The organism is Cupriavidus sp. MP-37 (assembly GCF_020618415.1).
Classification (GTDB): Bacteria; Pseudomonadota; Gammaproteobacteria; order Burkholderiales; family Burkholderiaceae; genus Cupriavidus.
Genome location: NZ_CP085345.1, coordinates 2,155,079 through 2,211,094, shown reverse-complemented (window position 1 = coordinate 2,211,094; position 56,016 = coordinate 2,155,079). Strand labels below are relative to the sequence as shown.

Here is a 56,016-nt window from a genome sequence, read left to right as displayed (position 1 = left end):
CCTTGCGCCAGGCCGCGAAGTCCTCGCGCGCCTGCTCGCTGGTCGGCGGGTAGAGCCCGATGATCGAGCGGCCCTTGTTCACTTCCTCGGTGACGAAGTCCTCGAACGCGGTCATCTCCACGGCCTCGGCGGCGATCTCTTCGGCCAGGTGCGCCGGGATCACGATCACGCCCTCGCCGTCGCCGACCATCACGTCGCCGGGGAAGACCGCGACATCGCCGCAGCCGATCGGCACGTTGAATTCCAGCGCCTGGTGCAGCGTCAGATTGGTCGGCGCCGAAGGCCGCTGGTGGTACGCCGGCATGGCCAGCCGGGCGATCTCGGGCGAATCGCGGAAGCCGCCGTCGGTGACGATGCCGGCGCCGCCGCGCTGCATCAGCCGCGTGACCAGGATCGAGCCGGCCGAGGCCGCGCGCGCGTCCTTGCGGCTGTCGATCACCAGCACCGCGCCCGGCGGGCATTGCTCGATCGCCTGCCGCTGCGGATGCGCGGGATCCTGGAACACGGTGATGGGGTTCAGGTCTTCACGCGCCGGGATATAGCGCAGCGTGAAGGCCTCGCCCACCATGGTGCCGCCCTCCGGGTTCAGCGGGCGTACGTCCTGGATAAACTGGTTGCGCAGGCCGCGCTTGAACAGCGCGGTGCACAGCGTGGCGGTGCTGACGGTCTTGAGCTGGTCCCGTACCGCGGGGCTGAGTCGGGTCATGGTGGTCCTTGCCGGTCTGGTGGCGTCAGTAGATGCTCGGTTCGCCGGTCGGCGCGCCGAAGTCGGTTTGCAGGAAATCGAAATCGCAGCCTTCGTTGGCCTGGCGGATATGCCGGGAGAACATCCAGCCATAGCCGCGCCCGAAGCGCGGCGGTGGCGGCGCCCACTCGGCACGGCGGCGCGCCAGCTCTTCATCGGAGACTTCCAGGTGGATGCTGCGCCGTTCGATGTCGACCGAGATCAGGTCGCCGGTGCGCACCAGGGCGAAAGGTCCGCCCACGTACGATTCTGGCGAGACATGGAGGATGCAGGCGCCGTAGCTGGTGCCGCTCATGCGCGCGTCGGACATGCGCAGCATGTCGCGCACGCCCTGCTTCACCAGCTTCTTCGGGATCGGCAGCATGCCCCACTCCGGCATGCCGGGGCCGCCCTGCGGGCCGGCGTTGCGCAGGATCAGCACATGGTCGGCGGTGACGTCGAGGTCGTCGCGCTCCACCGCTTCCTTCATCGAAGGGTAGTCGTCGAACACCAGCGCCGGGCCGGTATGCCGGAAAAACCGTTTCTCGCACGCGCTGGGCTTGATCACGCAGCCGTCCGGCGCGAGGTTGCCCTTCAGCACCGCCAGCGCGCCCTGCTGGTACAGCGCGTTCTCCGGCGTGCGGATCACGTCGTCGTTGTAGACCTCGGCGTGGGCGATGGTTTCGCCCAGCGGGCGCCCGGTAATGGTGAGCGCGTCCAGGTGCAGGCGATCGCTGATGCGCTGCATCAGCGCAGGCAGCCCGCCCGCGTAGAAGAAGTCCTCCATCAGGTATTTGTCGCCGCTGGGCCGGATATTGGCGATCACCGGCACGCGCCGGCTGGCCGCGTCGAAGTCTTCCAGCCCGATGTCATGGCCGGCGCGCCGGCCCATGGCGATGAGATGGATGATCGCGTTGGTCGAGCAGCCCATCGCCATCGCCACGGCGATCGCGTTTTCATAGGCTTGTCGGGTCTGGATGCGCTGCGGCGTCAGGTCTTCCCACACCATGTCGACGATGCGGCGGCCGGCCTCGGAGCACATGCGGATATGGTTGGCGTCGGCCGCCGGGATCGACGACGCGCCGGGCAGCGTCATGCCGATGGCTTCGGCAATGGCCGTCATCGTGCTGGCCGTGCCCATGGTCATGCAGGTGCCGTGGCTGCGCGCGATGCCGGCCTCGATGCCGGTCCACTGCGCATCGGTGATATTGCCGGCACGGCGCTCGTCCCAGTACTTCCACGCGTCCGAGCCGGAGCCCAGCACGTTGCCCTTGTAGTTGCCGCGCAGCATCGGCCCGGCGGGAACGAAGATGGCCGGCACGCCGGCACTGGTGGCGCCCATCAGCAGGCCCGGCGTGGTCTTGTCGCAGCCGCCCATCAGCACGGCGCCGTCGATCGGGTGCGAGCGGATCAGTTCTTCCGCCTCCATCGCAAGGAAATTGCGATAGAGCATGGTGGTCGGCTTGACCGAGCTTTCCGACAGCGAGATCGCCGGCAGTTCGATCGGAAAGCCGCCGGCCTGGAGGATGCCGCGCTTGACGTCGTCGACGCGCTGCTTGAAGTGGGCGTGGCAGGGATTGATGTCGGACCACGTATTGATGATGGCGATGACCGGCTTGCCCATCCACTCGCCCGGCGCGTAGCCCATCTGCATGATCCGGGACCGATGCCCCGACGAACGCAGGTCATCGGGTGCGAACCAGCGCGCGCTGCGCAGCGCGTCCGGCGTTTTCTTGCGAGCCGTCATTTGTCTCTTCCACCTTGTTGTCTTGTTCCTGGCGGCCGTGCCGCCGGGCACCTCCGAAAACACTAAAGCACTCGCATTCGCATTGGCAGGCTTGCCGCAGTGCGAACGCGAATCAGCCCCGCGCCAGTGTTTCCACAATCCCCTGCACACCAGGGTTCAGTGCGAATATGGCCCCAGCCAGCGGGTCGCTGCTTCCATCCGGGCATATCGTGGTCACAAAAAGGGTGTCGAGGCGGGGGCCGCCGAACGCGCACATCGCCGGCTTGCCGACAGGCAGGCTGATGCTTCGGTCCAGCGCGCCTGAGGGCGTGAAGCGGTGGATTTGCCCACCATCGTTGGCGCAAATCCAGTAACAGCCGTCGACATCGACTGCCGCACCGTCAGGGCGGCCCGGGTATTCGTTCATGTCGACAAACAAGCGACGATTGTGCGGGCGACCTTCGTCGGTGTTGTAGTCGAAGGCCCAGATCGCCCGGCGAGACGGATGCGAATCGGACAAGTACATCGTCTTGCCATCCGGTGAGAAGGCCATTCCATTGGGAACGATCAGGTCATCGATCACAGCCTCTTCACGCCCGGCGAGCACGTCGAAGCGATGGAGCCGGCCCAAAGCCAACGCCCTCGACATGTCCATCACCATGGTGCCCGCCCAAAAGCGGCCCTGTCGGTCACATCGTCCGTCATTGAACCGCATGCCGGGCTGCGCGTGAGTCGTTGCGACGACGCACTCCGCGACCGGCAACGGGCTTCCCGGCGGCGGGCCGCCGATCCGGAACAGCCCTGATTCCATGGCCATGAGCCATCCGTGGCTCGCCGTCATGGCCAGGCATCCGGCCATCTCGGGCAGCGCCCAGTGATCGGCCCGAGATGCTTCCATATCCCAGCGCCATAATGTGCGGGCCGGAATGTCGGTCCAATACAATGCCTGCTCCGATGGGTGCCAGACCGGGCTCTCGCCGACGAGGCAGCGCATTTCGCCTACGCGTTCGATGGATGTCACCATGTCTCAATCGCCGAAGGGGCCGATGGTAACGAAGCTGCCACCCTGAAAACGCGCCGCCGGATCGTCAAGCGGCAATGGCGGCAGGCTTTCCGCCTTTGCGCGGAACGGCTCCGACGACTGGACCGGAGCAAACCCGAGCTTCGCGGCACAACGGTTATCCCACCAGCAGTCGCGATTTGCCGACACGCCGTAGACGATCGTGTGGCCCACCTCCGGCACAAACATTGCGCGACAAAGCAATTGCTCCAGGTCATCGTATCCGAGCCACGTCGCCAGCATTCGCCTGTCCCTGGCTTCGGGGAACGATGATCCGATGCGAAGCGACACCGTTTCGATGCCATACCGGTCGAAGTACAGTTGCGCCAGGCCTTCGCCAAACAGTTTGCTGACGCCATAGTTGCCGTCAGGGCGGACCCTCGCACTGGCGTCGATCACTTCATCCTGCCGGTAGAAGCCCGTTACATGATTGGAACTCGCGAACACCACCCGTGTTACGCCGTGTCGGCGTGCTGCCTCGTAAACATTGAAGGTACCCTGGATATTCGCTGGCAGGATCTCGTGGAACGGACGCTCCACCGAGACGCCGCCAAAATGCACGATGACGTCCGTGCCCTGAACCAGGGCTAGCACGGCGTCGGCATCCGCGAGATCGCAGCGCACCACCTCTTCATGCGGCCGGGGCTGGCCGGGATCTGCCAGATCGGAAACACGCACGATATCTGCGTACCGCTTCAGCCGGTCGCGCATTTCCGCACCCAGGTTTCCGGCCGCACCCGTAAGCAATATGCGATGGCAATGCGTGACAACGCCGTGCAGAGGATCGTCGCCATGAAACGTCATATTCATTCCAGCATCTCTTCGGTGTGGGTTCGAACAGTCCCGCCGCGCTCAGTCGTTATGCTGCTGCCGGCCGCGTGTCGACTTACGCAGAACCAGCCTGGGCTCTGGAAACTCGGCTTGGGACTCACGGCCACCCAGGATGTCGATCAGGTGCTGTGTCACGATCGCCCCTATGCTTTCGCCGCCCATGTCCACCGATGTCAGCGTAGGCGTGACGTACTCGCAGAACGGAATATTGTCGAACCCCACCACGGAACAATCCTGAGGTACCGAAACGCCAAGTTCCGCGGCTTCCTTCAGGAAGCCAACGGCGATCATGTCGTTGAAGCAGATCACCGCGTCGACCTTGTCGGCGCCCAGCAGGATCTTCGAGCAAAGACGGGCCCCTTCCTGCGGTGACGAGGTCTCGGCGTTGAAGCGCGCCAGCGCCAGGCCGTGTTCCTCGAGGCAGGCAGTGGCGCCGATATATCGCTCTTCGTCCGCTCGGGACTTGTCGAAACCAATATAGGCAATACGCCGGTGGCCGGTTTTCACCAGGTAGTTCGCCACCATGTACGCCGCCTGCCGGTTGCGGGATTCGATCTGGCGCTTGCCCCAACCCTCGCGCCTGTCAAAAAACACCAGCGGTTTGGTCAGCTCATCGACCCATTCCATTTCGTCTTCGCGCAGTTTGGAATGGATCATCAGCCCGTCGACCCGCATGCAAAGGTCTTCGAGCAGCTGGCGCTCCCGGCTGGCGTTTTCCTCGCTATCGACCAGCAACAGGCTGTATCCGTGCTTCATCGCCACCCGGTTTGCACCCTGTACCAGCCCGGCGAAGTACTGGTTGTGCATGTCGGGGATCGACAGGCCGAGCGTCTTGGACCGCCCGGTGATCATCGACCGCGCCATCGGGTTGGAGTGATACCCAAGATCCCGGATGGCTTGCGCCAGCCGTGCCTCCACGTCAGCCGAAAATCGCTGTGTCCGGTTGATGTACTTGGACACGGTTGCGGTGGAGACCTTCGCAGCAGCGGCGACGTCCTTTATCGTCGGTGCGCTCTTCTTTTCCATTAACTGATAACTCTGAGAATGATTGACCACGCGGCCTTCAGCCACGCCAGGGGCGGCCCGTCGCTTCCCGCCATCGCTCATATCGCACACGCGCCCACGAGCGCCCTCGCACGCACCTCCACATCCGCCGCGGATAAGCCCGGCCGGTACAACGTACCACCGATGCCGAATCCCGCCACACCGGCTTCGCGTAAGGCAGGGATGGTCGCAGCATCGACCCCGCCGACGGCTAGTATTCTTGCATCGGCGGGGAGCACCGATTTCCATGCCTTGAGGGCGCCGCAGCCGATCTGTTCGGCGGGGAACGCCTTCAGGGCATGGGCTCCGGCGGAAAGGGCCGTAAATGCTTCGCTCGGGGTAGCCACGCCGGGGAGCGAAACCATGCCGGCAGCCACCGCTTCTCGAATGACCGCCACGTTGACATTCGGCGAGACCGCCAGATCACCGCCGGCTGCGGCGACATGCGTGACATCGGCAACTTCAAGTACGGTCCCCGCCCCGATCATCGCAGTATCCCCAAACACGGTGGCAAGCCGCCAGATGCTCTCCAGCGGCTCTGGCGAATTCAGCGGGACTTCGATAATCCGGATGCCGCTGCGGATGAGCACGTCGCCAACCGACACCACTTCCGCCGGCCGGATGCCTCGCAGTATCGCAACGATAGGGCATTGCGACATCAGGGCATTGAAACGCGCCGCGCTGCTGACCCCTTCCATCATACCTCTCCATTGAACCGGGCCACCTGGTGGCAACCCATAAAGCTTGCATTCGGATCAGCCACTTCGGCCTGGATATCCAGGCACGCCGCAGCATAGGCATAGCACGCGGTCAGCGCCGGCGAACCGACGAATTTCACGCCGGTGCGGCGGGCGGCCGGAAAACAGGTCACGCCCGCGCCCAGTTCCTCCCCGATGAGCAGACCTGAAAGGTAGCTCACCGCATCGAAATCCTCACCTTCATAGAGGCTGCGGGCACGTACCGCAAATGCATCAGCCAGCAGGCTGACCGACGAATAGCCCGCCTTGACGCCTTGCGTGAAGGCGGGGGAATCCGTTGATGGTGACTGCCCCACGCCAATCGAGCGGGCCAGAATGGTGTGAGATTTCATGGCGGCGTACAGATCGCCGGTCATGAAGGTCCTGAACTGCGTGACCGCCTGGTTCCTGCACAGGATCCATTTGGAATGCGTGCCCGGGGTGACGACGAGTTCTTCCCGGTCGAACCCCATCACGCCGATTACCTGCGTTTCCTCGCCCCGCATCACATCATGGCCATGAGGTAGTTCATGGCTGTGCAATCCGGGGATGAACCGCATGGCCATGCCTTCGACCTCTCTTCGCACGACGGCACGGGCAATCGCGTCAAAGCCGGCCGGGCAATCGGCATAGCCGGTTTCCACCCAACCCTGGCGGCTCCCGACCATTCCGCACAAATAGATCGGCAACTCACGGATCTCGCTCTTCCAGCCGGCCAGGGCGCGCGCGAACACGCCATGGAAGTCCGATGCCGGCACCGTCGCAATGCCATCCGAGGTCGACACTGACGACAGGACCTCACCGCCGGCAGACATCAGTGCGGCACGGAACGAAGAGGTCCCCCAATCCACGGCGATCAGCCCTGGTGCTTCCCGCTCGACTCGCGGTGCGACTGGAGGCAAGTGGCCGTCGGAACAGATCATCATGGCCCCACGCTCCCGACGCCAGTCCTTTGCACCTGGCCGGGATCGAGCCTGACGCGCTCGACCGCCATCCCGGGCACCGATACCTCGACGGCAAACAAGCCGCCAGCCAACGGGCCCGCGTTCAGCCCTTCATTACCGACGTTGATCGTGGCCGATGTGATATAGAGCGTACGCAGGTCTTTCCCGCCGAACGCCAGGCTGGTGGGCCGCTGAACGGGCATGCGTAGCGCTGTTTCCACCGCCCCATGCGGATTCAGGCGCACCACGCTCCATCCATCCCACAGCGCCGACCAGACAAAGCCGTCGGCGTCCACGGCGAGGCCATCGGGCACACCGTTGTCAAACCTGGCGAACACGCTGCGTTCGCCGAGCGTGCCGCTGTGAGGGGAATACTCGTACCGCCAGATGGTGCGCAATGCGGAATCCGTCGCGTACATCACCGTGCCGTCCGGGCTCCAGCCGATGCCATTCGGGCAAGTCCAACCATCGGTCACCTCGGCCAGCTCGTTTTTTCCGTCAAAGCGATACATCTTCCCCGAGGCGCTCCCACTCTCCTCGTTCATGGAGCCGACCCAGAAGCGGCCCACGGGGTCCACACCCCCGTCGTTAAACCGGTGATGTTCGGTCGCGTGCTCTGCGGTGGTCAGGCGTGCGAGCGCGCCCCCTTTGGTGGACAACGCGAAAAGACCACTTTGCAGTGCAAGCAGCAAGCGCCCGTCCTCAAGACCGGCGATGCATCCCACCTTCTCCGGCAGCGTCCAGGCGCCGGTCTGCCCCACCCCGGGCGCGTAGCGATAAACGCCGGGGCGTGCGATGTCGACCCAATAGAGCGCCTCTTCCTCTGCGCACCAGAGCGGCCCTTCGCCAAGGATCGCGTTGGCAGCCTGTACAAGTCGAATATGCATTCCCGCATCAGCCTCTAAATTGCTTTGTCTGTTCTTATGTCTACCCACGTCGGAACCGTCATCAATAGACCGTCGTCCCATTCGCCTCGAAAGCAAAGACGTGCTGTGGCGGGAAGCGCAGCCCGACATTCTGGCCAATCTGGATGTCGCCTTCCTCCGCCTTGAGCTTCACCGCGATGGGTTCGCTGTGGCCTTGAATCTCGACGTAAGCGATGGCCATCTCTCCCAGGTGTTCGACGAGCCGGGTGCGGCCCGGCACGTCGAGGCTACCGGCTGGTCCCATTTCGATATGCTCGGCCCGGATCCCGATGGCACCCGCCGCCTCTGGCACACGCCGTTCGCCCTGGCCAAGCGAAAACGATGTCACTGCGCCGATGGTGGCTTTGCGCACGCCGTCCGCCGCAACGGAAAAATCGGCAGGCATGATATTCATGCTGGGCGATCCCAGGAACGTAGCGACGAAGCGATTGGCCGGGCGGTTGTACAGTTCCAGCGGCCGCCCGACCTGCTCGATGACACCGCCGTTGAAGACGGCGATGCGGTCCCCGAGCGTCATGGCCTCGATCTGATCATGCGTGACATAGATCATCGTGGCCTTGAGCTGGCTATGGAGCCGCGCCAGTTCGATACGCATCTGCACGCGCAGCGCAGCGTCAAGGTTGGATAGCGGCTCGTCAAACAGGAAAACGTCTGGCTTGCGCACAATGGCGCGGCCAATGGCGACACGCTGGCGTTGGCCGCCTGAAAGTGCCTTCGGCCGGCGGCCGAGCAACGGCGTGAGCTTGAGGGTCTCCGCCGTCTGCCGCACCAGGCGGTCCACCTCGTCCCGGCTCGCGCCGGCAAGCTTGAGGCCGAATGCCATGTTTTCGTACACCGTCATGTGCGGATACAGCGCGTAGCTCTGGAACACCATGGAGACACCACGCTTGGACGGTGCGACGTCATTGACACGCCGCTCGCCGATGGTGAGGTCCCCTTGCGTGATGTCCTCCAGGCCCGCGAGCATCCGGAGCATTGTCGACTTGCCGCAGCCGGACGGTCCGACAAACACCATGAACTCGCCGTCCTCGATATCGAGGCTGACATTGCGAATGACTTCCGTACCGTCGTCATATCGCTTGCCCAGTTTTTGCAGTGCAACTCTTGCCATGTCAATTCCCTGTTCGTTAGCGCCCGTGCCTTACCATTCGGCGATCGAGCCGTCCTCAAGGCGGAATACCGGGTTGCGCCAGCGATGGCCGGTCACGGCCGCTTCCCGTACCGCTTCCTCATTGATCTCCACGCCCAGCCCCGGGCTTGCCGTGCGGGCAACAAAACCATCCCGGAACTCGAACGGGTTGCCATGCAGATAGCGGAACATGGCGTTCTCACTGTCCGCGTGATAGGCGACGTTGGTGGATTGCTCCTGGATAAAGGCGTTGGGCGTGCAGTAATCGAGCTGCAGGGAAGCCGCCAACGTCAACGGACCCAAGGGGCAGTGCGGCGCCACCGCAACGTCGTAGGCCTCTGCCATGGCGGCGATCTTGCGCATCTCCCAGATGCCTCCGGCATGGCTGACATCGGGCTGGATGATGTCCACAATGCCCTCTGCCAGCACGGACTTGAATTCCCAGCGGGTGAACATCCGTTCACCGGTGGCCAGCGGCACCGCACAGGTCCGCGCCACTTCGCGCAGGGCATCGGTATTTCCTGGCAATAGCAGTTCCTCGTAGAACATCGGGTCGAATGGCTCTATCGCTTTTGCGATGACTTTCGCCACCGGACGGCGTACACGCCCATGGAAGTCGATGCCCACCCCAACGTCGCGCCCCACTGCTTCGCGCACCGCTGCAAACCTGGCAACGGCCGCGTCAATCGAAGCGGGCCGCTCAACCCAATCGGTTTCAGCGACCACTCCCATTTTCAGCGCGGTATAACCGGCCTCGACCAGCTGGCGCGCGTTGGCGGCGTATTCCTCGGGCGAGTCTCCACGTACGTGCGCATAGAGCCTGACCTTGTTTCTCACCGGCCCGCCCAGAAGTTCGTAGACGGGAATGCCTAGCACCTTGCCCTTGATGTCCCACAGCGCTTGTTCGATGCCGGATATGGCACTGCTGAGTACGGGGCCGCCGCGATAGAAGCCACCGCGGTACATTACCTGGAACAGGTCCTCGATATGCCTGGGGTCCTTGCCGATCAGATGGTCGGAGAGTTCCTCGACCGCGGCCGCCGTCGTTTCCGCACGCCCTTCGACAATGGGCTCGCCCCAGCCGGACACGCCTTCATCGGTTTCAATCTTCAGGAATTGCCAGCGTGGTGCTACCCGAAACAGTTCAAGCTTTGCGATCTTCATATTCAGTCTTCGTGGCGGTTGAATAGATGCGCCGACAGGCCGTTGTCCGCCAGCAGGTCCGCACCGGTGATGCCGATCGAGGCATCCGAAATCAGAAACGCCGCGATCTGGCCTACGTCCTCCGGAGCGTTGATACGGCGCGTGGCATGCAATGACGGATAGAAGCGCTGGAGCTGCGGCCGGTCCTGCATCAGTTGGCTGATGTGATCAGTCGAGGTGAGGCCCGGGCTCAGCGAGTTCACCCGGATGCCGTACTGCCCCAGGCTCCAGGCCATGGCGCGAGTCATTGCGCAAATCCCGCCCTTGGTCGCCGCATAGCCCTCGAAGCCTTCCATGCTCGCACCGGCGTGGTTCGACGACAGATTGACGATTGCGCCGCCTCGGCCAACGTCCTTCATCAAACGCGCGGCCTGCTGGGTACACAGGAACACCGAGCGCAGATTCGTGTTGATCATGCGCTGCAAGTTCGCCAGGCTCGCCTCCAAAAAGTCCTCATGGATCGTCAGCCCGGCGTTATTGACGAGCCCGTCGACGCCACCGTACTCGCGTGAAACGAGCGAGAACAGGTCTTCAATGCTTAGCGGGTCGCTGACATCGCACGGCACCCACCTCACGTCGAGGTCCGCATCTCTGAGAGACTCGGCAACCTGTCGGCCGGCCGGGTTGCATTCGGCCATCACAACCCGAGCGCCTTGCCCGGCCAAGACCTTGACAATGCCGAGGCCGATGCCGGCACCGCCTCCGGTTACGACAACGATGCGCCCGGTCAGGTTGTAGTGCATTTCACCCATGGCTTACCCCTTTACGGCACCTGCGGTAATGCCGGCCACGATCCTGCGCTGCAGGACGAGAAACATGATCAGCAGCGGCAGGGTCCCCATCACTGCAGCGGGGAACAGCTTGGTCGGGTCCACGTCCATGGTGCCGATAAAGCGAAACACGGAAACGGTGATCGGAAACTTCTCAGGATCCGACAGGAACAGCAGCGGATAGACAAGATCGTTCCAGACGTGGAGCGTGACGAACATCGCCAACGTGCCGGTGATCGGCCGCAGCAAGGGCAGGATGATGTAGCGGTACACCTGCCACGGCGTGCAGCCGTCGAGCACCGCGGCTTCTTCCAGTTCCATCGGCACGCTCTTCAAAAAGCTCGCGTAGAAGAACACCCCGAGCGGCAAGTTGAGAACGGTGTAGGCCAGGATGATCCCGGCATACGAGTTGAGAAGGCCCAGGTCACGCAACAGCAGATAAATCGGGGTCAGGCTCACGAACATCGGAATGGTCAGGCCCAGCGTGAGCACCATGTACAGGAGGCTCGAGATCGCACCGCGGATGCGGGCCAGCGGATAGGCCGCCATCGAGGCAAGCAGGGAAACCAGTACCGTGACTACGACGGTGATCCCCAGCGTGTTGGCTACGCTGCGCCAGTAATTCATGGCAGCGAATGTCCGAACGTAGTTTTCCCAGTGAAATCCCCTGGGCAACCCGAGCGGAGCCGCGGCAATCTCGCTGCCAGAGCGAACCGACATCATCAGCATGTAGAAGATCGGCAGCAGGATGACAGCGACAATACCGACCGCCAGGGCCGAGCGGAACATTCCGGACATGCCTCGCAAGCTGATCAGGGTGCGGCCGCGGGAACGTCCCTCGACATGCGGTAAGGTGGTGGTGCTCATACGGATTGCTCCCGCTTGCGCAAGAACCAGTTCTGCGTGTAGGCAATGAAAACGATCATCAGCAGCATGACGATGGACAATGCGCTGGAGAAGCCAAAGCGGTAATCGTTGAACAGGCTGTTGAAAATCTGCAGGCCAAGCGTTGTCGTCGCACCGTCCGGCCCCCCCTGCGTCAGCACGAGCGGAAGCTCAAAGCTCTTGAGCGTGCCGATGGTGCTCAGCGTGATGTTCACAGTGAACGATGGCGCCAACAGCGGCACGTCGATCCTCGCAAAGCGTTGCCAGGAATTGGCGCCATCAATCCTCGCCGCGTCATGCAGTTCGGCGGGGATGCTCAGGTAGCCTGCGAGAAAGATGGCCGTCGAGTACCCCACGTACATCCAGATCTGGACGGCTGCCACAGAGAACAGCGCAATCGATGGCTCGCCCAGCCAGGTGCTTTGGTAGTCGGCCAGCCCGACCGCCTTCAGGATTTCATTGAGGCCACCGCCCAGCGGGGAGTAGATGTACTGCCAGACAAAGGCTGCGATCACCGCCGAGTACATGCTCGGAACCAGCATCGCCACACGGGCGCCGCTGCGGATTTTTGGCACTGAGAACAGCAAGGCGGCAAACAAGAGCCCAAGCAGGTTCTGGACCGTAACCACAATGACCGTATATGCCAGCGTGACCTTCAGTACCGTGAGGTAAGCGGGATCCATGAGGATCTCGAAATAGTTCTTCAAGCCGATCCATTTCGGCTCCCCCACGCCTGCGAAACTGGTGAAGCTCAGTTTCACGGCGCTGATCAGCGGATAGATCCCGAAGACTGCGTACAGCAACAGCGCCGGGGCCGCGAACCATAGCAAGTGGTGCTTTTTACTCATATCATTCCTGCATCGTTGATGCCACGAACGTCCGTGGCATCAACGCCACGTGAGAGCGATGGTCTATTGCTGCTGGGGCGCGTTGTCCCAGCGGGCCAGTACGGCAGTCGCATCCTGGTTGATGTTCAACAGGAACGCCGTCATGCTCTTCTGCACTTCCTGAATGAATGCTGCTGACACATCCCCCTTTGGATGCGGCACCGTGTTGCCGGCCTTGCGCGCGTCAGCGTAGAGCTGTGCCGACTTGGGCAGCCTGATTGCGCCATCTGCAAACGGGCTGAACGCGGCCTCTGCCTGCAGGAACTTGCCGAGATTCTCATCCTTGGTCCAGAACTGCACCCAGCGCTTGGCCGCCGCGGCATTCTTCGTGGAAGCATTGATCGCCCAGGCCGTGCCCAACATGTCAATGCCGCTCGCCTTGCCGCCCTCCAGTCCTGGCAACGGCGCGAACGCAAAGTTGACAGCCTTGCCATCCACCGTCATCTTCTGAATGCTCCACGCACCCTGCGGGATCATGGCTACGCGACCCGCGGTGAACTCGGTCAGGCCAAGTCCCCACGGGTCAATGCCAACGTTGAGCTTCGGATCGAAGCACTTGGCTTCAGCCAGTTCCTTCACCGAGGCAACGGCCTGCCTGAAGTTGGGGCTTGCCGAGAACTTCTGCTTGCCGGAAACGACCTCGCTGACGAAAGCGGGATTCGCTTTCACGCTTGGCGCAAGCCCCATGGACAATGCCAGCATGGCAGGCGCCCAACCATCCTTGGCCGGCAACAGCAGCGGCGTGATACCTGCGGCGCGGAGCTTGCCGCAAGCCGCCTTCATTTCACCAATGGTGGTCGGCACCTGTTCGACACCCGCCTTTTTCAACAGGTCCAGATTGGCGAACAGGCCAATGCCAACGATCTCCATCGGCATCATGAACGTCTTGCCGCCGAGCTGGGCCAGCGGCTTCACATCCGCGGACAGCCGGCTGATGGCCGGGTCGCCGCTGAGGTCCAGCAGTTGACCTGCCGACGCCCATTGGCGCATCAAGGGGCGGTCCACCATCATCACGTCGGGCGCGGAGCCACCCTGCAGACGCGAAGACAGAATCGTCGTGGTGTCGTTGCGGGCGATGTAATCGAACTTGATCTTGATGTCGGGATTTTCCTTCTCGAACTTTGCAATCAGTTCGGGAACCGCTGCCGGTTCAGCCGCCCCGCCCTTCCAGGCACTGATGTTCAATTCGACGGGCGCTGCAATCGCCGTAGCGGTCGCAATGCCCAGCAAGCTTCCCAGCAGACCTGGGATAAGTTGACGCTTCATGTCTTCCTCCACAGATGCGGCGAACTGGCGGGACAGCCAGACAGGCCTGTCCCGGTTCGCTCGAAAATTTTTGTTAAACGTTTAACCTGATGAGCGAATGATATACGGTCGAAGGGCTTTGGAGAGTTCTCCAGGCTAAGTGTTTACCCCCTTTGGCTTGCATGATCGGGATTCAGAAGTTGTGCATGACGCCCGCGAAGGCGCCCGTCTGCCCACGGCCCGGCAACGTTCTTGTGCTGTTGCCAGTGATCGGATTCCCATACCCTGGCGCCGTGGGGCGCACAGAGAAGTTGGCATTGGCGCTGTTCCACACGTGGGCGACGTTCGCATAGAGGAAAGTGCGCTTGGACAGGTCATACATGGCGCCGATTGCCAGCATCGTGCCGCGACCTTCACCATCATGGTCGGATGTCCAGCTGCCCTTGCCAACCTTCATCGAATAGATGGCGCTTTGCGCATGGAAGCGCGGCGTCACATCGTAGGTCAGGCCCGCCCACAGATGATCGGCACGGTTCGACAAGCCTGCGGCAGTATCAGGCGCGGTGTAATGGACCCAGGCGGCCTGTACCAATGCCCGGCCAAATCGGGCCTTGCCTCCGAGGAAGAGCTCGCGAGACGCGATGAACAGGTTGTCCATCTTGCCGTCCTTGTTGTTGAGCTCGTTGTAGATGGCACGAACTTCCCAAGTCGGCTGCCGGTAGGCAATCGTTGCGCCCCAGGCCATGCCGTTTTGCACGACCGGGTCGGCAGGCCCCGAGCGGAAGCCATTCAGACCCTCGCCCAGGTTCAACTGTGCGGCGAACTCCAGACCGCCAAACGATGGTGCCTCATAGCGAATGCCATTCGCCAGCTTCACGCCGTTGCGATAGTTGGTGAACGTGGAAGCTGAATAGTCCTCCAGCAAGAAGGGATCGTAGCCCCAAATATAGTTGTTGATGAAATTTCCCTGGCCCAGTCGCAGGAAGCCAGCCTTTTCATTCTTGAGCCCGACCCAGGCCGCACGCTGAAACAGCTTTCCGCCCCCCTGGGTACCGGTGTCAGAAGCGAACGCGCCTTCCAGCGAGAAAAGTGCCTGATTGCCATTGCCCAGGTCTTCGCTGCCGCGTATGCCCCAGATGCTTGTCCCCCAGTGGCTGCCTTCCGCCACTCGCGATCCCGTGGTATTCGGACCGGTCTTGATGCCGCTGAGGTACTCCACCCCGCCACCGACGCGGCCCCACACCGTCACATTAGACTGGGCTTGCACGCTCAGGGCGACGCCCATTGCAGCCAAGCCGGTTAAACATTTACCTTTCATCTCCCCTCACCTCTTTCAGGTTGGCTAATTTCCTCGGTCTTGCTGAGGCTTTCTCTTTGGAAATCGTTTAACTAATTTAGCCAACGAAGGCCCACAGGGGAAGCCAGTGTTTTCCCCGATGTGCGTTTTTGCGACTACGCCGAGAGGGACGGATGGGGATCAAGTCGGGCTAGTGCGCCACTAGCCGCTTTGTGAGGAGCTTTGCGATCCTGCCTTTGTGAGCTTCCCCCGGAGTGTTACCGGGTAGCGATCATGAGGCGTGGAGGATGGCGCGGATGACAGCACATCGGCAGGCCGCCTGCCGGGCAAGGCGCGCGACGGCGGGCAAGGACGGCAACGGAGAGCGGCGGCTGGATGTGGGTCAGTACCGAAGCCGACGGTATTCCCACCGGTCGCGCGCGTAGCGCTGAGGTGGCGAGCGTCTCCCGAAGGCGAGTGCCAACGTGCTGCTTGCGGCTATGGTGGCCCAGGCTCAGGGGTGAGCCCGCCAGAAGAGAAACCAACGGAGAAGTGCGTGCGCCGTTACAGCTCGATCATCGCGAATTCGCCCTTGCCGACGTCGCATTCCGGGCAGCGCCAGTCATCGGGGATGTCCTCCCAGCGCGTGCCGGGGGCGATGCCGTCTTCCGGCCAGCCCTGCTCTTCGTCGTACACCCAGCCGCAGATCACGCACACCCACGTCTTGTAGGCGACGGCGGCTTCCATTGGCTCCTGCTGCAAAATTCACTCCTGATTCGGCGATGGAACGGATTGTCCGGGCCGAATCATACCGGTTTTCGGTGCAGGGCCCCGTGGCGGCGCCGCCGGTTGCGGCACCGCCACCCGGGCTAGCCGCGGATAGAAAAGTCCACGCGGTTGGGCGTGCCCTTGTCCTTGAGGCCCTCGGCGCTGAGCTTGGGCGCGGTCAGGAACAGCCGGCTTTCCGGCACCTTGCCTTCGCGCTCGAGCGCCTGCTTGACCACCAGTGCGCGCTGCTCGGCCAGGCGCTTCAGGTCGGCCTCGGTCACGGTGGCGTTGGCCATCAGCAGCTTTTCCATCTCCTCGGGCGGCAGGGTCTTGGCAAAGCCGACGAAGTTGCGCGGCTTTTTCATCGACGTGCGCTTGTAGACCTGCTCCAGGTATTTCGGGTACTCGGCCTTCGATACCTTGATCTCGGCGCCCTGCTCGCCGGCTTCGTCGTCGCCGGCCTCGGCCCCGGCCTTGGCGTTGTCGCGCAGCTCGCGGCGCTTCTGCTCGGCCACGCGTGCATCCAGCCAGGCGCGGCGGGCGCCGGCCTCATCCGTGGCGGGATCGATGCGGCCGCTGATTTCCAGGCGCAGCGAAGGCCGGTCATTGAGCGCCTGGCCCAGCTTGGCGATCTTGTCCTTCGCCGCCGGCGTCAGCGTGGCGGTGCCGGGCGCGAACTCGACATAGCCCAGCTCCTCGCCGCTGCCGCCGAAGGCCGAGGCGATCAGCGAGAACGGCGAGGTGATCGCCTTGGTCAGCAGGTTGACGATCACGCGCACGATCACGCCGCCGATGCTGAACTCGGGATCCGACAGCGAGCCCGACACCGGCAGGTTCACGTCGATCACGCCGTTGCGGTCCTTGAGCAGCGACACCGCCAGCAGCACCGGCAGCTTGGTCGCATCGGGGCTGTCGACACGCTCGCCGAAGGTCAGCTGGTCGAGGAACAGGTGGTTGCGCGCATCGAGCTTGCCGTTCTCGATCTTGTAGGCCACGTCGACGGTCAGCTTGCCCTTGGTGATGGGGTAGCCCGCGTACTTGGCGGCATAGGGGGTGAGCCGCGTCAGCTCGACTCCCGCGGCCTTGGCGGCAATATCGAGGTACAGCTGCTCGCCCAGCGGGTTGAGCTTGCCGCTGATATTGACCGGCGCGTCGTCGTCGATGCGGCCGTCCAGCACCAGGTCGGCCGGGGTGGGATCACCCGACGACACCTTGGACACCGAGCCCTTCATGCCGGTCAGGTTGGCGGTGTAGTTGGGCTTGACGAAGAAGTCCGAGAAATTGATGTTGCCCTTGTCGACCGAGACCCCGCCGATGCGGATCTGCGGCTTGGGCCCGCCCGGCTTCTGCTCGACCTGGGCCGTGCGCGTGTCGCCGGCCTGCACCGGCGCGGCCGACGCCGAGGCAGGCGCCGAGGCCGGGTTGGCCTGGGTCAGGCTGGTGGAGGGGGCGGCCTCGCCCTTCTCGGCGCCGCCGGCCAGCACGTCCTGCAGGTTCAGGCGGCCGTTGGCGTTCAGGATCACGCGGGCGTAGAAGTCGGACAGCGCGATTTTGCCAAGGCTCACGCGCATCGGCCCCTTGCTCTCGTCCATCGCGAAGTCGATGCCCGACACCGCCAGCGAGCGCCAGCGCAGGAAGTCGTCGCCGCTGACGCGGTCCACCGTGCGCACGTTGCCGGTCTGCACGTTGCCGTTGAATTGCGCGGCAAGCGGCTTGCCGGTGGGCGCATCGACATTGAGCCTGCCCTTGACCGTGAGCGTGCCGCTGCGCAGCGCGGCATTGAAGCGGTCCGCCAGGTAAGGCTGCAGCGGGCTCACGTCGACCTGGCGCAGGTCCAGCTGCAGACGGCTGGCCGGCAGCGCCGGCAGCACCGTGCCATCGACGCCGATCACGCCACGGCGGCCGGTTTCGGCATGCAGCTTGAGCGGCACCGCCGCCGGCGTCAGCGGCCAGGCCACCGCGCCGGTGGTCAGCCCGATATTGCGGAACTGGTGGATCACCGGCCGGCCACGGTTGGCCTGGGCCGGCTGGTAGTCCGCCAGGCGGGCGCTGCCGCCTTCCACCACGACCTTGCCGATATTGGCCTTCCAGCCGCCGCCGCTGGCAGCCGCATTGGCGCCGTTGGTGCTGGCCGGCGCCGCGCGCCGCGGCGCGGCGCGCGCCTGCTGCGCGGATTCGCTCGCCCACAGCCGCGCCAGCTCGATCAACTCGCCGCGATGGTCACGCGTGGCGGCGATCTGCGGCTGCGCCAGCGTGACCTGGCTGCTGGCAAAGGTCTGTTTGGCGAGGTCGAACTGGATCTCGTCCAGCACCAGCTTCTGGGCCTGCAGCAGCGGCGCCCCGGCACCATCTCTGTCCCCGCTGCGATCGCCGGCGTGCTCGCGCGCACGGCGGGCGGCGCCTCGCGGCCGGTCTCCGGCCTGCGCCTTGGCTTCGCTGCCGCGCGCTGCGGCGGCCGCCGGCATCACTACCGGCTCGCGCGTGGCGACATACAGCGGCGCCAGTTCCAGGCGCGATTTTTCCAGCACGAACTGGAACTGCGGCGTGCCCCACGCCATGCGGTAATGCAGTTCCGCATTGACCGCGGTGGTGCCGAACTGGCTGCGCAGCTCGCGCGGCCACCAGGCGGCAAACCCCTGCGGCCGCAGCCCGGTGGTTTCCAGCGTGCCGGCCATCGAGCCGTCGCGCAGCAGCAAGTCGCCGGTGTGGTGCAGGGTCTGGCCCTCGGCCACCGTCAGCGTGGCCTCGACGCGCACGGGCTTGTCGCCGTCGGTGCCGGCAAAGCCCTTGACCTCGGCATCGAGCGGCCCGAGCGCGAGCTTGCCCGGCCCCGATGGCGCCAGCGCGTCCTCGAAGCCCAGCCGCGCCTGCCTGATGACGATGCGGTCGACCGCATAGCGCCACGGCACCTCCTTGGGCGCGGCCGTTCCAGGGGCGGCGGGGGCGGCCGGTGTGGCCGGTGTAGCCGAAGCGGCAGCCGGGGCCGACGCCGGCGCGGGTGCCGGCGCCACGCCATCGGTGGACCGGCTCACCGCCTGCGGCAGGAAAGCCGTGGCCAGGTTCAGCGAGCCGTCCGCGCGCCGCGCCGCCTCCACCGCCAGCCCTTCGATTTCGACGCTGCGCAGCTGCGCGCGATGCGCCAGCGGCTCCAGCCTGGCGATATCGACTGCCAGCTTGCCGCTGCGGATCAGCGGCTGGCCGGCGCGCGTGCGCACGTCGGCCTCGCGCAGCGCGGCGGTGCCCATCACCACCATCTCCTGCGTGTCCTTCTGCTGGCGGAACGCCACCGTCAGGCGCGTATCGAGCTTGCCGGCCTTGACCTCGGCATCGCGCAAAGCCGGCGCGAACGCCATCATCCGCGCCACCTCGAGCCCGTCCAGGTTGACGTTGAGCCGGGTCTGGCGCGAATCGGCAAAGGGCAGCACCTCGCCGTCCAGCGCCAGCGGCGTGCCGTTGACCTGGGCGCTCAGCGTGGGGCGGGTCACGATCTCGACGTCGTGCGGCAGGTTGGACAGGAACGGCAGCGTCAGCGTCAGGTTGTCGACGCGCAGCGTGGTGTCGAGCAGCTTGTCGTCATAGCGCAGGCTGCTGCCCGTTACCGCGATGTTGTTCACCGAGAAGCGCGCCGGCTCGGCATCGGCCGGCTTGGGCGGCAGCGCCGCGAACTTCTCCTGCACATCGGCAAAGCTCATGCGGCCGTCGGCACCGCGCACCACGTGCACGGCCAGGCGGTCGACATGCAGGTTGTCCACCACCGGCGCCAGGTGCCAGAGCGAGGCCAGCGAGGTATTGGCCTGCGCCTCGCCCAGCGTCAGCGCCGGCGTCTTGCCGTCGCGCTCGTAAATGGTCAGGTCGGTCAGCGTGGCCGCCAGTTCGAACGGACGCACCTGCGCCTGCCCCAGCGTGACCTTGCGGCCGAGCGCCTCGGTCGCGTTCTTCTCGACCAGGTATTTGATCAGCGGCGGGCCGCCGAAATACCCGGCCAGCCCGAACACCGCCAGCGCCGCCGCCACGCCGCCCGCAATGCGCACGGCCAGCCGGCCGCGCGGCGTGGCAGCCACCGTGGCTGCCGCCTGGATGGATTGCTTGAATGCCATGACGTTCCAGAAATTCCGACCCCGCAATCCGGCGCTGCACGCTGCTTTGTGCCCCGGATTTCACATTTTTCGACATTATGGCAACGGTTAAGGACAAAGCAAAGAAATTGGGCCGGGCGCGGCTCTGCGCGTGACCGACGCTGGCACCGCGCCGGTCTTGACCGCGCAACGGGCATGCGCCGATCTGGTATCTTTACGTCCTTTGCGAAGCGTCCCGTCGCAAGCCTGTGGCTTACCCGCCGCGTCGTGCCTGCCTCTCCTGCGCTGTACCCTCCGGCCACACCCATCACGTTATTCCGTGCTGCGCGCTTCGCATGCGTTCTCTTCCATGCGAGTCCATTCCATGTCTACCACCAGCAGTACCGCCGCGGGTGTCGGCACGCCGCGCGCCGGCGCGCGCGCGCTCACCGGCCAGGATTACAAGACCCTCTCCCTCGCCGCGCTGGGCGGCGCGCTCGAATTCTACGACTTCATCATCTTCGTGTTCTTCGCGACGGTGATCGGCCAGCTGTTCTTTCCGCCTTCAGTGCCGGACTGGCTGCGCCAGTTGCAGACCTTCGGCATTTTCGCGGCCGGTTACCTGGCGCGTCCGCTGGGCGGCATCATCATGGCGCACTTCGGCGACCTGCTCGGCCGCAAGAAGATGTTCACGCTGTCGATCCTGCTGATGTCCGTGCCCACGCTGCTGATGGGACTGATGCCGACCTACCAGTCGATCGGGCTGGCCGCGCCGGTGCTGCTGCTGGTGCTGCGCATCCTGCAAGGCGCGGCCGTCGGCGGCGAAGTGCCGGGCGCCTGGGTCTTCGTCTCCGAGCACGTTCCCGCGCGCCATGTCGGCTATGCCTGCGGCACGCTGACCGCGGGGCTGACCGCCGGCATCCTGCTCGGCTCGCTGGTGGCAACCGGCATCAACACCGTGTTCACCCCGACCGAGCTGACCGACTACGGCTGGCGCGTGCCGTTCCTGATCGGCGGCGTGTTCGGCATCGCCTCGATGTACCTGCGCCGCTGGCTGCATGAGACGCCGGTCTTTGCCGAATTGCAGCAGCGCAAGGCGCTGGCGGCGGAGATGCCGCTGAAGTCGGTGATGCGCAACCACGGCGGCAGCGTCGCGGTATCGATGCTGCTGACCTGGATGCTGTCGGCCGGCATCGTGGTGGTGATCCTGATGACGCCCACCTTCCTGCAGAAGCTGTATGGCTTCGACGCGCGCACCGCACTGGTCGCCAACAGCGTGGCCACGCTGTGCCTGACGGTCGGCTGCATCGTCTCGGGCGCGCTGGCCGACCGCATCGGCGCGCGCCGCACGCTGTTCTTCGGCGGCCTGCTGCTTGCAGTCTGCGCCTACGCGTTCTATACCACCATCTTCACCCGCCCCGACCTGCTGCTGCCGCTCTATGCGCTGGCGGGCTTCCTGGTCGGCACCATCGGCGCGGTGCCGTTCGTGCTGGTCAATGCGTTCCCGGCGCAGGTGCGGTTCTCGGGGCTGTCGTTCTCCTATAACGTGTCCTATGCGATTTTCGGCGGCCTGACGCCGATGGTGGTGACGCTGATGCTGAAGAACGACCCGCTGGCGCCCGCGCACTATGTGGTGGCGCTGTGCGTGCTTGGCATGGTCACGGCGTTGTTCGTCAAGGATCGGTCACGGGGGTGAGGCTGCCTGTGGTCCGCATCCGGCCCAACAAGCTTGGTATGGTGCCGCCCGGAAAACGCTCCGTCCGATAGACGCGCGCAGCCACTCTCTGGCTATACTCTCCCTGGTTTTCGTCCTGCCGCTGTTTTCCCGCCACGCCACGAAATTCCCAGGGAGCCACGCCATGCGAACCCGGCATTGCGCCAGCCGGCCACGGCATGCCTTGCCAGTGACGAGGTTGCGCAAGCGCTACCGCGCGCTGCCGGCCATTGCCGCGGCATTCGCCATGACCTGCGGGGCGCAGGATTTCGACGACATCGAGCGGCCGTTGTGGGAAGCCGGGCTGGGCCTCGGCGGCATTACCCTGCCGCACTACCGCGGCTCGGACGCACGCGCCAACCTGCTGTTTCCGGTGCCCTACTTTGTCTACCGCGGCGAGCATTTGCGGGCAGACCGCAACGGGGTGCGCGGCAAGTTGTTCGACAGCGACCGGATCGAGATCAATGTCAGCCTCGGCATCTCGCTCCCGGTCGAAAGCAGCGAGGATGAGGCACGCCGCGGCATGCCCGACCTCAAGACCGCCGTTGAGATCGGTCCTTCGCTGGCGCTCACGCTGTGGCGGTCCGCCGAGGACCGGACCAGGCTGGACCTGCGCCTTCCGGTGCGGCTGGCCGTGACGGTGGAGTCGTCGCCCAAGGCGATTGGCTGGATCTTCTCGCCGCACCTGAACCTCGACGTTGCCAACGTCGGCGGCCTGCCCGGCTGGAACCTGGGCCTGATGGCGGGGCCGCTGTTCTCGACCGCGCGTTACAACCAGTATTTCTATTCGGTCGAAGAACAATTCGCGACCGCCGCGCGTCCGGCCTATATCGCCCAGGGTGGCTATTCCGGCAGCACGGCGCTGGCTTCGTTGTCCAGGCGATTCCGCCATGTCTGGTTCGGCGCCTTCGTCCGCTACGACCGGCTCGACGGCGCCCGCTTCGAGAGCAGCCCGCTGGTGCGCCAGAAGGACGCCTTTGCCGCCGGCCTGGCACTGAGCTGGATCTTCGGCCAGTCGTCAACATACGTGCCGAGCCGCGAATAGCGTCACCGACGTAATCAGCGCTTTCAGCGAAACGTCTGCGCTAATTCGCCGGGGTGAAGATCGGCGCACCCTGCTTCTTGAGCAGGAACACGACGAACTTGGCCGGCTTGGTCTTGCTGGCATTGCGGCCGACGGTGTGGAGATCGTCGGGGCCTTCATAGAAAGTCTCGCCCGCCTTCAGCGTAACTTCCTTGCCGCCCTTCACGCCCATCACAATGCTGCCTTCGAGCACATAGACGAACGCATGCGCGTCATGGCGGTGCACCGGGTCGAAGCCGCCGGGCGGGTACTCGACCGTGATCATCTGGACTTCCTTGCCCGCGTAGTCGGGCAGTGCCTTGGTGGTCAGCGACTGGACCACCACCTCCGGCGGCGCGGCGTTGGCCAGCGGCGCCGACAGCAGCGCCAGGCTTGCCGCCATGGCAATCGACCATTTCATGGCATTACTCCAGGTTGGCCTTGTCCAGCCCGAAGGCCTTGTCGGAAGAACCCGGCACGATGCGGAACGCTACGTTCAGCCGGTTCCAGGTGTTGATGGCGCCCACCAGGAAAGTCAGGTCGGACAGCTCCTTCTCGGAATACTGCGTGCGCACGCGCTCGTAGACATCGTCCGGCACACCGTGCGCGGGCAGCTGGGTCAGGGCCTCGGTCCAGGCCAGCGCGGCGCGCTCGCGCGGCGAGAACAGCGGCGATTCGCGCCAGATCGCCACGTGATGCAGCCGGAGCTCGCGCTCGCCATGGATCTTTGCCATCTTGATGTGCATGTCGACGCAGAACGCACAGCCGTTGAGCTGCGACGCACGAATCTCGACGAGTTCGCGGATGTGCTGCTCGATGGTGGTGCCCTGGAACAGGCTGTTGAGCTCCATGAGCTTCTTGGACAGCTCCGGGGATTGCTGGAAGTAGTTGAGTCGTTGCGTCATGATTTCTCCTGCTGAGATGGCGGGAATGCCCGGCGGACCCGCGCCCGATGTCACCCGGGTACCGCTTGCAACAAATCGTAGCCGTGGGACGGTGGCACCGGTAGTGCCGCCGCGGTACACGCACTGTTACCGCGCCGGCACCAATCGTGCGGCACGATGGCATTCCCGCCGGCGCCTATCGGACTGCGTTGGCTTCGCGCTCGAACTCGCGGATCACCGGGTTGCCCAGGACCGCATCCATGCCCGCTTCGATCAGGCGATCGACATCCTTCTCGGGCAACCGAAGCCGGGTCGGCAGCTCGTTCAGGCTTGCAGCGCGCGCCTTGTCAAGGGCGTCGAAGGCCAGCCGTGTGACGAAAAACTCGACGTCGTCGCAGCGCCAGCCTGGACTGCGTTCGGCAATCGCCTGCTGCCGGGCAAACGGCATCGCGCACCGGTACGCGACGAGGTCGTTGCGCCACTGGCGCATCATCGGGACGAAGGCGTCATAGCTCATGCGCACGTTGGTGGCCATGGCCGCGTCGATCGAGGCGTTGGCGACTTCGATTCCCGACGGGCCGTCCTGGCTCTGGTTCCAGTCGCCACGCGGCCCCTGGCCCGCGTCCACCACGACGAACAGCAGCCGCCGCACCTTGATCGCGTCGTTCTCGCTCATGGGTCCGTAAGGCGTGCCCAGCAGCAGTCGGGACTGGAAAATGGTGGCCAGGCCATAGTTGTCCGTCACACCACCGTCGACCAGCTTGATGTACTTGCCCTTCGACAGATCCCGGTGGCCGCGCACCGCGACCGCCAGCGCGCCAAGCAGCAGCGATTGACCCGGCGCCTGGGCGTGGTCGAGGCTGGGCAGCGGCGCGCGGCATGCGTCGGGATGCTTTTCCAGCACGATGGGCGCGAAGAACAGCGGCACCGCCATGGAGGCGGCGACGGCCTCGGAGACGGGAAAGCTCGCGAGATCGCTGCAAAGCGCATCGAATGCCAGCTGGCTGAACGGAAACGCGACCCGGTAATAGACGTTGGTGGCGTTGATCCACACCAGCGGCTTGCCGCGGCGGAACATGTCGGCGTACGTGGCGCCCTTGAAGACGTCCTGGTCCAGCCATGCCTGGAGATCTTCCCGATTGTTGAGTCCTCCGGCAAAGAGGCGCGCAAGGTTGAAGGGATTCAGCAGGCTGAAGCGCAGCCGGGCCTCTCCGTCCTTGAGCAGCACCGAGCGGAACGTCGCCAGGCTGTCCTTGCCGTGCAGGCCGTAGTACGCGGCGGTGAGGGAGCCGCCGGACACGCTGCTGACAAAGGCAACGTCGTCGAGCAAGGACGCGCCGCCGGGGCGTTTCAGGGCGTCCAGCCCCTGCAGCGCGCCGAAGGCGAAGGCCGCGGCCCGCGTGCCGCCACCGGAGAACGCCATGGCGATGGTAGTCGGCCCGACCACGTCGGTAGGTTCGCGCAGGGGTACGGTTGCGCCGGCATCCGCCGCCTGAGGCTGATTGCGGGGGACATTGTGGGCAAGCGACCCGCAGGCACCGATGCCCGCCAGCAGAAGCAGCATCAGCGCACGGCCGGCCCATGCCCAAGTGCGGCGTCCGCTGCCTGGCCTGCCGGAGCGCCCGGGCAGGCAGCGCTTGCAGAGGAGAATCTGGTCTTGATGAGACATGGTTGGGGTGGCGCAGCCTGCAAGATCGGTAAGTGGAAGGCAGCAATTCCTGGCGATCAAAACCCGTCGCCCGTTATTCGTTTTGAAGATACCAGATGTTGGAATTCTTGAATTTACGGCGCTGCGGCCGCTTCTTACACTCCTCCAGACAAATAAAAGCATCCGGAGACAGACATCGTGAATGCCACCCTGCCCGCCCACCCGCACGAAGCCGCAACGCGGCGATAGCGCGCCACTCCCGCTTTAGCCGACCAGTTCTCCCTTGTAGCGCATCCGCCCGGTCACGCTACCGCGGCGGCCAGGCCATATGGCCCAACCTCCCCCGAGCACTGAAGCATGAGCACCGACAATCCATTGCAGTTCGTTACGGAGCCTCATCCCGGCCCCACCCCCGCCGATCAGATCGCCGCCAGGCTGGAAAACCCCAGCTTCGGTCGCGTTTTCACGGATCACATGGTCACGATCCGCTGGACCGAAGGTCGCGGCTGGCATGACGCCAAGGTCGAAGCACGCCGTCCTTTCCAGATCGATCCCGCCTGCGCAGTCCTGCATTACGCACAGGAGATCTTCGAAGGCATGAAGGCATACCGTGGCGAGAACGGCAAGATCTCGCTGTTCCGACCTCAGGAGAATGCAAGGCGTTTTCGCGCCTCCGCGGCGCGCATGTCGATGGCGGACCTGCCCGAGGCCACATTCCTGCAAGCCGTGGAAGCGCTGGTCGATATTGACCGCGCCTGGATTCCGGGCAGCCAGGGTAGCCTCTATCTGCGGCCGTTCATGTTCGCCTCGGAGAGTTTTCTCGGGGTGCGGGCCGCGGCCGAATACATATTCTGCGTGATCGCTTGTCCGGTAGGCCCGTATTTCAAGCCTGGCAAGTCGGCGGTGACCGTGTGGGTATCGGATCAATACACCCGTGCGGCTTCGGGAGGCACCGGCGCCGCCAAATGCGGCGGCAATTACGCCGCCAGCCTGATCGCACAGACCGAGGCCGCGGCCAAGGGCTGCGACCAGGTCGTGTTCCTTGACGCTGCCGAGCACCGCTGGATCGAAGAGCTCGGCGGCATGAATGTGTTTTTCGTGATGGACGACGGCTCGCTGCGCACGCCGCCCCTGAAAGGGACGATCCTGCCGGGCATTACCCGTGCTTCGATCATCGAACTGGCGCGGCACGAGGGGATTCCGGTCGACGAAACGCCATACGACTTCGCGTCGTGGCGCGCCGATGCGGCCAGTGGCCGGGTCAAGGAAACGTTCGCCTGCGGCACGGCCGCGGTAGTCACCGCCATCGGGCAGGTGCGTCACGCCGGCGGGGAATTCACGATCGGCAACGGCGGCGAAGGTGAAGTCACGCAACGGCTTCGTTCCTTGCTGACCGGCATCCAGCGCGGCAGCATCGCCGACCCGTTCGGATGGGTGCATCACGTCGAATGAAACCGGCGTGATCGACTCTGGCGGCGAGCAAGGAATCGGCGGGCAGCCCTCGCCGCGTCGATCTGGCTCGACGCCCGTCCCTGCCGCCTGAGCGGCCTGGGCAACTCCCCAAAAATTACCGGGACCGGCGCGCGACCTGCGTGCCGGCAAGCCCGTGCCGTCTACCCGACGGCACGTGTCCCGAATGCCATCGCACCGCATGCCTCGCCGCCATCTCCGGCGCGCAGACGTGCGAGCGCGCGGCATAACCCATGCAGGAGATCCCTATATGAGCTTGTTCCGAACCAAGGACATTGACGCCATGCTGGCGCAGAGGCACGTCGCCAGCCTGAGGAAGGTGCTGGGTCCGGTCGACCTGGTGCTGATGGGCATCGGCGCCATCATCGGCACCGGCATCTTCGTGCTGACCGGCACCGGCGCGTTGACCGCCGGGCCGGCGCTGACGGTGTCGTTCGTGATCGCTGCGCTGGCGTGCGGCTTTGCCGCGCTGTGCTACGCGGAGTTCGCCTCGGCGATCCCGGTGTCGGGCTCGATCTATACCTACAGCTATGCCACGCTGGGCGAGATCGTCGCATGGATGATCGGCTGGGACCTGCTGCTCGAATACGGGCTGGCGACGTCGGCGGTGTCGGTGGGCTGGTCGGGCTATTTCCAGTCGCTGATGGCGGGCTTCGGCATGAAGCTGCCGGCGGCGCTGAGCGCGGCGCCGGGTTCGGTGCCGGGCGTGCACACCGTGCTGAACCTGCCGGCGTGCCTGATCATGCTGGCCATCACCTGGGTGGTGTCCTACGGCGTGCGCGAGTCCGCGCGCGTCAACAACCTGATGGTGGCAGTGAAGATCGGCGTGGTGCTGCTGTTTATCGCGGTGGGCGTGTGGCACGTGCAGCCGGCCAACTGGCAGCCGTTCGCACCGTTCGGCTTTACCGGCATCTTCAATGCGGCGGCGCTGGTGTTCTTCGCCTTCATCGGCTTCGATGCCGTGACCTCGGCCGCGGAAGAAGTGCGCAACCCGCGCCGCGACCTGCCGATCGGCATCATCGGCTCGCTCGCGGTGTGCACGGTGCTGTATGTGGTGGTGGCGGCGATCATGACCGGCATCGTGCCGTTCGCGAAGTTCGCCGGCGTCGACCATCCGGTGTCGCTGGCGCTGCAGTTTGCCGGGCAGAACTGGGTGGCGGGCTTTGTCGACCTGGGCGCAATCCTGGGCATGACCACGGTGATCCTGGTGATGACCTACGGCCAGACCCGCGTGATCTTTGCGATGTCGCGCGACGGGTTACTGCCCGAGCGGCTGTCGTCGGTGCATCCGGTCCATGCCACGCCGTATTTCGCCACCTGGACCGTCGGTGTGGTGTTTGCCGCGATTGCCGCCTTCGTGCCCCTGAAGGTGCTGGCGGAGCTGATCAATATCGGCACGCTGGCCGCCTTTACGCTGATCTCGGTGGCGGTGCTGGTGCTGCGCAAGACCCGGCCCGAACTGCCGCGCGCGTTCCGCTGCCCGGGCGTGCCGGTGGTGCCGCTGCTGTCGATCGGCTTCTGCCTGTTTCTGATGGCACACCTGCAGGCGCTGACCTGGGCCGCCTTCCTGGTGTGGCTGGTGCTGGGGCTGGTGATCTACTTTGCCTATGCGCGGCGCAATGCTGTGTTGCACGGTGGTGCCGGTTAGACCCAGCACGGGGAGCGTAACGGTTCAGTCCGGCGGGGTCCTGGCGTGGTCGTTGTGCCGCATGCCAAGCGCCACCCCGGTCTGGCTGCGCGCGCCGGCAGCAAGGGTCGCCAGCGCTGCGAAATTCAGGCCGGCATTGCGCACGTACGCGACCGCCCCAAACATATCCGTTCCTGTCTCCGCTCGCTGTGGTTTCTTCCGCCCAGCGGTAGCCGGCCGTCAAGCGCCATGATTGCCGCGTAGGTAGCCGCCATTGCGGATTATGGCGGCTTGCAATATCGGCCTGCGGATGGTGCAGCTGCTGCGGCGCCACCTCGCGCTCCAGCTTAGCTAGTGCGCGTGCTTTCTTCCACAAACGCCACGAAGCCTGCGACGAACGCCCTCAGCCGCGCCTGCAGGTCGGCATCGGTGAGCTCGCCTTGCGCATTGAAAACCTGGCCAGCACGCGCAACCAGCAAACGGCCGCCGCTATAGTGGCGCGTGCCCAGGGTTTTCAGCACCGGCAGCCAGTCATTCTGCGCCAGCACCGTGCCGAAGCCGCCGGCAGAAGCACCGATGACCGCTACCGGGCGATTGCCGAAGACCGCGGGAATATCGCTCGGGGGCCGCGAGAGCCAGTCGATGGCGTTCTTGAAGACGCCGGGAATGCCATTGTTGTACTCGGGCGTGGCGAAGATTAAGCCATCGCTCGCCATGACTTGTTTGCGCAGGTCCACGACCGCGGCTGGCAAGCCTTCACGCTCCTCCAGATCGCCATCGTATAGCGGGATGCCATGCAGGGTGGCGATGTCAAAGCGAGTCTCCGGACCAGCGTCCGCCTGTGCCGCGCGCAGCAATGCGGTGTTGTACGACTGCGCACGCAGGCTGCCGGAAATTCCAAGGATTTTGATCATCGATCATGCCTCCGTTCACAAAGCTGAAAAGGTGCGACTTACCTATTATCCAGCATGATCTCGACGGGCGTCGCAGAAATGCTACGTGGCAAGGTGCGTATCAATGCGGACTTCGCCCGTCAGCAGCTTGTGCACCGGACATGCATCGGCAATCTGCAGCAGCCGCTTTTGCTGCTCGGTACGCAGCGCCCCGGTCAGGGAGCGTTTGGTCGGGGAAATGCTGAAGGCAAAGACGCCTTGGAAAATGGGTTTTTGCGGCGCTCTTTGTGCGGGCATGCCGATTGAGCCTGCCATGGCCCGCGAGCGGCGTAAAGCAATCAATGGTGAGGATGCCATCGCGTTTGGTGATGGCATTCCGTTCTGGTGGCTGATAAAGCCCGCGCGGGTCATCCATCATTGCACCGCCCCCATCCGATTCAGTATGCTGTCGCCCCAATGAAAAGTTCTCGAGATCTGGCATGCAACTCCGAACCGAGGATATTGAGGCGTACCTTCTGGTCGTTGAACTGAGCAGCGTCAGTGCTGCCGCGCGCCACATGTCGCTGTCCAAATCCGTTGTCAGCAAGCGCATCAGCGACCTCGAGCGCAGCCTGGGCGCTACCTTGCTGCAGCGCTCCACCCGGCGCGTGCAGCCGACTGAAAGCGGCCGTCAGTTCTACGACCAGGCGCGCGCCGCGATGGCGCAGCTGACCCAGGCTGCGGAGAACGTCTCGAAATTCTCGCAAGAGCTCTGCGGGGAACTGCGCATCCTCGCGCCGATGAGCTTCGGCACGCTGTGGCTGTCTCCCCTGATCGCCCGCTTCGCCAAGTCGCACCAGCGCCTTCACGTCATCATGGAGCTGGACGACCGGCTGGTCGATACGGGCTATGAGCGCTACGACGTGGCCATCCGCATTACGCGGCTATCTGACAGCGCGCTGATCGCGCGCAAGCTGGCCGCCAGTCGGCGTGTCGTCTGCTGCAGCCCGGACTATGCTCGGCAAAACGGCCTGCCGGAAAGCATCGACGACATCCCTCGGTACGACTGCTTGTCCTACAGCAATTCGCTGCCTGGCCAGATCTGGGCCTTCCGCGGCACGACGCCCCACGCTGCACCGAAGATTCTCACGCCGCGCGGCCCCTTTACCGCCAATAACGGAGAGGTGCTACGCGATGCAGTGGTGGCAGGCCATGGCCTCGCGGTGCTGCCGCTGTTTATCGTGGCGCCGGACCTGGTCGCAGGCCGGCTGATTCCGGTGTTGCCCGAAGTGCCACCTGTCGATGATGGCATCTTTGCGGTCTATCCGAAAACGGCCTTCACCTCGCAGAAAATCCGCACGCTGATCCAGTTCCTGCAGCAAGCGATGTCGCCGCCGCCGTGGGAGTCAGGCTCGCACGGCATCGGCGCGCTGGCGCCGGCGCCACCGGTTTGAACCGTCACCGCGGCGCCAACCGGGGCACCCACTCGCGTGCGGCCACATACCCGCGACCTTAGCGCCGCTGAGGCTTGAGGTGCATGCCGCTCATATCAGGCGCAACCAGGCGCGCACCGACATCCCCGGCAACCTCGCCAAAACGGCTGGCGCCACCGTTCCAGTCACGCGTGGCGGCCTCGATCTCGGCCGTACTGCGCGCCACGAAGTTCCACCACAGCACAATGTCCTCTGCGAACGGGACTCCGCCGATCAGCAGCAGGTCGGCCGGGCCGTCGCTGCGCACGGAAATCTGCTGCCGCCCTGCGCCGAGATAAAGCAGCGTGTCGGGACCCAGCACCTCCCCCTCCACGACCGCCTCGCCGCGCAGCGTAAGCGCCGCGTATTCGAACGCCGGATCGGCAGGAACAGCCGTGCTGGCAGCCTGCCCGGTTGCAAGGTCCATCCCGACCAGCGGGGAATGCACCGCCACCGGAGAGGTCTGGCCGAACGCCGTCCCGGCCAGGACCGTGATGCCAAATCCGCCCGACACCAGGCGTGGCAGATCCGGATAGTTCTGGAACGACGGCGCCATGTGCCGCTTGTCGTCCGGCAAGGCAATCCAGAGCTGGGCGGCATGCAGGCGTCCGCCGGCGCCAATCGAATGCTCTGCATGGGCAATGCCGTTGCCCGCCGTCATCAGGTTGACCTGCCCGGGCCTGACCACCTGCTCATAGCCCAGGCTGTCGCGGTGCAGCACTTCGCCTTCGATCATCCAGGTAAAGGTCTGCAGGCCGATATGCGGATGCGGCCCGACCTTCAACCCGTCGCCATCGGGGAATTGGATGGGCCCGGCGTGGTCAAGGAAGCACCAGGCGCCGACCATGCGCCGCTGCCGGTTCGGCAAGGCACGGTGAATAACCAGGCCTTCGCCGACCTCCGCCGGCCGCGTCGGGATACGCTCCAGGACCGGATGGCCGGGGCACGCAACCACGGGATGGGTCATGTGGGAACTCCTTGCCGCCGACGCGGCGCAGTGAGGGGGGAAGGACTGACCAGCCTACCGGCTGCACGGCGCAAGCGGAAGGCTGGTGTTGGCGAACACCATGTTTGGTCAGCGCGAACACTCGCTGGCACCTTCCTGAACTATGATCACGCCGTGACAGAAGCCACAGAAGACCAAACTTGCGTCATTGTGTCCATGCACGGCTATTCCGCCACCCACTCGATGCGCACCGCTCCCTGGCGCGCCCAGCGCTTGCGCCTGTGACCGCCGCTGCCAATTCCATCTCTGCTGCCGGCGCAGGACTGATCGGCGCGGCCCGCGCCTGGTGGCAAGCGGACCGTGGCCGCCTGCTCCATGCGGCAAAGACCGTCATGGCGGTGCTGATGGCAACGTGGCTGTCGATGCGGCTGGAGCTGGCCTCGCCGCGCACGGCAATGGTATCGGTGGTGATCCTGATGATGCACCAGCACAGCGGCATGGTGCTGGCGCGGGGCTTCTACCGCGCCATTGGCATGCTGGTAGGCAGCATGGCCGCGCTGCTCTTGTTTTTTGCGTTCCCGCAAGAACGCGTGCTGTTCCTGCTGGGACTGTCCGTATGGATCGGCCTGTGCGTGGGCGGCGCGGCATATTTCCGCAACTATCAATCGTATGGCTTCGTGTTGTCGGGCTATGCCACCTGCATTGCGGCAGTGCCGTCGATCGCCAACCCGTACGCCATCTTCGACAACGTCGTGATCAGCCTGAGCGAGGTCTCGGTTGGCATTGCCTGTGCCGGCATCGTGAGCGGTCTGATCTTTCCGCAGCGCGTGGCATCGATGCTGCTGGCCGCGGGGCAACAGCACATCGCCACGTTCGCCGGCTTCATCCGCATCGCGCTGCAGGGCAGCGAAACCCCCGCGGGCCTTGGCGCGCTGCACTTGCGCCTGGCCGGCGAGCGCGCACAGCTGGAAAACCTGCGCAGCGCAGCGGTGTTCGAGGATCCGGAGATGCGCGCCAACAATGCGCTGATGCTGCGCCTGAACCACGATTTCCTCGAGGCCCTGGCGCGCTTCCACACCATCCACCAACTCAGGGCCCGCACGGCCAAGGCTGCCGACCACCGGGCGGGCGATGCACTGGACGCCCTGTTCGGGCGCCTGGCCGCGGTACTTCCTGTCACGGCGGGGCGCACCCGGCTGGAGGTGGGGGAAATCGCGTCACTGCACCAGGCCATGCTGGGCCTGGATGCGGAACTGCCCGCTTACATCGCCGCGGCACGCGCCACCCTGGCCGATGCGCCACCGCTGGCGGCCGACCGCTTTGCGTCCGGCGCCACTGCGCTGCGGGAGGCCGTGATCGACTTGCTGTCATACACCGAGAACTTCCTGAAGCTGCGGGCCCCCGGCATTGCGCCGGCATCGGCGCCGCGCGAGCGGTCCCGCAGGCGTGCCAACCCGGCCAACCGAGCCTTCGCCATCGCCTCCGGCGTGCGCGCGGCGGTGGCGGTACTGGCCAGCGCATGGCTGTGGATCGCCTCCGGGTGGGCCAGCGGCAGCTCCGGCGTGATCGCGGCCACCATCGCCATCTCGCTGTACTCGATCATGCCCCAGCCCGTCACCATTGCCCGGCAGATGCTGATCGGCTGCGCCCTGGCGTGGATGGCAGGCCTCTTCTTCAACTTCTTCCTGCTACCGCATCTGGACGGCTTCGTGCTGCTGGCCGTGGCGCTGGCGCCGTTCATTGCGATCGGCAGCTACATTGGAACCTTCCCGCCGACCGCGGTAATCGGACTGGGCTTTGGCATCTATTTCTGTTTTCTCGGCAACCTCGCCAATCCGATGGTCTTCAATCCTGTCGGCTACCTCGACGCGGGCATCGCCACGTTGATGGGTATCGCCATCGCCTCGCTGGCGTTCGCCACCATTGTGCCGCAGGGCGGCCACTGGCTGGCCGAGCAGTACCTGAAGCAGCTGCGCGAACTGGTAGCGACCGATATCTGCCGTACCCCGCTGGCGGGACTGCGCCTGCACTTCGAAACGCATATCCGCGACTTCATCCAGTTTGCCGGCTCGCGCCCGCCCGCCGGGCGGGCCGGCCAGACCGAACTGCTGGGCTGGGCCTTTACCGCGCTCGAGATCGGGCTGGGGACGATTGCCCTGCGCGAGGTGACCGCCCGCGGCGTGCTGCCCGTGGCATGGGAGCGCCACCAGGCGGACCTGCTGGCGGCCCTCTCGGCGCTGTTTCGCGCACCGTCGTCCGCCACCTTCGGGGCCGCCATGCAAGCCCTGGAACAGAGCATCGTCTGGACCGGCCACCATGCTTCGGCCGCCGCCAACGAGGGGCGCGCCATCCTGCATGCCATGCGACTGTCACTGCTTGACGATGCCTTGCGACTCGTTGGCGATGCGGCCGCCAACGACACAGGTACCGCAGATGCGCGCTAAGACAACGTCAGCAAGAATACGGGCGCTCGCGCTTGCCGGCGCCTGCATCGCCATCCTGGCAGCTTGCGCCAGCACAGGGGGGATCAAGCCCGTAGCCACGCCGCTCGATGCCACCGCGGTAGATGCCGGCGCAGCGCTGCGCGCCACGCAGCAGGACGCCGGCTGGCCACAGCGGTCATGGTGGTCGCAGTTGGGCGACCGCAACCTGGACGCCCTGGTGGCGCGCGCGGTCGCGGGATCGCCAGACCTGCGCATCGCGCAGGCGCGCAGCGAACTGGCGCTGGCGCAGGCCAAGATCGCCGGCGCTGCCATCGAGCCCAATGTGAATGCGGCAGGCGCCTTCGGGCGCACGCGCTTCCCGCGGTTGTCCACGCCACAGCCCCTCGGCGGGCACACCACCTGGAATAACCGTCTCGCCGCCGATCTCTCCTACGATCTGGACCTTTGGGGGCGCAACCGGGCCGTGCTGCAAGGGGCGCTGGACAAGGTGCAGGCGGCGGCGGCCGATGCGCGCATGGCGCAACTGAGCCTGGAGACATCCGTGGTGCGCGCCTACATCGACCTGGGACTGCAATATGCCCTGCTGGACGTCAACCAGGCCAACCTGGCGCGCCAGACCCGCATCTACGAGATCATCCGCAAGCGCAACAGCCGCGGCCTCGCCAGCGACCTGGAACTGAGCCAGGCGCGCACGCCGATCCCTGCACTGCAGGCACAGGTACTGCAGGCAGAACGCGCGATCGCGCTGGTGAAGAACCAGCTCGCGGTGCTCAGCGGCGACGGCCCCGGCGCGGGCGACAAGCTGGTGCGCCCTGCCCTGGTCCTGGCGGCGCCGATCGCGGTGCCGGCCTCGCTGCCGGCAGAACTGATCGGACACCGGCCCGACGTGGTGGCACAGCGCTGGCGCGTCGAGTCCGCCGCGCAGGGCATCAAGGTCGCCAAGGCGGATTTCTATCCAAACATCAATCTGGTGGCAAGCATCGGCCTGGCGTCGGCGGCGTTCGGCAATTTCTTCACCTTCGTCGACCGGGATGCGATCGGGCACAACGTCGGCGCTGCATTCTCGCTGCCTATCTTTGATGGTGGCCGCAGGCAAGGCAACTACGGCGTGGCCACGCGCGGCTATGACATCGCCGTCGAGAGCTACAACAAGGCGGTATTGGCCGCCTTCCAGGGCGTGGCTGACGCATTCATCTCGCTGGAATCCCTCACGCGCGAGCAGGCCGGCGTCGAAGACGCGCTGCGCTCGGCCCGGCAGTCCTATGCGCTGGCAGAGCGCGGCTATCGCAGCGGCGTCACCGAGTATCTCAACGTCCTTGCCGCCGAGAACGAGCTGCGGCGCCAGGAATCGAGCCTGGCGCTAGTGCGCGCAGCCCGCCTGGACGCATGGGCGCGCCTGATGCAGGCGCTAGGCGGTGGCTTCGACGCTGCAGCGGCCGCCGGCGAACCATCATGATGAACGGGGGTCCCTGCCATGCCGCGTGAGATCGCCCTGGCTTCCATCCTGATGCCGTCGCTGCTGCCGGTCTTTGTCGGCTGCCTGCTGCTGTACCTGCTGGTGGACCGCCTGCTGGTGCGGCTGGGCGTCTACCGGCGGGTGTGGCATCCGGCGCTGTTCCGGGTCTCGCTGTTTGTGTCGATCTTCAGCGCCATCGGCCTCGCGCTATGGCGCTGATTGCGCCCGGCGTGCGCTACCAGGCAAAGAGTAACTGGATCAGAAACATGAAAATCAACGGACCTGCCGTCTTGCGCGTGCTCGCCACCGGCCTTCTGCTGGCCGCCGCCGTCATGCTGGGCTACAGCCTCTGGCAGCACTACATGTATTCACCATGGACCCGAGACGGCCGCGTGCGGGCGGACGTGATCAGCATTGCCGCCGATGTGTCGGGCCCGGTGGCGCAGGTGCCGGTTCGGGACAATCAGGAAGTCCGCAAGGGCGACTTGCTGTTCGCGATCGACCCGGAGCGGTTCCGGCAGGCCGTGGCACAGGCCGAGGCACAGGTGCGGGCGCGCAAGGCTGAGCTGGACTTGCGCCAGCAGCAGGCACGGCGGCGCATGAACCTGGACAGCACGGTGGTCTCGGCCGAAAGCCGCGAAGACGTCGGAGCCCAGGAGAAGCAGGCGCGTGCCAACTACGAAGCCAGCCTGGCGGCACTCGATAGCGCCCGGCTGAACCTGCGCCGCAGCGAAGTGTACGCGCCGGTGGACGGCTACGTGACCAACCTCAACCTCCACGGTGGCGACTACGTGAGTGCCGGCGCTGCACGCATGGCCCTCATCGACAAGCACTCCTACTGGGTCTATGGGTACTTCGAGGAAACCAAGCTGCCAAACGTGCACGTCGGCGCCAGGGCCGAGGTCCGACTGCTTGCCGGCGGCAAGCCATTGTCAGGACACGTGGAAAGCATCGCCCGCGGCATTGCCGATCGCGACAATCCCACCAGCGCCAATTTGCTGGCGGACGTGAACCCGGTCTTCACCTGGATCCGGCTCGCGCAACGCGTCCCCGTGCGCATCCGGCTGGATGCGCTGCCCGACGACCTGCCGCTGGCCATGGGCACCACGTGCACGGTCACCATCCTGACCGAGCAAAAAAGCCGCAACCTCCTGAAATAACCGCCTAAGCCACAAGCTTCATCCTGTAGAACAACTCCATGCGTTCCACGGCATCGCTTCCCTCCTCCTGGAAGCGGCGGATGTGGTCGGTCTGGGTATGGTGTGCCGCTTGCGCTGCCGGGCTCTCCCAATGCTCGACAAAGATGAATCGGCGCGGATCATCCTGTTGTTCGAACAACTCGTAGCGCAGGCTGCCGGCATCCTGCCGGGAAGGCTCCACCACGGCCCGCAACGTCTCCCGAAGCTCTGCCTCGCGACCTGGCTTGGCATACACGACCGCCAGCACATAGAAGTCATCCATCGGTTGTGTCCTCCCCCCGTATCGTGTCAACAAAGACTAGCCAAATGGCGCGGTGCGGGCAAGCCCAATCCGCATCCGGCGCGCATTGTTCTGCTGCGGCGAACAGCATGTTTTGCCCAGGCCTATCACGCGTTTTTCGATGAATGGCATATGCTTCAGGGGCTCAAGGGAACGAGCGATTACCGCGTACGCTGACAGCCGTATCCGCCTGGCAGTGTCACGATGTCCCGCCCGTCACCAAGAGCCGGACGAACGTTGCGCACGATCCGTGCAACGTCCGCCATGAAGCGCCGAGTAGCAGCAATCCACCACCTTGCACTGGAGATAACCATGGCCAGCGAACCCATTCGCGACCCCGCAAACGACCACCTGCTGACTCCGCAAAACGCGGCCTTCGTGATCATCGATTACCAGCCGGTTCAGGTGAACTCCATCGCCTCGATGGACCGGCAGCTGCTGATCAACAACATCGTCGGCGCCTCGCGTGCCGCAGTCGCTTACAAGCTGCCGATCGTACACTCCACGGTCAACGTGAAAACCGGCCTGAACAAGCCGCCCATCCCGCAGCTGCAGAAGGTGCTGGGCGACTTCCCGACCTACGACCGCACCACCATCAACTCCTGGGAAGATGTCGAGTTCCGCGAGGCAGTGAAGGCGACCGGCCGCAAGAAGCTGATCATGACCGCCCTGTGGACCGAAGCGTGCCTGACCTTCCCCGCGCTGGACGCGCTCAAGGAAGGCTACGAGGTCTATGTCGTGGCCGACGCCGTAGGCGGCACTTCGGTGGCCGCACACGAGGCCGCGCTGCGCCGCATCGAACAGGCCGGCGGCAAGATGATCAGCGTGCCGCAACTGTTCTGCGAACTGCAGCGCGACTGGTCGCGCAGTGAAACCGTCCCCGCATTCATGGACCTGTTCATCCAGACCGGTGGCACCGCGGGCATCCAGTTCTCTTACGACAAGGCGTGATGTGCGCCGGCGGGTCGGCATGCCGATCCGCACTTCCATGCGCCCCGTCCTGCGGGGCGCCATCCCCGTTCTTGCCCACCCCATGCAGACAGGAGCCGGCATGGCCGACTACTATCTCCTTTCAGGCCGCCTGTTCATTGCCTTCATGTTTGTGCTGAGCGGCGCAAACAAGCTGATCTTCTTCGGCCACGGCCTGGACGAAGTGCGCTCACGCAGCCTGCCGTTTCCGCGCCTTGTGCTGTCGCTGACCATCCTCGTGCAGCTGACTTGCGGCCTGGCCATCGTCGCTGGCTACCAGACCGAGATTGCCGCCTTCCTGCTGGCAATCTTCACGCTGGCAACTGCTGTGGTCTTCTATGATTTCTGGAACCAGAAAGGCGCACAGCGCACGCTGCTGTTCACCGGGTTCCTTGAACACATCAGCATCATCGGCGGCTTTGTCATCCTGATGGCGGCGGGGCCCGGCAGTATCGTGCTGCCCTTGCGTTAAACGTTTCGCTCGCCCTGACAGGCGGCCACCTGGACAGGGCTCGTCCTCGCGGCTCGCCGACTTTGCCGCCCGGCGCAGGCCCGGCAGCGGCGGCGGGCATTCCACTTATGAAGATATCAACACTGACTCTCGCCGGGGTCTGTACTGCGATGATGGCATCAGTCGCCCACGCCGACGCGGTCAGCCTTGCGCCGATGAACCTCGGCAATACCAGCTTCCTGGATGGCGTCGCCGGGCCGGGCTTTCTGTTCGAGATGGCCTCCAGCTACTACCGCGCCACGCGGATCCGCGACGATGCCGGCAATGCCGTTCCCGGCAGTCCACGCATCGAGACGGTAGCGATCGTGCCGCATGTTGCCTACATCTGGCCCGACATCAAGCTGCTCGGCGGCAACGTGGGCGCCGAGGTGCTGCTGCCGCTCGTGTATGCCAATGTCCGACCAGGGCCGGGTACAGCCGATCACAACTTCGCGGCCGGCGATATCCAGTTCAGCCCGTTCATTGTCCAGTGGTCCGGCCAGACGCTGTTTGGGATGCCGTTCTTCCAGCGGTTCAATCTGCTGCTCTCGGCGCCGACCGGACAGTACGATCCCAATCGTCTGGCAAACGCTGGCAGCAATCTCTGGACGGTGACGCCGCACTATGCCTTCACCGTCATGCCGACTGACAAGCTGGAGGTCAGCGGCAGGTTCAACTACCAATGGAGCGGCAAGAACACGCGACCTCCCGCCTCACTGGTGGCCGGATCGGTCCAGCCCGGCGACGCTCTGTCGCTGAACCTTTCCGCTTCCTATGCGATCTCGAAGCGCTGGAGAGTGGGCGTTGCGGGATATATGCTGGAGCAGCTCGGCGAGGACCGCATCGATGGCATCCGCCAGGCCGATTCGCGCGAGCGCGTATTCGGCGCAGGGCCGGGAATCCTGGTGCAGGGCGATGGCTGGCAGGTGTTGCTGAACGCGTACAAGGAATGGGGCGCGAGAAATCGCCCCGAAGGCAGCAAGGTCGTCTTGCGGGTGTTGGCGCCACTATGAACCCGGGGCTCAGGGGCAACCTTCCATAGAGATCGCTGGCGATACAGCTATCTCGCCATGATCACGATCTAAACTGGATCCGTCGTCGCCAGACGCAGCGCCCCGGTTGGAGCAACCGGCCATCGGTTCTACGGCTCTCAATATGCATCTCACACTTGGCCCACGGCTTTTCGGAGGGACCGCTCAATTGCCGGGAAGGTGGGCACGCCGCGTCAAGCCACCTTGGCGACCGCTTGCGGCTGCCTGGGTTGCCGCAGGTGGCCTGTTCGGATGCGCGCCGCACCAGGCATACGCCGGTCAGATATGCGATGCGCCCTATATTCACGACGGCGGCAGGATCCGTTTCGAGGCGGATGGCTTGATGCCGATGACGACGCTGGCCTTCTTCCGGAACGTCAACGATGTCGAGCGCGACCTATGTTCGCTCGATCTGGACATCTATTCCAAGTCTGCCCTGCGGCGCTTGATGGGGCCACCCGTCGAGACCGTGCAGCGTCACCGGCTGGTGATTGACGAACGCTCCGGTCAGCCCATCGTGCGCAGTCTGAATGCCCGTGTTCAGGCCTACGGCCAGTACACGGAATTGATTGGCGAAATGAATACGAACTCGAACGGACTGCTGCTGTATCCCCCAGCGCTGGTCGAGGGGCAGATTCTTCCCGCCGAGACCTTTGTATCCCGCTATGATTTTCGAATCGTCGATCGGCGCACCGGCACCAAGGTGTCGGATTTCGTTGGTTCGAATGTGCGCCTGACCCTGTCTGAGCGGACAGTAGGTCGGTTGCAGCGGTTGCAGCTTGCCACCGGCACACTTCTCTGCTGGCCGATCCGATATACGAAGTTCGTTGATCCTGGCAGCTTTCGGCTGGTCGATACGGATATCCAGCTAGAGCCGACGGTGCTCGACATGACCGACTGGTATTGCCCCGCCCGGCGATTCGTCATGCGTCAGGAAGTTCGCTACGGGAATCAGCAGCAGGTTGTCGATGTGGTGGAAATTGAGTAGGGCCGCTGCCGGCCTGAACCGGCAGCGCGGCGCCTTTGCGCGTGTCAGGCATGCAGCGGGTACGGCTTGTCCGGATCCAACCCGTACTTCTTCAGCGCCTGCGCGACGACGCCCGCGTCCAGCGTGCCTTCATCCGCCAGCGCCTTCAGCGCCGTCACCGCGATCCAGTGGCGGTCCACCTCGAAGAAATGCCGCAACTGCTCGCGGGTATCCGATCGCCCATAGCCATCGGTACCCAGCACCGCGTACCGGCGCGGCACGAATGGCCGGATCTGGTCGGCCAGCGCGCGTACGTAGTCGGTCGCCGCAATGACCGGTCCCGGCATCGGTGCCAGGCACTGCTCGACATGCGAGCGCCGCGCGGGCTCGTCCGGATGCAACAGGTTCCAGCGCGCCACCGCATTGCCCTCGCGTGCCAGCTCCGTGAAGCTGGGGCAGCCCCACAGGTCCGACTGCACACCCCAGTCCCGCTGCAGCAGTTCCGCTGCGGCAATCACTTCGCGGAAAATGGTGCCGGCACCAAGCAGTTGCACGCGCGGTTCGCCCGAGGCCTCGCCGTCATTGCCGCCTCGGCGGAACAGGTACATGCCCTTGAGGATGTCGCTTTCCGCGCCCTCGGGCATCGCCGGGTGCTCGTAGTTCTCGTTCATCACGGTGATGTAGTAATACACATCCTCCTGGTCCTGCACCATGCGGCGCAGGCCGTCCTGGATGATCACCGCCAGCTCGTAGGCGAAAGTCGGGTCGTAGCTGATGCAGTTGGGAATGGTGCCGCCCCACACCAGGCTGTGCCCGTCCTCGTGCTGCAGCCCCTCGCCATTCAGCGTCGTGCGCCCCGCCGTGCCGCCCAGCAGGAAGCCGCGCGCACGCTGGTCCCCGGCGGCCCAGGCGAGGTCGCCAAAGCGCTGGAAGCCGAAGATCGAATAGAAGATGAAGAACGGGATCATCGGCTCGCCATGCGTCGAGTAGGACGTAGCGGCGGCGATCCAGTCGGCCATGGCGCCGGCCTCGTTGATCCCTTCCTGCAGGATCTGGCCGTCTTTGGATTCCTTGTAGAAGCTCAGCTGCGAGGCATCTTGCGGCGTGTAGGTCTGCCCTTGCTGCGACCAGATGCCGATCTGGCGGAACAGCCCTTCCATGCCAAAGGTGCGCGATTCATCGGACACGATGGGAACGATGCGCCGGCCCAGCGCCTTGTCGCGCAGCAGCGTATTGAGGATGCGCACGAAGCTCATCGCCGTGGAGAACTCGCGGCCCTCGCCGCTGGCCTTGAGCTGGGCCTCGAACGCCGACAGTGGCGGCACCGGCAGTGACGGCCCGCGCCGGCGCCGCGCCGGCAGGTAGCCCCCCAGCGCCTGGCGGCGCTCATGGAGGTAGGCATGCTCGCGCGAGCCCTCCTCGAAGCTCAGATAGGGCAGCTGGTCGAGCTGCTGGTCCGTGAGCGGCAGCCCGAAACGGTCGCGGAAGTGCATCAGTGCCTCCACCCGCATGCTCTTCTGCTGGTGGGTAATGTTCTGTGCTTCGCCGGCCTCGCCCATGCCATAGCCCTTGATGGTCTTGGCCAGGATCACGGTGGGCTGGCCGCGGTGCTCGCTGGCAGCCCGGTAGGCCGCGTACACCTTGTGCGGGTCATGGCCGCCGCGGTTCAATGCCCAGATGTCGTCGTCGGACCAGTCGGCCACCAGCGCCTTGAGTTCGGGCGTATTGAAGAAGTGCTCGCGCACGTAAGCGCCGTCCTTCGACTTGAAGGTCTGGTAGTCCCCATCGACACATTCCATCATGCGGCGCGCCAGGATGCCGGCGCGGTCGCGCGCCAGCAGCGCATCCCACTTGCTGCCCCACACCACCTTGATCACGTTCCAGCCCGCGCCGCGGAATTCCGACTCCAGCTCCTGGATGATCTTGCCGTTGCCGCGCACCGGTCCGTCCAGGCGCTGCAAGTTGCAGTTGATGACGAAGACCAGGTTGTCCAGCTGCTCGCGCCCGGCCATGCCCAGCGCGCCGCGCGATTCCGGCTCGTCCATCTCGCCGTCGCCGCAGAAGACCCACACCTTGCGCCCGTCATGCTGGCCGAAGCCTCGGTCTTGCAGATACTTCATGAAGCGCGCCTGGTAGATGCCCATGATCGGCGCCAGGCCCATCGACACGGTGGGGAACTGCCAGAAATCGGGCATCAGCCACGGGTGCGGATAGGACGAGATGCCCTTGCCATCGACTTCCTGGCGGAAGTTGTCCATTTGCTCCACGGTCAACCGCCCTTCCAGAAAAGCACGCGCGTAGAAGCCCGGCGCGGAATGCCCCTGGAAGAACACCAGATCGCCGCCATGGCCGTCGGACGGCGCATGCCAGAAATGGTTGAAGCCGATCTCGTACAGGGTGGCGGCGGAGGCAAAGCTGGCGATGTGCCCGCCGACATTGGTATCGCGTGCCGCACGCAACACCAGTGCGATCGCGTTCCAGCGGATGTAGGAGCGGATCCGATGCTCAAGTTCCTGGTTGCCAGGGCTGCGCGCCTGTACTTCCACGGGAATGGTATTCAGGTAAGCGGTGTTGGCGCTGAATGGCAAGTAGATGCCGGCACCATGCGCCCGCTCGATCAGCCGCTCGATCAGGTAGTGCGCGCGCTCCGGCCCCTCGTACGCGATCACCGAGTCGAGCGCATCCAGCCATTCGGCGGTTTCCTGCGCATCGCTGTCATCGTTGCGGAAAGTGGCTGGGTCGGCTGCTGCCATGGTCGGACTCCTCGGATGCGTAGATCAGGCAAAGTGTCCCGCGCCGCTTGCACACGGACTGCAGGACATGGCTGCCAAGGCTAGCATCCGGCACACGCCACGGTAAGACGGCAAATCGCGAACACGGCGTTTCTCCAGCAGAAACACCATGCGCGTTCACGCCGGGTCGCGGTTATCGACCCGCATCACGAAAGGATGGATATGCACGTGCTGCCACACTCCTGCCTGGTGAAACGGATCGCCCCGGTTGAAGTCAACGACTTGCTGCTTGTCCTGCGCACGCACCAGGAACAGGCTGCCGATCATCTGTTCGCCATCCTCAGACATCAACGGCCCGCATACTACGCACTGCACCGCGGCCGCGTCCAGATAGGCGCGGTGCGCATCGTAGCTCTCCAGCCGGCGCGGCAAGGCATCGGCATGGTCCAGGCAATGAATGATGAAGTACATCTCCCATCCTCCATCTGAGAGTCCGGCGCCGGTGGGCGTCAGAACACGTGCTTGATGCCAATCATGGTGCCGAACTGGTTCGCCCCCGGCGGCGGGTTCGAACCAGCCTGGCCGGCGCTGACAGACATCGCCAACTGGCCGCCGTTGTCGATAAACCCGGCGGTGGCATACACCGAGGTGCGCTTGCTGAAGGCGTACGATCCGCGCAGCGCATACAGCATCGCCTTGTTGTCGCTGTGGTGGTAGCGCAGGTAGTAGACCTGTCCGGCCAGCGTCAGAGCCGGCGTGATGTCGTAGGCTATACCGCCGTACCAAAGGTCGGAGCGCGGCGTCGGGCTGGCCTCGTTGTCGCGGCGGATCACGCCCAGGCCAAGCTTGGTGCGCGACAGCAGCATATAGCCGCCGAGCGACAGGCGGTCGTCTGAGAGGCCGCTGCTGGTCAGGCCGGCAAAGGCGCCGGGCCCGCCGCGCAATGAATCGTAGCTGGCCGACACGCCCCACCACTTGGTTTCATACATCACCAGTGCGGACCACTCCCGACAGGCATTACGGTCCGCAGGATTCTCGCCGGCGCAATTGGTCCCCGCCGGACTCGGTCCGGCATTGACGGCGTCGCGCCCGAAACTGTAGGTTGCGCCCACCGTCAGGCCGCCGAAGGTGCCCTTGTACGAGACCGCATTGTCGGCGCGTGAGTTCGGGATATAACTGTCAAGCGAAGCCGAGCCATAGATGTTTGGCCCGAGAATGTCCGTATCCAGATTGGCCCAGAACAGCATGGTGTACTGCCGCCCCAGCGCCACCTGCCCCCAGTTGCCTGACAGGCCCACGAACGCCTGGCGCCCGAACAGCCGACCGCCCTGGTTGGCCTGCCCGGAATCCGGCGCAAAGCCTGATTCCAGCACGAACACGCTCTTCAGGCCGCCGCCCAGGTCTTCACTGCCGCGCAGGCCCCAGCGCGACGGCACCGTGCCCGTCAGCACCGGCACGCGCGCCACGCCATCCTTGGATGGGCCGACGTTGTTGACATACTCTACGCCGGTGTCAAACACGCCATACAGCGTGACCGACTGCGCTGCGGCTGCCAGCGGTACTGACAGTGCCGTCCCGGCCAGGAACTTGCTCAAATTCACGTGTGTCTCCCCACCTTTATTGTTATGGCAGTTGAAATTCCCGGCTAAGGCGCAGGCGGGATTGGCGTCGAGGCCCACGCCACCATCTGCCACGCGCCGTCCTGCCGCTTCCATACGCTGAGAAAGCGGTTGTCCAGCGTCCGCTCCACCCCATCGACGATCGCGATCAGCAGGGCCTTTCCCTGCATCACGGCGATGTCGTCGTAGATCTCCTGGCCCACGTCCTGCACCGACGCCTGCAGGTAGCGCACCCGCCCGCTGCGCAGCGATGCCAGGTATGCCTGCTTGCCCTCTTGCAATGCCGACGAGTGGGTATAGGACAGCTCATCGGCAAGCAGCTTTTCCAGCGCGGCGATATCACCTGCGAGCATCGCGCGGTATCGCGAGGCGTCCGCCTGCCTGAGCGCAGCGAGATCTTGCGTGTATCCCCTGGCAATCGTTGCCGGATGGCTCATGTCCGTTTCCTCAACCATGCAAGTACGCCTTCACCAGCGTCTTGTCGTTCAGCAGGGCCTGCCACTCCCCGCGCCGGACTTCGTGGATCACGCGCCCCACCGACAGCACATAGGCGCGATCCGTCATCTCCGCGGCAATGGCCACGCTCTGCTCCACCAGAACGATGCTCAGGCCGCGTTCGCGCAGCTGGTTCAGCACGGCAAGGATTTCCTTGACGATGCGCGGGGCGAGGCCGGTGGTCAGCTCGTCCATGATCAGCAGGTCGGGCTGCAGCAGCAGCGCCCGCGCGATCGCCACCATCTGCTGCTGGCCGCCCGAGAGCAGGCCAACCTGGGTGTCGCCACGCTCCCGCAGCAGCGGGAACAACTTGCAGACTTCGTCATGGGTGAAGCGCAGCGCGCCGCCGCGGGCGCGCCTGCCCGCATGCTCGGCAAGCCGCAGGTTGTCGCGCACCGACAGTTCGCCGAACAGGTTGCGGTTCTCCAGCACGACGGCAATGCCATGCTCGAAGCGCCGATGCCCCGGCACGTGGCCAATCTCAACGCCTTCCTTGACGATGCTGCCCGCCATCGGCCGCAACAACCCCGACAGCGTGCGCACCAGCGCGGTCTTGCCCGCGCCGTTGGCCCCGACGATGGCCACTGCTTCGCCGGGCCCGACTTCGATATCGATGTCGTGCAGTACGGGCACGGCGCCGTATTCGGCGCGCAGGCCTTTTACTTTCAGCATGGTCACACTCCCAGATAAGCTTCGCGCACGCGCGGGTCCGCCTGCACCTGTTCCAGCGTGCCGCTGGCAATGATCTCGCCGTAATACAGGACGTGGGCGGTGTCGCAGATCGTCATCAGACCCATGTCATGCGACACCAGCAGGATGGTCATGCCTTCGCGGTTCAGCCGCAGGATCCATGCGCGCAGCAGTTCGATCTCTTCGCTGTTCAGCCCCGACGACGGTTCGTCCAGCAACAGCAGGCCCGGTTCGCCGATGCACGCGCGCGCCAGCTCGACAATGCGCCGCTGGCCCGCCGGCAGCGTGCCGGCCTGGTGCTGCAGAAGGCTTTCCAGGCCGAACTTCCGCGCGCACGCCAGCGCCGCCTCATGCATCCCCTGCAGCTCGCGGCGCGACAGCGGCGAGCGCAGCATCGCGTGCCACACGCCGCTGCGCGTGGCCTTGTGGCAGCCGGCCATCAGGTTCTCCAGCACCGTCATGTGCTCGAACACCTGCGGCGTCTGGAAGGTGCGCACCAGCCCGGCGCGGCTGCGCTGCTGCACGGTGTCTGCGGTGATGTCCCGGCCCGCCAGCAGAACCTTGCCGCCCCTGGGACGCAAGAATCCCGAGATGATGTTGAAGCAGGTAGTCTTGCCACTGCCGTTTGGCCCGATCAGGCCGACGATACGGCCAGCTGGCACTTCGAACGCGACGTTGCGCAGCACGTCCAGCCCGCCAAAGCTGTGCGCGATCGCTTCGACCCGCAGCAGCGCCTGCGCGCTGGCCGCGCCCTCGGCGCGGGTGCTGAAATCAGCGACGGCGGTATTCATCGCGCCTCCTTCAGCACGCGGGCATGCGCGCGGGTCTCCATGCGCCTGAGCATGCCGGCGATGCCACCCGTGATCCCTCCTGGCATCAGCGTGACCACCAGCACCAGCACCGCGCCGAACAGCACCTGGTGGAAATCTCCCAGGCCGCTCAACAGTTCCGGCACCAGCGACACGAACAACGCGCCCAGCACCACGCCATAGGTGGATCGCGCCCCGGCGGCCACCGGCACCAGCAGGAACACGATCGAGCGCTCGACCGTGAAGCTCTGCACGCTGACGAACGAGACATAGTGGGCGAACAAAGTCCCGGCCAGCGAGCCGAGCATGGCCGAGGCCACGAACATCGTGGTCTTCAGCCGGTGCATGTCGATGCCGAGCACCTGCGCGGCCGGCGCGGCATCGCGCATGGCCCGCATCGCAAGGCCCGGCCGGCCCTTGACGAGGTTGTCCACCAGCCACAGCAGCAGCGCCACCAGCGGCCAGGCGAAGTAGTAATAGCGCTCCGGCGTGTCCAGCGCAAAGCCGAACAGCGACAGCTTGGGGATGCCGCCGATGCCCAGCGTGCCGCCCGTGAGCCAGTCCCACTCGAAGAACAGCACATTGGCGATGCTCCCCACCGCCAGCGTCGCCAGCGCCAGGAAAAAGCCGCCCAGGCGCAGCACCGGCACGCCGATCGCGGCGGCCAGCGCCGCGCTGACCAGCAGGCCGGCTGCGGCACCGGCCAGCGCCGGCCAGCCAAGCGCCGTGGTGCAGTATGCCGAGGCATAGGCGCCGATGCCGTAGAACGCGGCCTGTGCCAGGTTGACGATGCCGCACTGGCCGAGCAGCAGGCCCACGCCCAGGCCGCCCACGGCAAGGATGGCGGCGAAGTTGAGCAGGTCGATGTAGTGCCGCGACAGCAGTTGCCCGGCCAGCGCCCACACCACCACGGCCAACAGCAGCACGCGCGCGGCATTCGATGACATATTCATGCTTATCCTCCCTTGCGTCCCGCCCGGCCCAGCACGCCGTTGGGAAGCAGAATCATGATGACGACCAGGATCGACAGCGCGACCACGTCGCGATAGCCCGACGGGAAGCCCACCACCGCGAGCGACTCGGTCAGCCCCAGCAGCAGTCCCCCCGCCACCGCGCCCAGCGGATTGCCCAGTCCGCCGAGGATGGCCGCGGCAAAGCCCTTCAGCGTGAGGCCGATGCCCATCTGGTAGTTCATCGACAGCAGCGGTGTCACCAGCACCCCCGCCACCGCGCCGAAGCCGCCGCCGAGCAGAAAGGTCAGCGTGCGCATGCGCCGCACGCTGATGCCGGTGGTGGTAGCCCCGTCCGGGTCGAGCGACGCCGCGGTCATGGCCAGGCCTACGAGGGTCTTCGTATAGAACAGGCGCAACGCCAGCACCAGCAGCACCGAGATCCCCACCAGCGCCAGCGCATGCATCGGCGCGGTCGCGCCCAGCAACTCGACCACGCCTTCGCCGCCGATGGCCGGCAGCAGGTGCGAATCGCGGCCGCCGAAGTACAGCGCCGCGGCCGACAGCGCGAACGCCAGGCCGATGGTCAGCAGCAGGAAGCTCTCTTCGCCGGCGCCGCGGCGCATCATCGGCCGGACGAACAGCACGTCGATGAGCAGCCCGCTGGCAGCGCCGGCGACGATGCCGCCGGCAATCGCCGCGGGATATGGCAAGCCCAGCGCGTTGAGCGCAAACACGGCAACCAGCGCGCCGATGACCGCGAACTCGCCCTGCATGGCATTGACGATGCGGGTGCCCTTGAAGATGATGGCCATGCCCACGCCGATCAGCGCGTAGACGAAGCCATTGGTGATCCCCGACAGGACCGCCTGGAAAATGAGGGTGTCAGACATAGCCGGATCCTTTTCCGCGACCGCCGCCGGCTACGGCCGGGGCTTGTAGTCCAGCCGCACGAACTGGCCCTTCTGCAGCTTCGAGTAGGTAAAGCCGGCCAGCGTCATGCCGCCCATGTCGGGCGCGGCGAAGTCGTAGCCGGTGGTGACGCCCTGGTAAGGCCGGCGCAGGGCGCCGCAGAGCTTGTCGCCGGCGGCGTCCGCGCCCGCGGTCTTCAGGCCATTGGCCAGCGCCATCACCGCATCCCAGCCCACGGCGGCGAAATGCTTGGGCAACTTGCCGTATTCCTTGCGGTAAGCCTCGACAAACTCCTTCTGCGCGGGCAGCGGATCTTCGGAGACGATGAACTCCGGATGGATGATGTTGTCGGCGGCCTCGCCCATGCCCTTGACGGTCTCGTAGGTGGCGGTGCCGTGCACCGCGATGATCGGCGCGCCGATCTTCAGCTGGCGCACGTTGCGGAAGGGTGCCGGCGAGGTGGAGATGACAACGATGGCATCCGGTGCCGCGGCCTTGAGCTTCGCCGCCTGGGTGGTCACGTCCGTCGCCGCGATCTCGAACTTCTCCACCTGCACAAAGCTGACACCGTACTGGCGGTCCAGCGTCTTCATGCTGCTCCACACCACCTGCCCGTAGCCCGAGTCATGCAGCACGCCGACGCGCTTGAGGCCGTTGTCGCGTGCATAGGCCAGCACCGCGCGCGCATTCAGTTCCTGCGATGGCGTCAGGTGGAACACGCAAGTGCGCTCCCGCTCCACTGCCGGCCCCAGCCCCGAAAAGGCGAACAGCGGCACCTTCTGCGCCTGGGTGATGCCGCCGATGGCCACCGTCTGCGCAATGCCGGACGGGCCGATGATGGCGCGCACCTTGTGGGTATGCAGCAGCGCGTTGGCCTTGGCCACCGCCGAATCCGGGCTGGAGCCGTCGTCCTCGACCATCATCTCCAGCGGCCGTCCGTTGATGCCGCCGCGGGCATTGATGACCTTCTGCGCCAGCAGCGCGCCTTCACGCTCGGCCTGCCCCACGGCCGCCAGGCCGCCGGTGGTTGAGAACAGGCCGCCGATGCGCACCGGTTCCGCAGCGGACCTGGCCTGGGCCAGCGCCGGCGGCGACGCCAGCACCAGGGGCAGCGCCGCCATCGCGGCGCACAGGGCGCCGTGCCGCGCCCGGGTAGTTTGCTTGCGTTTCATGTCTCCATCCTCTTTATATGAATCGGGCTACGACGCGTGCTCGCGCAGGCCCCTTCAGTTGGCATTGATTGGTGCATCGGTGCCGCCCGGCGCACCGGTCCACGCCGGCACATCGGCCAGCGCAGCAATATCGAGATGACCGAGGTCGCGGTGCTGCATCATCGCCAGGTACTGGCGTACCAGCGACGAGATCGGCAGCGGGACCACGTTGTCGCGTGCCACGTCCAAAGCCATGTCCAGGTCCTTCACCACCAGCGAGATCGGCCCGACCGCGCCGTACTCCCGCTGCTTGAGCTTGTCAGCCTTGGTGCGGTAGTGCGGACTGCCGACGATGCTGTCGTTGATCGCGTCGATCATCAGCGCGCGGTCCAGCCCCGCGCGCGCGCCGAAAGCCAGCCCCTCGCCGATCACCGCGGTGCTCATGAACACCATCATGTTGATCATCAGCTTGATCACCCGCGCCTCATCTGCAGCGCCGACATAAGACTGGCGCGCGGACAGGCGGGCCAGCAGCGGCTGCACCGCGTCGAAGGCCTGACGCGGCCCTGACACGAAGCAACTCAGCTGCGCGCTGGCGGCCAGCGACACCGTGCCCGACACCGGCGCCCGCAGCCAGCTGGCGCCGCGCTGGGCCAACGCCGCGGCCACCTCGGCCGAGGCTTGCGGGGACACCGTGCTCATGTCGACAAAGATCTGGCCCGCACTGGCCGCGTCACCGGCACCGCCGTCGGACAGGAACAGCGCGCGCAGGCCGGCGTCGTCGAAGATGGTCGAGAACACCACATCGGACTGCGCTACCAGCTCCTGCACGGACCGCGCGGTACGGGCGCCCGCCGCGACCACCGCCTCGCACTGCGTGGGCACCCTGTCGAACACCGTCAGGACATGTCCCGCCTTGATCAGGTTCAGACACATCGGGCGGCCCATGGCACCGATCCCGATCCAGCCGATCCGCGGCGATTGCCCGGTGCCGCCATCCTTCACGTCTTCCATGTCCTTTCCTTCTCCATGCGGCCGGCACCCTGCCCGGTGTCGGCATCGTTCGTGGTGAAACCAGGTGAATTCGTTACGCCCGGCTGCGGCGGCGCTTTGTCGCAACCGGGCGGATGCGGCTGCTACTCGACCTTGACGCCCGCCAGCGCGACGATCTTGCGCGTCTGCTGGGTCTGCGTTTCGATATAGCGCGCGAACTGCTCGGGACTGAACTTCATCGGCACCATGCCCTGCGCGGCAAAGTTCTTCTCCACGAAGTCCTTGTCGTCGAGGATGTCGCGGACGGTGGCGTTGAGCTTTTCCACCACCGCGCGCGGCACCTTGGCCGGCGCCAGCAGGCCGTAGACGGCGGAGATATTCATCTCCTTGTAGCCGGCCTCGTCGAAGGTGGGCACCTGCGGCAGCGCGCGCGTGCGCTTGTCGCCGCTGACGGCCAGCACCTTGAGCTTCTTCGCGGCAACAAAGCTCTGGATGGTCGGCAGCGCCGGGAACGTCATCAGGATCTGCCCGCCGACGACATCGGCCACGGCAGGCGCCGATCCCTTGTAAGGCACGTGAACCAGGTCGGTGCCCGCCAGCTTGTTGAACAGCGCGCCCATCAGGTGCGGCTGGCTGCCGCTGCCGAACGAGCCGTAGCTATGCGCCTGCGGGCGGGCCTTGGCGTAGGCGGCCAGGTCCTTGACGCTTTCCACGGGCAGGCTGCCGGATACGGCCAATACCAGCGGCACGTAGCCGATCGTCGCCACCGGCGCAAAGTCGCGCGTGACGTTGTACGACACCGAGGGCAGCACCACCGGGTTGAGCACGAAGGTGGCGTCATTGGTCAGCAACAGCGTGTAGCCGTCCGGCTGCGCCTTGGCCACCGCGTCGGCACCGATCACGGTGTTGGCGCCGCTCTTGTTTTCCACCACCACCGGCTGGCCGAGCTTTTCCGACATGCGCTGCGCCAGTTGCCTGGCGATGATGTCGGTGGTGCCGCCGGGCGCATACGGCACCACCATGCGGATCGGCTGCGCGGGATAGGCCTGGGCCATTGCGGCGCCCGTGCCAGCCACGCAGGCAAGGCCGAACGCCGCGGCACGCAGCGCGCGAAGGGTCTGAGTAGTCCGGTACATCGTGTCTCCATTCATCGTTTTCAGGGCATTCCGGCTCGTTTGGCCGGTTTCCCGTTCAGTTGAACAACCAGGGTTCGCGTTGCCGCCGCGCCTGTTCGTATTCCTGTATCTGTGCGGCATGGCGCAGCGCCAGGGCAATATCGTCCAGCCCGTTGAGCAGGCAGTGCTGCTTGAACGGGTCCAGCGTGAAATGGATGACCTCCCCTGCTGGCGTCACGACCTGCTGCGCCGCCAGGTCCACGTGCAGCCGGTAGGCCGGCGTTGCCGCGACCTCGTCGAACAGGCGGTCCACCACCTCCGGCGCCGCCACGATCGGCAGCAGGCCGTTCTTCAGGCAGTTGTTGTAGAAGATGTCGGCAAAGCTGGGCGCAATCAGCGCGCGCAGGCCGAAGTCTTCCAGCGCCCATGGCGCATGCTCGCGCGAGGAGCCGCAGCCGAAGTTCTCGCGCGCCAGCAGGATCGAGGCGCCGCGGTAACGCGGCTGGTTCAGCACGAAGTCCGGGTTCAGCGGCCGCGCGCTGCAGTCCTGGCCGGGCTCGCCGTGATCGAGGTAGCGCCATTCATCGAACAGGTAGGGCCCGAAGCCGCTGCGCCGGATCGATTTCAGGAACTGCTTGGGCAGGATCGCGTCGGTGTCGACATTGGCGCGGTCCAGCGGCGCCACCAGCCCGTCCAGCGTGGTAAAGGCTTTCATGATTCGGTTTGCTCCGGTGCGTTACAGCGAGCGGACATCGATAAAATGCCCGGCCACGGCCGCGGCGGCCGCCATCTGCGGGCTCACCAGGTGGGTGCGTCCGCCGGGCCCCTGCCTGCCTTCGAAGTTCCGGTTGGAGGTGGAGGCGCAGCGCTCGCCCGGGGCGAGCCGGTCGTCGTTCATGCCCAGGCACATCGAGCAACCCGGCTCGCGCCATTCAAAGCCGGCCGCAATGAAGACCTGGTCCAGCCCCTCGGCCTCGGCCTGCGACTTCACCAGTCCCGAGCCGGGCACCACCAGCGCCTGCCTGATGCGCGGCGAGATATGCCGCCCGCGCACCACCTCTGCCGCGGCCCGCAGGTCTTCGATGCGCGCGTTGGTGCACGAACCGATAAAGACCTTGTCCAGCGCCACCGCCTCGATTGGCGTGTTGGGCAGCAGGTCCATGTAGCGCAGCGCCTGCTCAATGCTCTTGCGCCGCACCGGGTCGCGCTCGTCACGCGGATCGGGAATGCGCGCGCCGATGGGCACCACCATTTCCGGCGAGGTGCCCCAGGTGACGTGCGGGCGGATGGTGGCGGCGTCCAGCTCCACCACCGTGTCGAAGGTTGCGCCCGCATCGCTGCGCAGCGTGCGCCAGAGTTCGGTCGCGGCGTCCCACACACGGCCTTGCGGCGCCTGCGGACGGCCGTTCAGGTACGCCAGCGTGGTCTCGTCCACCGCCACCATGCCGGTGCGGGCGCCGGCCTCGATGGCCATGTTGCATACGGTCATGCGCGCTTCCATGCTGAGCGCGCGAATGGTGCTGCCGGCAAACTCGATCACATGGCCGGTCGCGCCGGCAGTGCCGATGCGACCGATCAGCGCCAGCGCAATGTCCTTGGCGGCCACCCCCTTCCCGAGTTCGCCCTCGACGCGGACCAGCATCGACTTCGGTTTCTTCATCCACAGGCATTGCGCCGCCAGCACCTGCTCGACTTCCGATGTGCCGATGCCGAACGCGAAGGCTGCGAACGCACCATGCGTGGAGGTATGCGAATCGCCGCAGGCAATGGCCATGCCCGGCAAGGTCGCGCCGCGCTCCGGTCCGACCACATGCAGGATGCCCTGGCGGGGATCGTCCATGCCGAAATTGACGATGCCATTGGCCTCGCAATTGCGGTCCAGCGCTTCGACCTGCTCGCGGCTCACCGGATCGGCAATGCCCTGGCTGCGCGCGGTGGTGGGCACGTTATGGTCGGCAGTGGCCAGCACCGAGGCCGCGCGCCACACCTTGCGCCCGTTCAGGCGCAGGCCTTCGAAGGCTTGCGGGCTGGTGACCTCGTTGACCAGGTGCCGGTCGATATAGATCAGCGCCGGGCCGTCGGCCTCCTGGTGGATCACGTGGCTGGCCCAGAGCTTGTCGAGCAGGCTGGCGGGACGGTTGGATTCGGTCATATCGGGTCTCCCTGTGTCTGTGCTAGCGCGCGCCCACCCACTCCGGCACCGGATGCAGCTCGGTGCGCTTGCCGGCCTTCACCACCTGCCCGGAAATATCGTGTCCGACCAGCGCCGGCAGGTCGCGCGCCGCGCCCAGCAGCCGGTCCAGGTCGACGCCGGTGTCGATGCCGGCCGACTCGAGCATGTGCACCAGGTCTTCGGTGCAGATGTTGCCGGTGGCGCCCGGTGCGAACGGGCAGCCGCCCAGCCCGCCCAGCGAGGCATCGAAACTGTCCACGCCCGCGGCCAGCCCGGCCAGCACGTTGGCCAGCCCCATGCCGCGCGTATTGTGGAAATGCAGGGTCAGCGGTACGCCCGGGAACCAGCCGCGGAACGCCTCGACCAGCTCGCTCACCTGCCGCGGATCTGCCATGCCGGTGGTATCGGCCAGCGTGATGCTGTCCATGCCCAGCTCCAGGTAACGGCCCGCCGCCCACTGCACGCGCTCGGGCGCCACCGCGCCCTCGAACGGGCAGCCGAATGCGGTGGCCACGCAGCCGCTGACGGCGAGGCCGCCGCTGCGCGCCAGCTGCATCACGTCGCGGAATTGCGCCAGCGACTGTTCGCAGGTCATGCGCATATTGGCCAGGTTGTGCGTCTCGCTGGCCGACATGACGAGGTTGATCTCGTCCAGGCCGCACTCGAGCGCGCGTTCGCAGCCGCGCGCGTTCGGTACCAGCGCGGTATAGACCACCTCCGGATGGCGCCGGATGCGCTTGGCCACCGCCTCGGCATCGCGCAGGTTTGGAATGGCCCTGGGCGAGACGAACGAGGTGATCTCGATCCGCGCGAGCCCGGTTTCCGACAGCCGGTCGATCAGCGCGATCTTCTGTTCGGTGGGGACGAATTCCGGCTCGATCTGGAAGCCATCGCGCACGGACACTTCATTGATGCGGACGCGCCGCGGGGCCTGGGGAAGCCACATGATTGTTTCCTCTTGCTTGCCTTGGGTATGGCGCTGCGGGCTCAAACCACGCCGGCCTCGCGCAGCGCGCGGAATTCGGCGCCGGCAATGCCGATGCCCGCCAGGATTTCTTCGGTGTGCTCGCCCAGTGCCGGGCCGATCCAGTTGGTGCGTCCAGGCGTTGCGCTGAGCCTGGGCACGATGCCGGACAGCGCCAGCGGCGAGCCGTCCGGCAGCTGGTGCGACTCGATCATGTCGCGTGCGCGATAGTGGCGATCGCCGCAGATATCCTCGGCGGTGTAGATGCGCCCACACGGCACCGCTGCGGCTTCCAGCGTCGCCAGCACGGTGTCGAGTTCGTGCGCGGTGGTCCACGCAGCGATGGCGTCATCAAGCATGGCGTTGTGCTGCACTCGCCCGTCGTTGTGCGCCAGCCGCGGATCCTGGCCCAGGTCATCGCGCCCGATCGCTGTCATGAAGCGCCGGAAGATCGCATCGCCGTTGCCGGCGATGATCACATACTGCCCGTCCTTGCAGGGATAGGTGTTGGACGGCGAGATGCCCGGCAAGCTGGCGCCGGAGCGCTCCCGCACATGGCCGAACTTGGTGAACTCGGGCACCAGGCTTTCCATCACCGCAAACACCGATTCGTACAGCGCCACGTCCACATATTGCCCTTCGCCGTTGTTGTTGCGCAGGTGATGCATCGC

Annotated in this window: 53 protein-coding genes (2 of these 53 only partly in view); 13 read left to right on the top strand and 40 right to left on the bottom strand. The window is 65.3% G+C overall.

Annotated elements, in window-relative coordinates; genetic code table 11:
- The 17 genes from LIN44_RS26305 to LIN44_RS26225 form a co-directional block, all read right to left on the bottom strand.
- Positions 1–706 carry the 5' portion of a ribonuclease activity regulator RraA gene (locus LIN44_RS26305; protein WP_227315174.1) on the bottom strand. It extends 14 nt beyond the left edge of the window, so the window shows 706 of its 720 coding nt (coding positions 1–706); the start codon lies at positions 704–706; its stop codon lies off the left edge, out of view.
- A gap of 25 nt (positions 707–731) precedes the next feature.
- Complete coding sequence (gene araD, locus LIN44_RS26300) at positions 732–2,471, bottom strand: L-arabinonate dehydratase (RefSeq protein WP_227315173.1); 1,740 nt, start codon at positions 2,469–2,471, stop codon at positions 732–734.
- Positions 2,472–2,583: 112 nt separating this feature from the next.
- Positions 2,584–3,474, bottom strand: coding sequence for an SMP-30/gluconolactonase/LRE family protein (locus LIN44_RS26295; protein WP_227315172.1), 891 nt, complete (start codon positions 3,472–3,474; stop codon positions 2,584–2,586).
- A gap of 3 nt (positions 3,475–3,477) precedes the next feature.
- Entirely contained in the window at positions 3,478–4,320 is an 843-nt protein-coding gene (locus LIN44_RS26290) for an NAD(P)-dependent oxidoreductase (protein ID WP_227315171.1), read from the bottom strand.
- A gap of 42 nt (positions 4,321–4,362) precedes the next feature.
- Positions 4,363–5,367 carry a LacI family DNA-binding transcriptional regulator gene (locus LIN44_RS26285; RefSeq protein ID WP_227315170.1) on the bottom strand — a complete coding sequence of 335 codons (1,005 nt, stop codon included), beginning with the start codon at positions 5,365–5,367 and terminating at the stop codon, positions 4,363–4,365.
- A gap of 77 nt (positions 5,368–5,444) precedes the next feature.
- Positions 5,445–6,086 carry a 2-dehydro-3-deoxy-6-phosphogalactonate aldolase gene (locus LIN44_RS26280; RefSeq protein ID WP_227315169.1) on the bottom strand — a complete coding sequence of 214 codons (642 nt, stop codon included), beginning with the start codon at positions 6,084–6,086 and terminating at the stop codon, positions 5,445–5,447.
- Complete coding sequence (locus tag LIN44_RS26275; protein WP_227315168.1) at positions 6,083–7,048, bottom strand: 2-dehydro-3-deoxygalactonokinase; 966 nt, start codon at positions 7,046–7,048, stop codon at positions 6,083–6,085. The genes LIN44_RS26280 and LIN44_RS26275 overlap by 4 nt, the downstream gene beginning before the upstream one ends.
- Entirely contained in the window at positions 7,045–7,953 is a 909-nt protein-coding gene (locus tag LIN44_RS26270; protein ID WP_227315167.1) for an SMP-30/gluconolactonase/LRE family protein, read from the bottom strand. Before LIN44_RS26270 ends, LIN44_RS26275 begins: the two co-directional genes overlap by 4 nt.
- A 61-nt stretch (positions 7,954–8,014) precedes the next feature.
- A complete protein-coding gene (locus LIN44_RS26265; protein WP_227315166.1) occupies positions 8,015–9,103 on the bottom strand; it encodes an ABC transporter ATP-binding protein in 1,089 nt (362 codons plus the stop codon).
- Positions 9,104–9,133: 30 nt separating this feature from the next.
- On the bottom strand, positions 9,134–10,285 hold the full coding sequence (gene dgoD / locus LIN44_RS26260; RefSeq protein ID WP_227315165.1) for a galactonate dehydratase: 1,152 nt from the start codon (positions 10,283–10,285) through the stop codon (positions 9,134–9,136).
- 2 nt (positions 10,286–10,287) lie between these two features.
- Complete coding sequence (locus LIN44_RS26255; protein WP_227315164.1) at positions 10,288–11,076, bottom strand: SDR family NAD(P)-dependent oxidoreductase; 789 nt, start codon at positions 11,074–11,076, stop codon at positions 10,288–10,290.
- A gap of 3 nt (positions 11,077–11,079) precedes the next feature.
- Positions 11,080–11,961 carry a carbohydrate ABC transporter permease gene (locus LIN44_RS26250; protein ID WP_227315163.1) on the bottom strand — a complete coding sequence of 294 codons (882 nt, stop codon included), beginning with the start codon at positions 11,959–11,961 and terminating at the stop codon, positions 11,080–11,082.
- On the bottom strand, positions 11,958–12,827 hold the full coding sequence (locus LIN44_RS26245) for a carbohydrate ABC transporter permease (protein ID WP_227315162.1): 870 nt from the start codon (positions 12,825–12,827) through the stop codon (positions 11,958–11,960). The genes LIN44_RS26250 and LIN44_RS26245 overlap by 4 nt, the downstream gene beginning before the upstream one ends.
- Positions 12,828–12,890: 63 nt before the next feature.
- On the bottom strand, positions 12,891–14,132 hold the full coding sequence (locus LIN44_RS26240) for an ABC transporter substrate-binding protein (RefSeq protein WP_227315161.1): 1,242 nt from the start codon (positions 14,130–14,132) through the stop codon (positions 12,891–12,893).
- A 172-nt stretch (positions 14,133–14,304) separates the two neighbouring features.
- Positions 14,305–15,396, bottom strand: a complete 1,092-nt coding sequence (locus LIN44_RS26235) for a porin (protein ID WP_227315160.1) — start codon at positions 15,394–15,396, stop codon at positions 14,305–14,307.
- A 555-nt stretch (positions 15,397–15,951) separates the two neighbouring features.
- Complete coding sequence (locus LIN44_RS26230; RefSeq protein WP_018008339.1) at positions 15,952–16,149, bottom strand: rubredoxin; 198 nt, start codon at positions 16,147–16,149, stop codon at positions 15,952–15,954.
- A 107-nt stretch (positions 16,150–16,256) separates the two neighbouring features.
- Entirely contained in the window at positions 16,257–20,252 is a 3,996-nt protein-coding gene (locus LIN44_RS26225) for a DUF748 domain-containing protein (protein ID WP_227315159.1), read from the bottom strand.
- A gap of 343 nt (positions 20,253–20,595) precedes the next feature.
- Here LIN44_RS26225 and LIN44_RS26220 point away from each other — a divergent pair, with 343 nt between their 5' ends.
- Both LIN44_RS26220 and LIN44_RS26215 read left to right on the top strand, forming a co-directional pair.
- Positions 20,596–21,906 carry an MFS transporter gene (locus LIN44_RS26220; RefSeq protein ID WP_227315158.1) on the top strand — a complete coding sequence of 437 codons (1,311 nt, stop codon included), beginning with the start codon at positions 20,596–20,598 and terminating at the stop codon, positions 21,904–21,906.
- 163 nt (positions 21,907–22,069) lie between these two features.
- Complete coding sequence (locus LIN44_RS26215) at positions 22,070–22,969, top strand: MipA/OmpV family protein (protein ID WP_227315157.1); 900 nt, start codon at positions 22,070–22,072, stop codon at positions 22,967–22,969.
- 40 nt (positions 22,970–23,009) lie between these two features.
- On the opposite strand, the gene LIN44_RS26210 is transcribed toward LIN44_RS26215, so the two are convergent.
- The 3 genes from LIN44_RS26210 to LIN44_RS26200 all read right to left on the bottom strand — a co-directional run bounded on the left by LIN44_RS26210 (position 23,010) and on the right by LIN44_RS26200 (position 25,435).
- The gene (locus LIN44_RS26210) at positions 23,010–23,408 is read right to left on the bottom strand and encodes a cupin domain-containing protein (RefSeq protein WP_227315156.1); all 399 of its coding nucleotides are present in this window, start codon (positions 23,406–23,408) and stop codon (positions 23,010–23,012) included.
- Positions 23,409–23,412: 4 nt separating this feature from the next.
- Positions 23,413–23,892: a carboxymuconolactone decarboxylase family protein gene (locus LIN44_RS26205; RefSeq protein ID WP_227315155.1), complete on the bottom strand. Its 480-nt coding sequence runs from the start codon at positions 23,890–23,892 to the stop codon at positions 23,413–23,415.
- 175 nt (positions 23,893–24,067) lie between these two features.
- On the bottom strand, positions 24,068–25,435 hold the full coding sequence (locus LIN44_RS26200; RefSeq protein ID WP_227315154.1) for a patatin-like phospholipase family protein: 1,368 nt from the start codon (positions 25,433–25,435) through the stop codon (positions 24,068–24,070).
- 441 nt (positions 25,436–25,876) lie between these two features.
- Between LIN44_RS26200 and LIN44_RS26195 the strand changes: the two genes are divergently transcribed.
- Entirely contained in the window at positions 25,877–26,971 is a 1,095-nt protein-coding gene (locus LIN44_RS26195; RefSeq protein WP_227315153.1) for a branched-chain amino acid aminotransferase, read from the top strand.
- Positions 26,972–27,239: 268 nt separating this feature from the next.
- Complete coding sequence (locus LIN44_RS26190) at positions 27,240–28,637, top strand: amino acid permease (protein ID WP_227315152.1); 1,398 nt, start codon at positions 27,240–27,242, stop codon at positions 28,635–28,637.
- A 24-nt stretch (positions 28,638–28,661) separates the two neighbouring features.
- Here the strand turns inward: LIN44_RS26190 and LIN44_RS26185 are convergent, their stop codons facing one another.
- From LIN44_RS26185 to LIN44_RS26175, 3 genes are all read right to left on the bottom strand, one after another.
- Positions 28,662–28,802, bottom strand: a complete 141-nt coding sequence (locus tag LIN44_RS26185) for a hypothetical protein (RefSeq protein ID WP_227315151.1) — start codon at positions 28,800–28,802, stop codon at positions 28,662–28,664.
- A 161-nt stretch (positions 28,803–28,963) separates the two neighbouring features.
- Positions 28,964–29,530, bottom strand: a complete 567-nt coding sequence (locus LIN44_RS26180) for an NADPH-dependent FMN reductase (RefSeq protein WP_227315150.1) — start codon at positions 29,528–29,530, stop codon at positions 28,964–28,966.
- A gap of 81 nt (positions 29,531–29,611) precedes the next feature.
- Complete coding sequence (locus LIN44_RS26175; protein ID WP_227315149.1) at positions 29,612–29,920, bottom strand: OsmC family protein; 309 nt, start codon at positions 29,918–29,920, stop codon at positions 29,612–29,614.
- A gap of 68 nt (positions 29,921–29,988) precedes the next feature.
- Here LIN44_RS26175 and LIN44_RS26170 point away from each other — a divergent pair, with 68 nt between their 5' ends.
- Positions 29,989–30,942 (top strand): LysR family transcriptional regulator, encoded by a 954-nt coding sequence (locus LIN44_RS26170; RefSeq protein WP_227315148.1) that lies wholly within the window; start codon positions 29,989–29,991, stop codon positions 30,940–30,942.
- A gap of 58 nt (positions 30,943–31,000) precedes the next feature.
- Here LIN44_RS26170 and LIN44_RS26165 read toward each other — a convergent pair whose 3' ends face one another.
- Positions 31,001–31,927 (bottom strand): pirin family protein, encoded by a 927-nt coding sequence (locus LIN44_RS26165; protein ID WP_227315147.1) that lies wholly within the window; start codon positions 31,925–31,927, stop codon positions 31,001–31,003.
- 260 nt (positions 31,928–32,187) lie between these two features.
- On the opposite strand from LIN44_RS26165, the gene LIN44_RS26160 reads away from it, so the two are divergent.
- Genes LIN44_RS26160 through LIN44_RS26145 form a run of 4 tightly spaced genes read left to right on the top strand, consistent with a single transcriptional unit; the run spans position 32,188 to position 36,966 of the window.
- Positions 32,188–34,350 carry an FUSC family protein gene (locus LIN44_RS26160; RefSeq protein WP_227315146.1) on the top strand — a complete coding sequence of 721 codons (2,163 nt, stop codon included), beginning with the start codon at positions 32,188–32,190 and terminating at the stop codon, positions 34,348–34,350.
- Positions 34,340–35,806: an efflux transporter outer membrane subunit gene (locus LIN44_RS26155; protein ID WP_227315145.1), complete on the top strand. Its 1,467-nt coding sequence runs from the start codon at positions 34,340–34,342 to the stop codon at positions 35,804–35,806. Before LIN44_RS26160 ends, LIN44_RS26155 begins: the two co-directional genes overlap by 11 nt.
- 18 nt (positions 35,807–35,824) lie before the next feature.
- Positions 35,825–36,025, top strand: a complete 201-nt coding sequence (locus tag LIN44_RS26150) for a DUF1656 domain-containing protein (RefSeq protein ID WP_227315144.1) — start codon at positions 35,825–35,827, stop codon at positions 36,023–36,025.
- A gap of 47 nt (positions 36,026–36,072) precedes the next feature.
- A complete protein-coding gene (locus LIN44_RS26145) occupies positions 36,073–36,966 on the top strand; it encodes an HlyD family secretion protein (protein ID WP_227316433.1) in 894 nt (297 codons plus the stop codon).
- A gap of 4 nt (positions 36,967–36,970) precedes the next feature.
- On the opposite strand, the gene LIN44_RS26140 is transcribed toward LIN44_RS26145, so the two are convergent.
- Positions 36,971–37,267: a putative quinol monooxygenase gene (locus tag LIN44_RS26140; RefSeq protein ID WP_227315143.1), complete on the bottom strand. Its 297-nt coding sequence runs from the start codon at positions 37,265–37,267 to the stop codon at positions 36,971–36,973.
- 330 nt (positions 37,268–37,597) lie between these two features.
- On the opposite strand from LIN44_RS26140, the gene LIN44_RS26135 reads away from it, so the two are divergent.
- The 4 genes from LIN44_RS26135 (at position 37,598) to LIN44_RS26120 (ending at position 40,763) form a co-directional block, all read left to right on the top strand.
- Entirely contained in the window at positions 37,598–38,236 is a 639-nt protein-coding gene (locus LIN44_RS26135) for a hydrolase (RefSeq protein ID WP_227315142.1), read from the top strand.
- 100 nt (positions 38,237–38,336) lie between these two features.
- On the top strand, positions 38,337–38,726 hold the full coding sequence (locus tag LIN44_RS26130; RefSeq protein ID WP_227315141.1) for a DoxX family protein: 390 nt from the start codon (positions 38,337–38,339) through the stop codon (positions 38,724–38,726).
- A 149-nt stretch (positions 38,727–38,875) separates the two neighbouring features.
- A complete protein-coding gene (locus LIN44_RS26125; protein ID WP_227315140.1) occupies positions 38,876–39,757 on the top strand; it encodes a transporter in 882 nt (293 codons plus the stop codon).
- Between the two features lie 361 nt (positions 39,758–40,118).
- The gene (locus tag LIN44_RS26120) at positions 40,119–40,763 is read left to right on the top strand and encodes a hypothetical protein (RefSeq protein WP_227315139.1); all 645 of its coding nucleotides are present in this window, start codon (positions 40,119–40,121) and stop codon (positions 40,761–40,763) included.
- 44 nt (positions 40,764–40,807) lie between these two features.
- Here the strand turns inward: LIN44_RS26120 and aceE are convergent, their stop codons facing one another.
- The 15 genes from aceE to LIN44_RS26045 all read right to left on the bottom strand — a co-directional run.
- The gene (aceE, locus tag LIN44_RS26115; RefSeq protein WP_227315138.1) at positions 40,808–43,495 is read right to left on the bottom strand and encodes a pyruvate dehydrogenase (acetyl-transferring), homodimeric type; all 2,688 of its coding nucleotides are present in this window, start codon (positions 43,493–43,495) and stop codon (positions 40,808–40,810) included.
- Between the two features lie 156 nt (positions 43,496–43,651).
- Positions 43,652–43,945: a YciI family protein gene (locus LIN44_RS26110; RefSeq protein WP_227315137.1), complete on the bottom strand. Its 294-nt coding sequence runs from the start codon at positions 43,943–43,945 to the stop codon at positions 43,652–43,654.
- A gap of 38 nt (positions 43,946–43,983) precedes the next feature.
- The gene (locus LIN44_RS26105; RefSeq protein WP_227315136.1) at positions 43,984–45,075 is read right to left on the bottom strand and encodes a porin; all 1,092 of its coding nucleotides are present in this window, start codon (positions 45,073–45,075) and stop codon (positions 43,984–43,986) included.
- Between the two features lie 44 nt (positions 45,076–45,119).
- The gene (locus tag LIN44_RS26100) at positions 45,120–45,530 is read right to left on the bottom strand and encodes a nuclear transport factor 2 family protein (RefSeq protein WP_227315135.1); all 411 of its coding nucleotides are present in this window, start codon (positions 45,528–45,530) and stop codon (positions 45,120–45,122) included.
- A 10-nt stretch (positions 45,531–45,540) separates the two neighbouring features.
- Positions 45,541–46,260, bottom strand: a complete 720-nt coding sequence (locus LIN44_RS26095) for an ABC transporter ATP-binding protein (protein ID WP_227315134.1) — start codon at positions 46,258–46,260, stop codon at positions 45,541–45,543.
- Between the two features lie 2 nt (positions 46,261–46,262).
- Complete coding sequence (locus LIN44_RS26090; protein ID WP_227315133.1) at positions 46,263–47,069, bottom strand: ABC transporter ATP-binding protein; 807 nt, start codon at positions 47,067–47,069, stop codon at positions 46,263–46,265.
- Positions 47,066–48,040 carry a branched-chain amino acid ABC transporter permease gene (locus LIN44_RS26085; RefSeq protein ID WP_227315132.1) on the bottom strand — a complete coding sequence of 325 codons (975 nt, stop codon included), beginning with the start codon at positions 48,038–48,040 and terminating at the stop codon, positions 47,066–47,068. The genes LIN44_RS26090 and LIN44_RS26085 overlap by 4 nt, the downstream gene beginning before the upstream one ends.
- Before the next feature lie 2 nt (positions 48,041–48,042).
- A complete protein-coding gene (locus tag LIN44_RS26080) occupies positions 48,043–48,930 on the bottom strand; it encodes a branched-chain amino acid ABC transporter permease (RefSeq protein WP_227315131.1) in 888 nt (295 codons plus the stop codon).
- A 30-nt stretch (positions 48,931–48,960) separates the two neighbouring features.
- Positions 48,961–50,121 carry an ABC transporter substrate-binding protein gene (locus LIN44_RS26075; RefSeq protein ID WP_227315130.1) on the bottom strand — a complete coding sequence of 387 codons (1,161 nt, stop codon included), beginning with the start codon at positions 50,119–50,121 and terminating at the stop codon, positions 48,961–48,963.
- Positions 50,122–50,175: 54 nt separating this feature from the next.
- Positions 50,176–51,114, bottom strand: a complete 939-nt coding sequence (locus LIN44_RS26070; RefSeq protein ID WP_227315129.1) for an NAD(P)-dependent oxidoreductase — start codon at positions 51,112–51,114, stop codon at positions 50,176–50,178.
- Positions 51,115–51,236: 122 nt separating this feature from the next.
- Positions 51,237–52,229, bottom strand: a complete 993-nt coding sequence (locus LIN44_RS26065) for a tripartite tricarboxylate transporter substrate binding protein (RefSeq protein ID WP_227315128.1) — start codon at positions 52,227–52,229, stop codon at positions 51,237–51,239.
- A 55-nt stretch (positions 52,230–52,284) separates the two neighbouring features.
- On the bottom strand, positions 52,285–52,923 hold the full coding sequence (leuD, locus tag LIN44_RS26060; RefSeq protein WP_227315127.1) for a 3-isopropylmalate dehydratase small subunit: 639 nt from the start codon (positions 52,921–52,923) through the stop codon (positions 52,285–52,287).
- Positions 52,924–52,944: 21 nt separating this feature from the next.
- A complete protein-coding gene (leuC, locus tag LIN44_RS26055) occupies positions 52,945–54,360 on the bottom strand; it encodes a 3-isopropylmalate dehydratase large subunit (RefSeq protein WP_227315126.1) in 1,416 nt (471 codons plus the stop codon).
- A gap of 22 nt (positions 54,361–54,382) precedes the next feature.
- Positions 54,383–55,327, bottom strand: coding sequence for a hydroxymethylglutaryl-CoA lyase (locus LIN44_RS26050; RefSeq protein WP_227315125.1), 945 nt, complete (start codon positions 55,325–55,327; stop codon positions 54,383–54,385).
- Positions 55,328–55,368: 41 nt separating this feature from the next.
- A protein-coding gene (locus tag LIN44_RS26045) for a CaiB/BaiF CoA-transferase family protein (RefSeq protein ID WP_227315124.1) crosses the window boundary here: on the bottom strand, positions 55,369–56,016 show its 3' portion. 564 nt of this gene lie beyond the right edge of the window; the window shows 648 of its 1,212 coding nt (coding positions 565–1,212); its start codon lies off the right edge, out of view; its stop codon occupies positions 55,369–55,371.

What these genes read in the sequence shown, in the direction of transcription:
- LIN44_RS26135 (WP_227315142.1), top strand. Translation starts at nt 37,598, where the DNA reads ATGGCCAGCGAACCCATTCGCGACCCCGCAAACGACCACCTGCTGACT.
- LIN44_RS26270 (WP_227315167.1), bottom strand. Translation starts at nt 7,953, where the DNA reads ATGCATATTCGACTTGTACAGGCTGCCAACGCGATCCTTGGCGAAGGG.
- LIN44_RS26165 (WP_227315147.1), bottom strand. Translation starts at nt 31,927, where the DNA reads ATGACCCATCCCGTGGTTGCGTGCCCCGGCCATCCGGTCCTGGAGCGT.
- LIN44_RS26295 (WP_227315172.1), bottom strand. Translation starts at nt 3,474, where the DNA reads ATGGTGACATCCATCGAACGCGTAGGCGAAATGCGCTGCCTCGTCGGC.
- LIN44_RS26285 (WP_227315170.1), bottom strand. Translation starts at nt 5,367, where the DNA reads ATGGAAAAGAAGAGCGCACCGACGATAAAGGACGTCGCCGCTGCTGCG.
- LIN44_RS26050 (WP_227315125.1), bottom strand. Translation starts at nt 55,327, where the DNA reads ATGTGGCTTCCCCAGGCCCCGCGGCGCGTCCGCATCAATGAAGTGTCC.
- LIN44_RS26240 (WP_227315161.1), bottom strand. Translation starts at nt 14,132, where the DNA reads ATGAAGCGTCAACTTATCCCAGGTCTGCTGGGAAGCTTGCTGGGCATT.
- LIN44_RS26225 (WP_227315159.1), bottom strand. Translation starts at nt 20,252, where the DNA reads ATGGCATTCAAGCAATCCATCCAGGCGGCAGCCACGGTGGCTGCCACG.
- LIN44_RS26195 (WP_227315153.1), top strand. Translation starts at nt 25,877, where the DNA reads ATGAGCACCGACAATCCATTGCAGTTCGTTACGGAGCCTCATCCCGGC.
- aceE (WP_227315138.1), bottom strand. Translation starts at nt 43,495, where the DNA reads ATGGCAGCAGCCGACCCAGCCACTTTCCGCAACGATGACAGCGATGCG.
- LIN44_RS26100 (WP_227315135.1), bottom strand. Translation starts at nt 45,530, where the DNA reads ATGAGCCATCCGGCAACGATTGCCAGGGGATACACGCAAGATCTCGCT.
- LIN44_RS26170 (WP_227315148.1), top strand. Translation starts at nt 29,989, where the DNA reads ATGCAACTCCGAACCGAGGATATTGAGGCGTACCTTCTGGTCGTTGAA.
- LIN44_RS26140 (WP_227315143.1), bottom strand. Translation starts at nt 37,267, where the DNA reads ATGGATGACTTCTATGTGCTGGCGGTCGTGTATGCCAAGCCAGGTCGC.
- LIN44_RS26215 (WP_227315157.1), top strand. Translation starts at nt 22,070, where the DNA reads ATGCGAACCCGGCATTGCGCCAGCCGGCCACGGCATGCCTTGCCAGTG.
- LIN44_RS26185 (WP_227315151.1), bottom strand. Translation starts at nt 28,802, where the DNA reads ATGTTTGGGGCGGTCGCGTACGTGCGCAATGCCGGCCTGAATTTCGCA.
- LIN44_RS26210 (WP_227315156.1), bottom strand. Translation starts at nt 23,408, where the DNA reads ATGAAATGGTCGATTGCCATGGCGGCAAGCCTGGCGCTGCTGTCGGCG.
- LIN44_RS26255 (WP_227315164.1), bottom strand. Translation starts at nt 11,076, where the DNA reads ATGGGTGAAATGCACTACAACCTGACCGGGCGCATCGTTGTCGTAACC.
- LIN44_RS26265 (WP_227315166.1), bottom strand. Translation starts at nt 9,103, where the DNA reads ATGGCAAGAGTTGCACTGCAAAAACTGGGCAAGCGATATGACGACGGT.
- LIN44_RS26190 (WP_227315152.1), top strand. Translation starts at nt 27,240, where the DNA reads ATGAGCTTGTTCCGAACCAAGGACATTGACGCCATGCTGGCGCAGAGG.
- LIN44_RS26110 (WP_227315137.1), bottom strand. Translation starts at nt 43,945, where the DNA reads ATGTACTTCATCATTCATTGCCTGGACCATGCCGATGCCTTGCCGCGC.
- LIN44_RS26205 (WP_227315155.1), bottom strand. Translation starts at nt 23,892, where the DNA reads ATGACGCAACGACTCAACTACTTCCAGCAATCCCCGGAGCTGTCCAAG.
- LIN44_RS26125 (WP_227315140.1), top strand. Translation starts at nt 38,876, where the DNA reads ATGATGGCATCAGTCGCCCACGCCGACGCGGTCAGCCTTGCGCCGATG.
- LIN44_RS26235 (WP_227315160.1), bottom strand. Translation starts at nt 15,396, where the DNA reads ATGGGCGTCGCCCTGAGCGTGCAAGCCCAGTCTAATGTGACGGTGTGG.
- LIN44_RS26075 (WP_227315130.1), bottom strand. Translation starts at nt 50,121, where the DNA reads ATGAAACGCAAGCAAACTACCCGGGCGCGGCACGGCGCCCTGTGCGCC.
- LIN44_RS26220 (WP_227315158.1), top strand. Translation starts at nt 20,596, where the DNA reads ATGTCTACCACCAGCAGTACCGCCGCGGGTGTCGGCACGCCGCGCGCC.
- LIN44_RS26130 (WP_227315141.1), top strand. Translation starts at nt 38,337, where the DNA reads ATGGCCGACTACTATCTCCTTTCAGGCCGCCTGTTCATTGCCTTCATG.
- LIN44_RS26080 (WP_227315131.1), bottom strand. Translation starts at nt 48,930, where the DNA reads ATGTCTGACACCCTCATTTTCCAGGCGGTCCTGTCGGGGATCACCAAT.
- LIN44_RS26085 (WP_227315132.1), bottom strand. Translation starts at nt 48,040, where the DNA reads ATGAATATGTCATCGAATGCCGCGCGCGTGCTGCTGTTGGCCGTGGTG.
- LIN44_RS26095 (WP_227315134.1), bottom strand. Translation starts at nt 46,260, where the DNA reads ATGCTGAAAGTAAAAGGCCTGCGCGCCGAATACGGCGCCGTGCCCGTA.
- leuD (WP_227315127.1), bottom strand. Translation starts at nt 52,923, where the DNA reads ATGAAAGCCTTTACCACGCTGGACGGGCTGGTGGCGCCGCTGGACCGC.
- LIN44_RS26200 (WP_227315154.1), bottom strand. Translation starts at nt 25,435, where the DNA reads ATGCTGCTTCTGCTGGCGGGCATCGGTGCCTGCGGGTCGCTTGCCCAC.
- LIN44_RS26070 (WP_227315129.1), bottom strand. Translation starts at nt 51,114, where the DNA reads ATGGAAGACGTGAAGGATGGCGGCACCGGGCAATCGCCGCGGATCGGC.
- leuC (WP_227315126.1), bottom strand. Translation starts at nt 54,360, where the DNA reads ATGACCGAATCCAACCGTCCCGCCAGCCTGCTCGACAAGCTCTGGGCC.
- LIN44_RS26180 (WP_227315150.1), bottom strand. Translation starts at nt 29,530, where the DNA reads ATGATCAAAATCCTTGGAATTTCCGGCAGCCTGCGTGCGCAGTCGTAC.
- LIN44_RS26155 (WP_227315145.1), top strand. Translation starts at nt 34,340, where the DNA reads ATGCGCGCTAAGACAACGTCAGCAAGAATACGGGCGCTCGCGCTTGCC.
- LIN44_RS26280 (WP_227315169.1), bottom strand. Translation starts at nt 6,086, where the DNA reads ATGATGGAAGGGGTCAGCAGCGCGGCGCGTTTCAATGCCCTGATGTCG.
- LIN44_RS26250 (WP_227315163.1), bottom strand. Translation starts at nt 11,961, where the DNA reads ATGAGCACCACCACCTTACCGCATGTCGAGGGACGTTCCCGCGGCCGC.
- LIN44_RS26120 (WP_227315139.1), top strand. Translation starts at nt 40,119, where the DNA reads ATGCCGATGACGACGCTGGCCTTCTTCCGGAACGTCAACGATGTCGAG.
- LIN44_RS26090 (WP_227315133.1), bottom strand. Translation starts at nt 47,069, where the DNA reads ATGAATACCGCCGTCGCTGATTTCAGCACCCGCGCCGAGGGCGCGGCC.
- LIN44_RS26275 (WP_227315168.1), bottom strand. Translation starts at nt 7,048, where the DNA reads ATGATGATCTGTTCCGACGGCCACTTGCCTCCAGTCGCACCGCGAGTC.
- LIN44_RS26175 (WP_227315149.1), bottom strand. Translation starts at nt 29,920, where the DNA reads ATGACCCGCGCGGGCTTTATCAGCCACCAGAACGGAATGCCATCACCA.
- dgoD (WP_227315165.1), bottom strand. Translation starts at nt 10,285, where the DNA reads ATGAAGATCGCAAAGCTTGAACTGTTTCGGGTAGCACCACGCTGGCAA.
- LIN44_RS26065 (WP_227315128.1), bottom strand. Translation starts at nt 52,229, where the DNA reads ATGTACCGGACTACTCAGACCCTTCGCGCGCTGCGTGCCGCGGCGTTC.
- araD (WP_227315173.1), bottom strand. Translation starts at nt 2,471, where the DNA reads ATGACGGCTCGCAAGAAAACGCCGGACGCGCTGCGCAGCGCGCGCTGG.
- LIN44_RS26245 (WP_227315162.1), bottom strand. Translation starts at nt 12,827, where the DNA reads ATGAGTAAAAAGCACCACTTGCTATGGTTCGCGGCCCCGGCGCTGTTG.
- LIN44_RS26145 (WP_227316433.1), top strand. Translation starts at nt 36,073, where the DNA reads ATGAAAATCAACGGACCTGCCGTCTTGCGCGTGCTCGCCACCGGCCTT.
- LIN44_RS26290 (WP_227315171.1), bottom strand. Translation starts at nt 4,320, where the DNA reads ATGAATATGACGTTTCATGGCGACGATCCTCTGCACGGCGTTGTCACG.
- LIN44_RS26150 (WP_227315144.1), top strand. Translation starts at nt 35,825, where the DNA reads ATGCCGCGTGAGATCGCCCTGGCTTCCATCCTGATGCCGTCGCTGCTG.